At 60.5% G+C, this 42,500-nt stretch carries 38 protein-coding genes, 1 tRNA gene, 2 rRNA genes and 4 pseudogenes (2 of these 45 only partly in view); 28 read left to right on the top strand and 17 right to left on the bottom strand.

What is annotated here, in order from left to right; genetic code table 11:
* The 3 genes from ACTG2O_RS03185 to ACTG2O_RS03175 all read left to right on the top strand — a co-directional run.
* Nucleotides 1-1,301, top strand: a 23S ribosomal RNA gene (locus tag ACTG2O_RS03185) (it extends 1,589 nt beyond the left edge of the window).
* Between the two features lie 120 nt (nt 1,302-1,421).
* Nucleotides 1,422-1,536, top strand: a 5S ribosomal RNA gene (gene rrf, locus ACTG2O_RS03180).
* Nucleotides 1,537-1,633: 97 nt separating this feature from the next.
* Nucleotides 1,634-1,710 (top strand) — tRNA-Asp (locus tag ACTG2O_RS03175).
* Between the two features lie 253 nt (nt 1,711-1,963).
* Here the strand turns inward: ACTG2O_RS03175 and ACTG2O_RS03170 are convergent.
* The gene (locus tag ACTG2O_RS03170) at nt 1,964-4,546 is read right to left on the bottom strand and encodes a bifunctional acetate--CoA ligase family protein/GNAT family N-acetyltransferase (protein WP_439975323.1); all 2,583 of its coding nucleotides are present in this window, start codon (nt 4,544-4,546) and stop codon (nt 1,964-1,966) included.
* A 73-nt stretch (nt 4,547-4,619) separates the two neighbouring features.
* Nucleotides 4,620-4,811 carry a hypothetical protein gene (locus ACTG2O_RS03165; RefSeq protein ID WP_005339486.1) on the bottom strand — a complete coding sequence of 64 codons (192 nt, stop codon included), beginning with the start codon at nt 4,809-4,811 and terminating at the stop codon, nt 4,620-4,622.
* A 192-nt stretch (nt 4,812-5,003) separates the two neighbouring features.
* Here ACTG2O_RS03165 and ACTG2O_RS03160 point away from each other — a divergent pair, with 192 nt between their 5' ends.
* The gene (locus ACTG2O_RS03160; protein WP_439975322.1) at nt 5,004-5,864 is read left to right on the top strand and encodes a hypothetical protein; all 861 of its coding nucleotides are present in this window, start codon (nt 5,004-5,006) and stop codon (nt 5,862-5,864) included.
* Here the strand turns inward: ACTG2O_RS03160 and ilvY are convergent.
* A complete protein-coding gene (ilvY, locus tag ACTG2O_RS03155; RefSeq protein ID WP_005342097.1) occupies nt 5,853-6,746 on the bottom strand; it encodes an HTH-type transcriptional activator IlvY in 894 nt (297 codons plus the stop codon). The genes ACTG2O_RS03160 and ilvY overlap by 12 nt on opposite strands.
* 221 nt (nt 6,747-6,967) lie before the next feature.
* Between ilvY and ilvC the strand changes: the two genes are divergently transcribed.
* Entirely contained in the window at nt 6,968-8,449 is a 1,482-nt protein-coding gene (gene ilvC, locus ACTG2O_RS03150) for a ketol-acid reductoisomerase (protein WP_439975321.1), read from the top strand.
* Between the two features lie 156 nt (nt 8,450-8,605).
* Here ilvC and pgi read toward each other — a convergent pair whose 3' ends face one another.
* From pgi to coaBC, 5 genes and pseudogenes are all read right to left on the bottom strand, one after another.
* Complete coding sequence (gene pgi, locus ACTG2O_RS03145; RefSeq protein ID WP_005355982.1) at nt 8,606-10,255, bottom strand: glucose-6-phosphate isomerase; 1,650 nt, start codon at nt 10,253-10,255, stop codon at nt 8,606-8,608.
* A gap of 347 nt (nt 10,256-10,602) precedes the next feature.
* Nucleotides 10,603-11,439 carry a mechanosensitive ion channel domain-containing protein gene (locus tag ACTG2O_RS03140; protein ID WP_005339493.1) on the bottom strand — a complete coding sequence of 279 codons (837 nt, stop codon included), beginning with the start codon at nt 11,437-11,439 and terminating at the stop codon, nt 10,603-10,605.
* Nucleotides 11,440-11,604: 165 nt separating this feature from the next.
* Nucleotides 11,605-12,201, bottom strand: coding sequence for a nucleoid occlusion factor SlmA (gene slmA, locus ACTG2O_RS03135; RefSeq protein WP_005339495.1), 597 nt, complete (start codon nt 12,199-12,201; stop codon nt 11,605-11,607).
* Nucleotides 12,202-12,270: 69 nt separating this feature from the next.
* A complete protein-coding gene (gene dut, locus ACTG2O_RS03130; RefSeq protein WP_005355985.1) occupies nt 12,271-12,729 on the bottom strand; it encodes a dUTP diphosphatase in 459 nt (152 codons plus the stop codon).
* An 80-nt stretch (nt 12,730-12,809) separates the two neighbouring features.
* Nucleotides 12,810-14,011: pseudogene (gene coaBC / locus ACTG2O_RS03125) on the bottom strand (bifunctional phosphopantothenoylcysteine decarboxylase/phosphopantothenate--cysteine ligase CoaBC).
* Nucleotides 14,012-14,158: 147 nt separating this feature from the next.
* Between coaBC and radC the strand changes: the two are divergent.
* The 6 genes from radC (at nt 14,159) to ACTG2O_RS03095 (ending at nt 17,831) form a co-directional block, all read left to right on the top strand.
* A complete protein-coding gene (gene radC, locus ACTG2O_RS03120) occupies nt 14,159-14,833 on the top strand; it encodes a RadC family protein (RefSeq protein WP_429075108.1) in 675 nt (224 codons plus the stop codon).
* Between the two features lie 136 nt (nt 14,834-14,969).
* Nucleotides 14,970-15,206: a 50S ribosomal protein L28 gene (gene rpmB, locus ACTG2O_RS03115; protein WP_005307492.1), complete on the top strand. Its 237-nt coding sequence runs from the start codon at nt 14,970-14,972 to the stop codon at nt 15,204-15,206.
* Nucleotides 15,207-15,217: 11 nt separating this feature from the next.
* Complete coding sequence (rpmG, locus tag ACTG2O_RS03110) at nt 15,218-15,385, top strand: 50S ribosomal protein L33 (RefSeq protein WP_005307500.1); 168 nt, start codon at nt 15,218-15,220, stop codon at nt 15,383-15,385.
* 93 nt (nt 15,386-15,478) lie between these two features.
* Nucleotides 15,479-15,934, top strand: coding sequence for a hypothetical protein (locus tag ACTG2O_RS03105; RefSeq protein ID WP_439975320.1), 456 nt, complete (start codon nt 15,479-15,481; stop codon nt 15,932-15,934).
* A gap of 34 nt (nt 15,935-15,968) precedes the next feature.
* Nucleotides 15,969-16,781, top strand: a complete 813-nt coding sequence (gene mutM, locus ACTG2O_RS03100) for a bifunctional DNA-formamidopyrimidine glycosylase/DNA-(apurinic or apyrimidinic site) lyase (RefSeq protein WP_021231536.1) — start codon at nt 15,969-15,971, stop codon at nt 16,779-16,781.
* Between the two features lie 177 nt (nt 16,782-16,958).
* Nucleotides 16,959-17,831, top strand: coding sequence for a VirK/YbjX family protein (locus ACTG2O_RS03095; RefSeq protein ID WP_058057065.1), 873 nt, complete (start codon nt 16,959-16,961; stop codon nt 17,829-17,831).
* A 92-nt stretch (nt 17,832-17,923) separates the two neighbouring features.
* Here the strand turns inward: ACTG2O_RS03095 and coaD are convergent, their stop codons facing one another.
* Nucleotides 17,924-18,409 (bottom strand): pantetheine-phosphate adenylyltransferase, encoded by a 486-nt coding sequence (gene coaD, locus ACTG2O_RS03090; protein WP_107683354.1) that lies wholly within the window; start codon nt 18,407-18,409, stop codon nt 17,924-17,926.
* A gap of 134 nt (nt 18,410-18,543) precedes the next feature.
* Here coaD and ACTG2O_RS03085 point away from each other — a divergent pair, with 134 nt between their 5' ends.
* Nucleotides 18,544-19,581, top strand: coding sequence for a glycosyltransferase family 9 protein (locus ACTG2O_RS03085; protein WP_139736005.1), 1,038 nt, complete (start codon nt 18,544-18,546; stop codon nt 19,579-19,581).
* Between the two features lie 51 nt (nt 19,582-19,632).
* Here the strand turns inward: ACTG2O_RS03085 and ACTG2O_RS03080 are convergent.
* Nucleotides 19,633-20,408 (bottom strand): annotated as a pseudogene (locus tag ACTG2O_RS03080) (glycosyltransferase family 2 protein).
* Between the two features lie 276 nt (nt 20,409-20,684).
* On the opposite strand from ACTG2O_RS03080, the gene waaF reads away from it, so the two are divergent.
* From waaF to ACTG2O_RS03055, 5 genes are all read left to right on the top strand, one after another.
* Complete coding sequence (waaF, locus tag ACTG2O_RS03075) at nt 20,685-21,719, top strand: lipopolysaccharide heptosyltransferase II (protein WP_111901320.1); 1,035 nt, start codon at nt 20,685-20,687, stop codon at nt 21,717-21,719.
* Nucleotide 21,720: 1 nt separating this feature from the next.
* Complete coding sequence (gene waaA / locus ACTG2O_RS03070; RefSeq protein WP_439975319.1) at nt 21,721-22,986, top strand: lipid IV(A) 3-deoxy-D-manno-octulosonic acid transferase; 1,266 nt, start codon at nt 21,721-21,723, stop codon at nt 22,984-22,986.
* 93 nt (nt 22,987-23,079) lie between these two features.
* Entirely contained in the window at nt 23,080-24,060 is a 981-nt protein-coding gene (acuI, locus tag ACTG2O_RS03065; RefSeq protein WP_019446527.1) for an acrylyl-CoA reductase (NADPH), read from the top strand.
* A gap of 74 nt (nt 24,061-24,134) precedes the next feature.
* The gene (locus tag ACTG2O_RS03060; protein WP_005339521.1) at nt 24,135-24,260 is read left to right on the top strand and encodes a hypothetical protein; all 126 of its coding nucleotides are present in this window, start codon (nt 24,135-24,137) and stop codon (nt 24,258-24,260) included.
* Nucleotides 24,261-24,397: 137 nt separating this feature from the next.
* On the top strand, nt 24,398-24,730 hold the full coding sequence (locus ACTG2O_RS03055) for a DUF2799 domain-containing protein (RefSeq protein WP_439975318.1): 333 nt from the start codon (nt 24,398-24,400) through the stop codon (nt 24,728-24,730).
* 20 nt (nt 24,731-24,750) lie between these two features.
* Here the strand turns inward: ACTG2O_RS03055 and ACTG2O_RS03050 are convergent, their stop codons facing one another.
* Both ACTG2O_RS03050 and ACTG2O_RS03045 read right to left on the bottom strand, forming a co-directional pair.
* On the bottom strand, nt 24,751-24,915 hold the full coding sequence (locus ACTG2O_RS03050; protein ID WP_005339525.1) for a hypothetical protein: 165 nt from the start codon (nt 24,913-24,915) through the stop codon (nt 24,751-24,753).
* 112 nt (nt 24,916-25,027) lie between these two features.
* Complete coding sequence (locus ACTG2O_RS03045) at nt 25,028-25,462, bottom strand: flagellar basal body-associated protein FliL (RefSeq protein ID WP_040069400.1); 435 nt, start codon at nt 25,460-25,462, stop codon at nt 25,028-25,030.
* A 145-nt stretch (nt 25,463-25,607) separates the two neighbouring features.
* On the opposite strand from ACTG2O_RS03045, the gene ACTG2O_RS03040 reads away from it, so the two are divergent.
* Nucleotides 25,608-26,144, top strand: coding sequence for a chorismate--pyruvate lyase family protein (locus ACTG2O_RS03040; protein WP_005339534.1), 537 nt, complete (start codon nt 25,608-25,610; stop codon nt 26,142-26,144).
* Complete coding sequence (gene ubiA / locus ACTG2O_RS03035) at nt 26,141-27,010, top strand: 4-hydroxybenzoate octaprenyltransferase (protein ID WP_005339536.1); 870 nt, start codon at nt 26,141-26,143, stop codon at nt 27,008-27,010. Before ACTG2O_RS03040 ends, ubiA begins: the two co-directional genes overlap by 4 nt.
* Before the next feature lie 68 nt (nt 27,011-27,078).
* Here ubiA and plsB read toward each other — a convergent pair whose 3' ends face one another.
* A complete protein-coding gene (gene plsB / locus ACTG2O_RS03030; RefSeq protein ID WP_429075094.1) occupies nt 27,079-29,502 on the bottom strand; it encodes a glycerol-3-phosphate 1-O-acyltransferase PlsB in 2,424 nt (807 codons plus the stop codon).
* A gap of 204 nt (nt 29,503-29,706) precedes the next feature.
* Here plsB and lexA point away from each other — a divergent pair, with 204 nt between their 5' ends.
* From lexA to dinF, 4 genes are all read left to right on the top strand, one after another.
* Nucleotides 29,707-30,330, top strand: coding sequence for a transcriptional repressor LexA (gene lexA, locus ACTG2O_RS03025; RefSeq protein WP_421304394.1), 624 nt, complete (start codon nt 29,707-29,709; stop codon nt 30,328-30,330).
* Between the two features lie 483 nt (nt 30,331-30,813).
* Nucleotides 30,814-31,029: a hypothetical protein gene (locus ACTG2O_RS03020; protein ID WP_421334209.1), complete on the top strand. Its 216-nt coding sequence runs from the start codon at nt 30,814-30,816 to the stop codon at nt 31,027-31,029.
* Nucleotides 31,030-31,239: 210 nt separating this feature from the next.
* The gene (locus ACTG2O_RS03015) at nt 31,240-31,866 is read left to right on the top strand and encodes an SCO family protein (RefSeq protein ID WP_005339543.1); all 627 of its coding nucleotides are present in this window, start codon (nt 31,240-31,242) and stop codon (nt 31,864-31,866) included.
* Nucleotides 31,867-31,868: 2 nt separating this feature from the next.
* Nucleotides 31,869-33,230 (top strand): MATE family efflux transporter DinF, encoded by a 1,362-nt coding sequence (gene dinF / locus ACTG2O_RS03010; protein ID WP_019446523.1) that lies wholly within the window; start codon nt 31,869-31,871, stop codon nt 33,228-33,230.
* A gap of 13 nt (nt 33,231-33,243) precedes the next feature.
* Here the strand turns inward: dinF and trmL are convergent.
* The 3 genes and pseudogenes from trmL to ACTG2O_RS02995 all read right to left on the bottom strand — a co-directional run bounded on the left by trmL (nt 33,244) and on the right by ACTG2O_RS02995 (nt 35,829).
* Nucleotides 33,244-33,707 (bottom strand): annotated as a pseudogene (trmL, locus tag ACTG2O_RS03005) (tRNA (uridine(34)/cytosine(34)/5-carboxymethylaminomethyluridine(34)-2'-O)-methyltransferase TrmL).
* A gap of 74 nt (nt 33,708-33,781) precedes the next feature.
* Nucleotides 33,782-35,152: an ATP-binding protein gene (locus ACTG2O_RS03000; protein ID WP_005356054.1), complete on the bottom strand. Its 1,371-nt coding sequence runs from the start codon at nt 35,150-35,152 to the stop codon at nt 33,782-33,784.
* Nucleotides 35,134-35,829 (bottom strand): response regulator, encoded by a 696-nt coding sequence (locus ACTG2O_RS02995; protein ID WP_005339549.1) that lies wholly within the window; start codon nt 35,827-35,829, stop codon nt 35,134-35,136. The genes ACTG2O_RS03000 and ACTG2O_RS02995 overlap by 19 nt, the downstream gene beginning before the upstream one ends.
* Nucleotides 35,830-35,914: 85 nt before the next feature.
* Between ACTG2O_RS02995 and fieF the strand changes: the two genes are divergently transcribed.
* The 4 genes and pseudogenes from fieF to ACTG2O_RS02975 all read left to right on the top strand — a co-directional run bounded on the left by fieF (nt 35,915) and on the right by ACTG2O_RS02975 (nt 39,370).
* The gene (fieF, locus tag ACTG2O_RS02990; RefSeq protein WP_005339551.1) at nt 35,915-36,826 is read left to right on the top strand and encodes a cation efflux pump FieF; all 912 of its coding nucleotides are present in this window, start codon (nt 35,915-35,917) and stop codon (nt 36,824-36,826) included.
* Between the two features lie 8 nt (nt 36,827-36,834).
* The gene (cysE, locus tag ACTG2O_RS02985; protein ID WP_005339552.1) at nt 36,835-37,614 is read left to right on the top strand and encodes a serine O-acetyltransferase; all 780 of its coding nucleotides are present in this window, start codon (nt 36,835-36,837) and stop codon (nt 37,612-37,614) included.
* A gap of 20 nt (nt 37,615-37,634) precedes the next feature.
* Complete coding sequence (locus ACTG2O_RS02980) at nt 37,635-38,915, top strand: hypothetical protein (RefSeq protein ID WP_439975317.1); 1,281 nt, start codon at nt 37,635-37,637, stop codon at nt 38,913-38,915.
* A 240-nt stretch (nt 38,916-39,155) separates the two neighbouring features.
* Nucleotides 39,156-39,370: pseudogene (locus ACTG2O_RS02975) on the top strand (cell division protein ZapB).
* Nucleotides 39,371-39,442: 72 nt separating this feature from the next.
* On the opposite strand, the gene elbB reads toward ACTG2O_RS02975, so the two are convergent.
* Nucleotides 39,443-40,093 (bottom strand): isoprenoid biosynthesis glyoxalase ElbB, encoded by a 651-nt coding sequence (elbB, locus tag ACTG2O_RS02970; RefSeq protein WP_107683342.1) that lies wholly within the window; start codon nt 40,091-40,093, stop codon nt 39,443-39,445.
* Nucleotides 40,094-40,493: 400 nt separating this feature from the next.
* Between elbB and polA the strand changes: the two genes are divergently transcribed.
* A protein-coding gene (polA, locus tag ACTG2O_RS02965) for a DNA polymerase I (RefSeq protein WP_202006046.1) crosses the window boundary here: on the top strand, nt 40,494-42,500 show its 5' portion. It continues 759 nt past the right edge of the window; only the first 2,007 of its 2,766 coding nucleotides appear in the window; it begins with the start codon at nt 40,494-40,496; its stop codon lies beyond the right edge, outside the window.

The following is a 42,500-nucleotide window of genomic DNA, read 5'->3' as shown; positions in this document are numbered from 1 at the left end:
ACCCCAAACCGACACAGGTGGTCGGGTAGAGAATACCAAGGCGCTTGAGAGAACTCGGGTGAAGGAACTAGGCAAAATAGAACCGTAACTTCGGGAGAAGGTTCGCTCTTGACAGTGAAGTCCCTTGCGGATGGAGCAGTTGGGAGTCGCAGTGACCAGATGGCTGGGACTGTTTATCAAAAACACAGCACTCTGCAAACACGAAAGTGGACGTATAGGGTGTGACACCTGCCCGGTGCCGGAAGGTTAATTGATGGGGTTAGCGCAAGCGAAGCTCTTGATCGAAGCCCCGGTAAACGGCGGCCGTAACTATAACGGTCCTAAGGTAGCGAAATTCCTTGTCGGGTAAGTTCCGACCTGCACGAATGGTGTAACCATGGCCATGCTGTCTCCACCCGAGACTCAGTGAAATCGAATTCGCCGTGAAGATGCGGTGTACCCGCGGCTAGACGGAAAGACCCCGTGAACCTTTACTACAGCTTGGCACTGAACATTGAACCTACATGTGTAGGATAGGTGGGAGGCTTTGAAGGCGTGACGCCAGTTGCGCTGGAGCCGTCCTTGAAATACCACCCTTGTATGTTTGATGTTCTAACGCAGGGCCCTGAATCGGGCTCGCGGACAGTGCCTGGTGGGTAGTTTGACTGGGGCGGTCTCCTCCCAAAGAGTAACGGAGGAGCACGAAGGTTGGCTAATCCTGGTCGGACATCAGGAGGTTAGTGCAATGGCATAAGCCAGCTTAACTGCGAGACGGACAGGTCGAGCAGGTACGAAAGTAGGTCATAGTGATCCGGTGGTTCTGAATGGAAGGGCCATCGCTCAACGGATAAAAGGTACTCCGGGGATAACAGGCTGATACCGCCCAAGAGTTCATATCGACGGCGGTGTTTGGCACCTCGATGTCGGCTCATCACATCCTGGGGCTGAAGTCGGTCCCAAGGGTATGGCTGTTCGCCATTTAAAGTGGTACGCGAGCTGGGTTCAGAACGTCGTGAGACAGTTCGGTCCCTATCTGCCGTGGGCGTTGGATGATTGAAGGGAGTTGCTCCTAGTACGAGAGGACCGGAGTGAACGAACCTCTGGTGTTCGGGTTGTCACGCCAGTGGCACTGCCCGGTAGCTAAGTTCGGAATCGATAACCGCTGAAAGCATCTAAGCGGGAAGCGAGCCCTGAGATGAGTCATCCCTGACCCCTTGAGGGTCCTAAAGGGCCGTTGGAGACCACAACGTTGATAGGTGGGGTGTGTAAGCGCGGCGACGTGTTGAGCTAACCCATACTAATTACCCGTGAGGCTTAACCATACAACACCCAAGAAGTGTTCTAAGGCTTGTAGCAAATAGAACGAACTACTCAAATTCAGTGATAGTGACAAGCCAAGCGCAACATCACTACTCACGTCAGCTTTCTAGATTAAGAATTTGCCTGGCGGCCATAGCGCCGTGGAACCACCTGATCCCATGCCGAACTCAGAAGTGAAACGCGGTAGCGCCGATGGTAGTGTGGCATTCGCCATGCGAGAGTAGGACACTGCCAGGCACCCAATTAAACGGTGATGTGAAGAATCACGTCACTGGCTGCGAGGATGACACCTCATAAGAAGCAGCAGAAGATTTAGCGCAAGCTAACCGAATGCGGAGCGGTAGTTCAGTCGGTTAGAATACCGGCCTGTCACGCCGGGGGTCGCGGGTTCGAGTCCCGTCCGCTCCGCCACTAATTTGAAGGCCTTCCCGATTGGGAAGGCCTTTTTGCTATGGGCGATTTTGTCCAGTGACCTCCAGATTTGCACACAGGAACCAACACAAAGCCCAGTCTCTCGACAGGGCTTTGGTGTTTTTAGCATGTTAAACCGTCAACGTTTGGTTTTTTAGCTGCGAAGAGAGTGCCAGATAGCCGGTTATTTCCACCATTTTCTGGCTATATCCGAGCCTTATCAGCCATTTGAGCGAGTTTACAGGCGGCTAAATCAGCCTTCTGCCGCCTGCTGGTTGCAGGGAAGTTCCATATTGACCACCCCCTCTTCCATCTGGACATCGATCTTGAAGCCAAGCCGTTTGGCAAGGTTGACCATGCCGCGATTGCTGGGCATGGTCATGCCAGATAACTGGCCAATTCCCTGCTCTTTGGCGTAACGGATGATTTTCTCCATCATCAATTTGCCGAGCCCCACCCCTTTCAAGTCCGATCGCACCAGAATGGCAAACTCGGCATCGCTGAGATCCGGCGTCGAGATGGCGCGTACCACGCCGAGGATCTGATCCTGCAGCTCGCCATCTTGCCCCACCGCCACAAAGGCCATCTCCCGGTCGTAATCGATCTGGGTCATGCGAGCCAGCTCTTCATGACCCAGCTCGCCCACATCGGCGAAGAAGCGTTTGTACCTGTCTTCATCGGAGACCTGCAGCACGAACTGCTTGTGAGCCGGTTCATCTTCCGGCCGGATCGGGCGCAGCAGGATATGGCGCTGATCTTTAAGCCAGGCACCCTCTTCCAGCTCGGTAGGATAGGGGCGGATCGCCAGTCGGTTGCTGGTCGGGATGGCGGGGTCAGCCAGCGTGAGGCTGGCATCCAGTACCACCATCTCGGCACCGCACGCTTGTAGCGGGTGCAGATCCAGCTCCTGAATCTCCGGAAAGGCGAGCAGCAGCTCGGAGAGTTGGCAGAGCACCTGACCGAGAGCATCAATATCCAGTCGCTCCGGCGTGGCCTGTTCACGGATCTTGCGGCTCTTGAGGGCTCCGATGATCTGGTAACGAGCCAGTGCCTGATTGAGCGGTGGCAAGGCAGCCACCATCTCCTGCGGTTCCGCACCCGACTCACCCAGCAGAATGACGGGGCCAAAGATGGCGTCTTGCTGGATCCGCACCCGCAGCTCCAGGCCACCGCTGCGGCGAGCCATGCGTTGCACCAGCAAGCCTTCGATGCGGGCGCCCGGATCATGCTGTTTGACCCTGTCCAGAATGGCATCTGCAGCTTGCGCCACTTCGGCCGAGGTGCGCAGATTGAGCACCACGCCGTGCACGGCAGACTTGTGCAGGATGTCGGGCGAGCGCAGCTTCACCGCCACCGGATAGCCGATCTGCTCTGCGGTCAGGGTCGCCTCAATGGCGTCGGTAACGATCCAGGTTGGCAGGGTCGAGAGACCGGCGGCTTGCAAAATCGGGTGTACCAGATGGGTATCCAGCCTCAGTTGCTTGCGCTCCTGCGCCTGACGGATCAACTGCTGGCAGAGCTCGCCATTGAGTTGGTTGCCGTGCAGTGACGCCGGTGTCTCCATCAACTGCTTCTGGTTGCGGCGGTATTCCACCATGTGCATGAAGGCGGCCATGGCGCTTTCCGGTGTGCGGTAGGTCGGGAAGCCCGCTTCGGTAAAGAGTTTGCGCCCCTCCTGCGCCGAGTACTCTCCCGCCCAGTTGGTAAGAATATTGAAACGGCGTGCTCTTGGGTGCTGTTTCAGGTGGGCGATAAGATGGCTGGCCAGTGGTGCACTGGGGGCCGTGAGCGAGGGGGCATGAATGATCAGGATGGCATCGATCCCCTCTTCCCCGAGCAGGTTGTCCAGCGCCTCCTGATAGGTGGTGATGGTGGCATCGCTACCGATATCGAGTGGCGGGCGAGCCAGCTTGCCGCCCCGCTCCAGCAGCACATCCACCGCCATATTGGCCAGCCCTCGGCCGTTGGAGATTATGGCGAGCCGCTCCCCCTTGAGGGTCATGGAGTGGCTGAGTGTTTCCACCGCGGCAAACAGTTCGTGGGTATCCCGTACCCGCAGCATGCCGGCACGGCGGATGGCCGCATCGTAGACATTGTCGAGACCATGGGCCGGTTCGTGGCGCCCGCTTTTCAGCACCAGGATCGGCTTGTTGCGTGAGGCTGCCCGCGCCGCCGAGAGAAAGTGGCGGGCGTCGTGCAACTTGTCCATGTAGATCAAGATGGCGCGGGTGACGCTGTCGCGGGAGAGCTGATCCAGCAGCTGGCCGAAGTCGATATCACAGTGATCGCCAAGGGAGATGAAGGCGGAAAAGCCCAGTTCATGCTGCTTGGCCCAATCCAGAATGGTGGTGCTGACGGCGGCGGATTGCGACAGAAAGGCGACCTGCCCCGGCTTGGCGGCAGTGGGGGAAAAGCTGGCGTTGATCCCCTGGCCGGGCAGCAGCATCCCCATGCTGTTGGGGCCGAGCAGGCGAATGCCATATTGCTGGCAGACCCGTTTCAGCTCCAGCCGCTCCTCGGGGGAAAAGTCGGCGGCCAGTATGATGGCAGCTCCCGCGCCCTTTTGGCCGAGCGCTTCCAGCAGCGGCAAGACCCGCTCCCGTCTGGTGCAGATGATGGCGAGATCCGGGGTCAGCGGCAGGCTGGCAATATCGGGATAGGCCAGCACGCCGGCGATGGACTTGTTGCGCGGGGTGACAGGGAGGATGGGCCCTTTGAACTGGCCCGCCAGCAGGTGGCGCACGATCACATGACCCGCCTTGAGCGGGTCGGTCGAGGCGCCGATCACGGCGATTGAGTGGGGTTTGAACAGCCGATCCAGACCGCTTGCTTTCATGGGCACTCCCGACAAAAGGGGGAAGATACCAGTCTAATACGCCTTTGCTGCGGGTTCTGTGACCGGATCCTGATCACCGTTTGTTCAGGGCATTGGCACGCAAATAAAAGCGCAGTTCGCCTTGTACCCGGCGAATGGCTCCCAGGTGGCGTTCCTGCAGATAGATATCCTGCTCCCGGTCGAGCGCCGTGCTGGGCACGCCCATGCTTTGCAGATACTCGTCAAACAGGGTTGAACCCTTGATCTCTACCAGATGCTGTTTCATGGCTCTCCTCCCTGCGCCTTGGCGTTTGTTGATGAACGTCCAGTCTGCGATGACCTGCCGGGTTTGCCTATTGTCACTTTTGACACGAGATTTGACACGAGAGCGCTCACACATCTTTCAGAGAGGGCGCCGTTGAGGCGCTGGCTGGCGTTATAGTATGGCGAGGAGCACGAGGCATAGTTGGTGCACAGGATGATCAGAGTCTGGTGGTGGTGCATGGCACTGTGGACGGTTGGCGTATCGGCAACCGAGCAGCCTATCCGCGCCTGGAATCTGCTGCTGGATCACCCCAACCCCGCCGTCGTCCAGTTGCTGCGGCTCTCCCTCGATCTCACCGTGCCCGATTATGGCCCTTACCAGCTGGTCTCCAGCCCGCAGATGGAGCAGGGGCGGGCGGTGAAGGAGCTGCGCAGCGGCGAGCTGGTTCAGGTCGGTGTTTTTGCCCCCGATGGTGAGCGAGAACGGGAGTTGCTGGCAATCCACATTCCGCTGGCCAAGGGGTTGCTGGGATGGCGGGTGTGTCTGGTTCGGCAGGGGGATGAGGGGCGTTTTGCCGCGATCGGATCGTTGGCGGACTGGCATCGCGCCGGGCTCTCCATCGGCCAGCACAGATCCTGGCCAGACACCCAGTTGCTGCGGGCTAACGGCCTCAAGGTGACGGTGGGCAATCTTTATGAGGCGCTCTTCAACATGCTGCGCAAGAAGCGCTTTGACTGCTTCCTGCGCTCGGTCATCGAGGTCGAGGATGAGCTAAGGCAGCATCCGGATCTCGCCATCGAGCCCCGTCTGGTGTTTCGCTATCCGCTGGCGCTGCTCTTCTTTGTCTCGCCAAAATATCCGGAGCTGGCCCAGCGCATCGAGCTTGGCCTGCTGCGAGCGCGGCAGTCTGGTGCTTTTGACCGGGTCTTTGAAGAGGGATTTGGCAGCACCATTCGGCGGTTGAAACTGGATGAGCGGGTGCGCCTCGAGTTGCACAACCCCGACTTGCCGCAGCCCAGTCGCGTCATGATGGTCGATCCGGCCCTTATCTATAATCCGGTGTCAGCGCAGTGAGCCCTGATTCTGCGCGGTATCCCAGAAGGCGCGGATCAGCGGCTCCTCCAGCCGCTTCTTGAGCACCCCGATCCCCACATCAAATGGCTTGAAGGCGGGTTTGAGGTCGATGATCCGCACCTTGTCGCCGAGCGGGCTGTGGTCGATCACCGCCGCGGGCACCAATCCTACGCCACAGCCGAGCGCCACCATGGCGACGATTCCCTCGTTACCCGCCACTTCGGCATAGATGTTGGGGGCGATCCCTTTGTTGCGAAACCACTGATCGCTGCGTTTTCGGGCCAGCCCCTGTTCGGAGAGGATGACCGGCAGCTGCTCCCAATCTGGCTCGCCCTGGCGGAACCACTGGTTCAGTTGCGGTGCGTTGCGCGGCGCGATAAAGACCAGCGGCACCAGCTGAAGGCTGGCGAACTCCAGCTTGGCGGGCAGGGCATCGGGACGGGCGGCGATGGCGAGATCGGCCTCATCGGCCAGGATCTTGTCCACCGCCAGCGCCGGGTCGCCAGTCTCCAGCTTGATCTCCAGCTGGGGGTAGCGGCGGCGAAAGCGCTCCAGTACCTCGGGCAGCAGAAAGTAGCTGGCAGTGACCGAGCAGAAGACCCGCAGACGACCTTGCAGTGGCTCGTCGCTGCGTTTGAGCTCCTGTTTGAGCTGGCGCCACTCCTGCAACAGGCCGCCGCCAAATTCCCGCAGCTTCTCGCCGGCGGGGGTAAGCCGCACCGAGCGGTTGTCCCGCTCGAACAGGATGCAGCCGGTCTCCTGCTCCAGCCGCTGGATCGCGCGACTCAGGGTGGAGGGGCTGACCGCCATGGCATCGGCGCTCTTGCCGAAGTGGAGGGAGTCGGCGAGGTGGAGAAACAGCTCGAGATTGCGAAGGTCCATCTTTCAGCTCCTGGCGCGGCATGTGTGCCCGATATCCAGCGGTTGGCGGCTTGTTTCTGCCATCCCGCGGTACATTCAGCAGGCGATTATGAAGGGCTAACGTTTCAGTTATTGCAATGTACTGTTTCGAATATATCAGTTCAGGCAATAAGTGTCCCGCGCTATAGTGGTTCAGACAACGCCGCTATCCGGCATGGAATCAATCGAACGGAGCAATCACCATGGCTAACTATTTCAACACCTTGAACCTGCGTCAGCAGTTGGCCCAGCTGGGCAAGTGTCGTTTCATGCAGCGCGAAGAGTTCGCGGACGGCTGCAACGTGCTGAAGGGCAAGAAGGTGGTGATTGTGGGCTGTGGTGCCCAGGGTCTGAACCAGGGTCTGAACATGCGCGACTCCGGGCTGGATATCTCCTACGCCCTGCGCAAGGCCGCCATCACCGAGAAGCGTGCCTCCTGGCAGAAAGCTACCGACAACGGCTTTGCGGTCGGTACCTATGAAGAGCTGATCCCGACCGCCGATCTGGTGCTGAACCTGACTCCGGACAAACAGCACTCTGACGTGGTGAAGACCGTGATGCCGCTGATGAAGCAGGGTACCGCGCTTGGCTACTCCCATGGCTTCAACGTGGTGGAAGAGGGTCAGCAGATCCGCTCCGACATCACAGTTGTGATGGTGGCGCCCAAGTGCCCGGGCACCGAGGTGCGTGAAGAGTACAAGCGTGGCTTTGGTGTGCCGACCCTGATCGCCGTTCACCCTGAAAATGACCCGAAAGGCGAAGGCATGGCCATCGCCAAGGCGTGGGCCTCTGCTACCGGCGGCGACCGTGCCGGGGTGCTGGAGTCCTCCTTCGTGGCGGAGGTGAAATCCGACCTGATGGGCGAGCAGACCATCCTCTGCGGCATGCTGCAGGCCGGTTCTCTGCTCTGCTACGACAAACTGGTTGCCGAAGGCACAGACCCGGCCTACGCCGGCAAGCTGATCCAGTTCGGCTGGGAGACCATCACCGAAGCCCTGAAGCAAGGTGGCATCAGCCTGATGATGGACCGCCTCTCCAACCCGGCCAAGCTGCGCGCCTTCGAGCTCTCCGAGCAGCTCAAGACCCTGATGCGCCCGCTGTTCGAGAAGCACATGGACGACATCATCGCCGGTGAGTTCTCCCGCGGTATGATGGCCGACTGGGCCGAAGACGATGCCAAGCTGTTCGGCTGGCGCGAAGAGACCGGCAAATCGGCCTTCGAAAACGCCCCGGCGTTTGCAGGCAAGATTGCCGAGCAGGAGTACTTCGACAATGGCGTGGTGATGGTGGCCATGGTCAAGGCGGGTGTCGAGCTGGCGTTCGAGACCATGGTGGCTTCCGGTATCTACGAGGAGTCTGCCTACTACGAATCCCTGCACGAGTTGCCGCTGATCGCCAACACCGTTGCCCGCAAGCGTCTGTACGAGATGAACGTGGTCATCTCCGATACCGCCGAGTACGGCAACTACCTGTTTGCCAACGCTGCAGTGCCGTTGCTGCGCGAGCACTTCATGCCGACCCTGAAAGCGGGCGATCTGGGTGCCAGCAAGGCGGAAGGGCAGAGCGTCGACAACCTGGCGCTGCTGGCGGCCAACGAAGCGACCCGTAACCACCCGATCGAGAAAATCGGCCAGGTACTGCGCGGTTACATGAAGGACATGAAACGCATCGCCGTTGGCGGTTAAGTCTGCATCGGGCAGGATGATGAAGGGGCGGGGATGACGATCCCCGTCGCCGGTCGGACTGGACACCCGACCGGCCAGCCAGAAAAATCAGCCTGACAGTCATAAAAAAGCCCCGCTCATCGAGCGGGGCTTTTGCATTCAGAAAGGCTGGATAAATCAGGCTTTCCACGCTTTCCAGGTGTTGATCAGACCGTTGGTGGAGCAGTCGTGGCTGGTGACAGCCTCGTTGTTGCCCAGCTCCGGCAGGATCTTGTTGGCCAGCTGTTTGCCCAGCTCCACGCCCCACTGGTCGAAGCTGAAGATGTTCCAGATTGCGCCCTGTACGAAGATCTTGTGCTCGTACATGGCGATCAGGGCACCCAGGGTTTTCGGGGTCAGGCTCTTGAACAGGATGGAGTTGGTCGGGCGGTTGCCTTCGAACACCTTGAACGGCACCAGATCCTTGACCTGCTCCAGGGTTTTGCCAGCAGCCAGGAACTCGGCTTCGACCTCTTCCTTGCTCTTGCCGAAGGCCAGTGCCTCGGTCTGGGCGAAGAAGTTGGCCAGCAGTTTCGGGTGGTGGTCACCGATCGGGTTGTGGCTGATGGCCGGTGCCAGGAAATCACAGGGGATCAGCTTGGTGCCTTGGTGGATCAGCTGGTAGAAGGCGTGCTGGCCGTTGGTGCCCGGCTCACCCCAGATGATGGGGCCGGTCTGGTAGTCAACCGGCTTGCCGTTGCGATCCACGTACTTGCCGTTGGATTCCATGTTGCCCTGCTGGAAGTAGGCAGGGAAGCGGTGCATGTACTGATCGTACGGCAGGATGGCTTCGGACTCGGCACCGTAGAAGTTGTTGTACCACAGGCCGATCAGCGCCAGCAGCACCGGCACGTTCTGCTCATAGGAGGCAGTGGCGAAGTGCATGTCCATCTCGAAAGCGCCTTGCAGCAGGGCTTCGAAGTTTTCGAAACCGACAGACAGGGCGATGGGCATGCCGATGGCAGACCAGGAGGAGTAGCGGCCGCCAACCCAGTCCCAGAACTCGAACATGTTGTTGGTGTCGATGCCGAACTCGGCCACGGCCTTGCCGTTGGTGGAGAGGGCCGCGAAGTGCTTGGCAACGTGGGCCTTGTCACCGGCGATCTTGATGAACCAGTCGCGGGCGGTCAGGGCGTTGGTCATGGTCTCCTGGGTGGTGAAGGTCTTGGAGGCCACCAGGAACAGGGTGGTTTCCGGATCGATCTTCTTCAGGGTCTCGGCGATATGGGTGCCATCGACGTTGGAGACGAAGTGCATCTGCAGGTGGTTTTTGTAGGGACGCAGTGCCTCGGTGATCATTACCGGGCCCAGATCAGAGCCACCGATACCGATGTTGACCACGTGCTGGATCGCCTTGCCGGTGTAGCCTTTCCACTCGCCGGAGATGATCTTCTCGCAGAAGCCCTTCATCTTGGCCAGTACGGCATTCACTTCCGGCATCACATCCTTGCCGTCGCACTCGATGGGGCGGTCGGAGCGGTTGCGCAGGGCCACGTGCAGTACGGAGCGCCCTTCGGTCATGTTGATCTTGTCGCCATTGAACATGGCATCGATCGCGCTGCGAAGATCGGTCTCTTTGGCCAGATCAACCAGCAACTTGAGGGTTTCTTCGGTGATCAGGTTCTTCGAGTAATCAACCAGGATGTCGCCGCCGAAGGTAAGGGAAAACTTGTCAAAGCGCTTCGGGTCCTGCGCGAACAGATCCTTGAGTCGGGTCTCTTTGTTTGCTGCAAAGTGGGCTTCCAGTGCCTGCCAGGCCTGGGTTTGGGTTGGATTGATATTTTTCATAGGATTCCTGAAATGCCAAGTTGTGTTTGAACCTTGCAGGCAAGGTCCCGCCAAACCTTATTATCCGAGCATTATAGCGAGCCGAACGGGCGGCCCGTGTAACAGATTTTTACCGATTGTCTTTTACCGCAATGGGTCACTGTCGGGAGCATACAACCAGAACATTGGGATTATGTGTCACGAAAGCAAGGCGGATCTTGCGCTTGCTCATGATTGGGGCCACCCCGATAGCCTGAAATTGTTTTCATCCGGTTGGCGTGGTTATGCACCGACATGGCCATGGGCTGGGGCCAGAAACGACAATGCCAGCCCGAAGGCTGGCATTGTCTGTTGCAGCAGAACCGCGATCACGCCTGCGGTTTTTGCATGTGCATCACCATCTGCGGGAAGGGGATCTCGATGCCTTCGGCATCAAAGGTCAGTTTCACCTTCTCGTGGAAGTCGAACCAGACACCCCAGTAATCAGCGGTTTTCACCCACGGGCGCACTACGATATTGACCGAGGAGTCGGCCAGCGCGGCAACGGCGATGGTGGCTGCCGGATCTTTCAGGATGCGCGGCTCTTCGCTTACCAGACGCTCGAGGATCTGTTTGGCCTTGCGCAGGTCAGAGCCGTAGCCGATGCCAAAGGTCATATCGACGCGGCGGGTATCCATGCGCGAGTAGTTGACGATGGTGCCGTTGAGGATGGCGGAGTTCGGGACTACCACCATCTTGTTGTCACCGGAGGTGAGGGTGGTGGTAAAGAGCTGAACGGACTGCACCACACCCGCGGTGCCCGCCACTTCGATGAACTCGCCCGCCTTGATGGGGCGGAAGATGATCAGCAGGAAGCCGGCAGCGAAGTTGGAGAGCGAGCCTTGCAGCGCCAGACCGATGGCCAGACCGGCGGCACCGATAATGGCGACGAAGGAGGCTGTCTGCACGCCGACACGGCCCAGCGCGGCTATCACCACGAACACCAGAATAGCGTATTTGAGGATGCTGCCGACGAAGTGGGTGACTGTGGTGTCCAGCTTGCGGGCCTGCATCACCTTGACCACGCCACCGCTGATGAGGTTGGCGGCGATATAGCCGACCAGCAGGGTCAGCAGGGCGGCGGCGATATTGACGCCGTATTCGATCAGCAGTCCCTGATTATTGACCAGCCAGGTCTGCGCTTCGGTAATGATTTCGGGTTCCATAGGATGTCCTGTCAGGTTCTAAAAGGTTTATGGTGGATAAATCTAACACCGCAGCGCGACAGTACGGGTCGCATCTGGTACTTCTTTTCTGCCATAAAAACCTGACACAAAAAAGAAGGGAGGCCAAAGCCTCCCTTCTTTTTGCTGAATGATGCGAAAAAACCATCAGCTCTGCAGCAGCTGGCTGCGGATAAATTGCCACTGATCTTCGAAACCGGCGGTCGGCTTGAGCTTGAACTCGGAGCGCACGAACTGGCTGATGCGGCCTTCGGTGTAGGCCAGCAGCAGATTGGCCAGCATGGTCTCGTCGAGCTGGAAGCCTTGACCCTCGCGCAGCCGCTTCTCACGCAGCACCTGCTTGATCTGGGTCTCCAGCTTGTCGAACAGGATGCTGATGCGATCCCGCAGCCGATCGTGCTCACCCAGCAGGGCGTCGCCATTGAGGATGCGGGTGATGCCGGGATTGCGCTCGGCGAACACCAGCAGCAGCTGCAGGATGTGGTGGCAGCGCGCCATGGTGTCTTTCTCTTCCGCCATGATCAGATTGACCCGTGACAGCAGGGAATCCTCGATAAAGTCGATCAGCCCCTCGAACATCCGCGCCTTGCTGGGAAAATGTCGATAGAGGGCTGCTTCAGAGACGCCGACCTCGGCCGCCAGACGGGCCGTGGTGATGCGCTGACCCGGACTGGTTTCCAGCATATGGGCGAGCGCTTGCAGGATCTGATCGCGCCGACTCTGTTTCTGATTACTGCTTGCCATGGATTCCCCTAAAAAAAACAATGGCTTGATTCTATTATTAGGCACCGCCCATCGGGCTGGTGTGGCCTGTTATTGGCGACCAGAAGAACCAAAACCGCCTTCACCCCGTTCGCTCTGATTGAACTCATCGACCAGTTGGAAGCTGGCCTGAACTACCGGCATGATCACCAGCTGGGCGATGCGCTCGCCGGGTTGCATGGTGAACTCATCCTTGCCGCGGTTCCAGACCGAAACCATCAGCTGACCCTGGTAATCGGAGTCGATGAGGCCGACCAGGTTGCCCAGCACGATGCCGTGCTTATGGCCGAGGCCGGAGCGGGGCAGGATGGTGGCACACAGACCCGGATCCTGGATGTGAATGGCCAGACCGGTCGGCACCAGGGTGGTATCTCCCGGAGCCAGAGTCAGCGGCGCATCCAGCAGTGCGCGCAGATCCATGCCGGCAGAGCCCGGTGTTGCGTAGGCGGGCAGCGGGAACTCGGTACCGATACGGGCATCCAGAATCTTCAGTTCAATTTGTGTAGTCATGAATCGCTTTTTCAGTTGGATCTTGTATTGGCGCCCCTCTTGGCAGGCGGGGCGCCGTGAGTCTTGTTTTTTCGGGACGCTCAGTGCCGGTAGTGGCGCGCAATCAGGGCGATCAGGTGACGGGCCAGCGTCAGCTTGTCGGCCAGCGGCAGCGGGGCCTTGCCCCCTTGCCAGAACACGGTCAGGGCGTTGTCATCTGCGTTGAAGCCTTGCCCCTCGCGGGACACATCGTTGGCGGCGATCATGTCCAGCCGCTTACGCTGCAACTTGTCGAGGGCGTATTGTTCCACATCCACGGTTTCGGCGGCAAATCCGACGGTGAAGGGTTTGTCTGAAAGGGCACCAACGGCCGCGATGATGTCGGGGTTTTTCACCAGCTTCACCACCATCTGGTCGTTGTCGCCGGTTTTCTTGATCTTCTGGCTGGCGACCTGCTCGGGGCATAGTCGGCCACCGCCGCGCAGCCGATGAAGAGGTCGCACTCGCCGACCCGGCTCATCACCGCCTGATGCATCTGCTCGGCGCTCTCGACATCGATGCGGGTGACGCCAGCAGGCGTAGCTAGCGTCACCGGACCGCTCACCAGCGTCACTTCGGCGCCCGCTTCACGGGCAGCTCGGGCGATGGCGTAGCCCATCTTGCCGGAGCTGTGGTTGCTGATGTAGCGCACCGGATCGAGCGCCTCGCGGGTTGGCCCTGCGGTGAGCAGCAGTTTGACGCCTGCCAGCAAGGGTTCGGCGGCCAGCTGCTGGCAGCAGCGCTCCACCAGTTCGAGGGGGTCCAGCATCCGCCCCGGGCCCACATCGCCACAGGCCTGGCTGCCAGCATCCGGCCCCCACAGCAGAATGCCGCGGCTGGCCAGGGTCTTGAGGTTGGCCTGGGTCGCGGCGTTGAGATACATCTGCTGGTTCATGGCAGGAGCCAGCGCGATGGGCGCCGGAGTGGCCAGACAGAGGGTGGTCAGCAGTTCGTCGGCCATGCCGGCGGCCATCCGTGCCATCAGGTTGGCGCTGGCGGGGGCGATCAGTACCAGATCGGCCCACTTGGCCAGCTCGATATGGCCCATGCCCGCTTCGGCAGAGGGATCCAGCAGGCTGTAGGCTACCGGATGACCGGAGACCGCCTGCAGGGTCAGCGGGGTGATGAACTCCTTGGCGGAGCGGGTCATCACCACCCGCACTTCGGCGCCCTGATCTTTCAGGCGGCGTACCAGCTCGGCACTCTTGTAGGCGGCGATCCCGCCACTGACACCCAACAGGATGCGTTTATCGGCCAATCTCATCTGCTGTTTCTCTATCCGGCTCATTCTGACTGGTCGGCTAAGATACCACACGCAATGGATGACGACAGGGGTTGGCATCAAGGGGTGTGGTCGGGCGCGCGCAATTTTTTGCTATGTTTTTTCTCAACAGGGATGAGGGAGAGACAAATGAGCATCAAAGAGTGGCCGGAAGATGAACGCCCCAGAGAGAAGCTGCTGCGTCAGGGGCCCATGGCGCTCTCCGATGCCGAACTGCTCGCCATCTTTCTACGCACCGGCGTCAATGGCCTGAGTGCAGTGGATCTTTCACGCAACCTATTGAATCAATTCGGCTCTTTGCGCAGCTTGCTGGGCGCGGATCAACGGGCATTCTGCGAGGCGCACGGTCTTGGCCCGGCCAAATATGCCCAGTTGCAGGCGGTGCTGGAGATGGCCAGACGCCATCTGGCCGAGCAGTTGCAACGGGGCGATGCGCTCACCTCGCCCCAGCTGACCCGCGACTATCTGCAGGCCCAGCTGCGGGATCGGCAGCGCGAGGTGTTTGCCCTGCTGCTGCTCGACAATCAGCACAGAGTCATTCAATTTGTTGAGCTTTTTTTCGGCACAATCGATTCGGCGAGCGTCTGGCCAAGAGAAATCGTGCAGATCGCGCTCAAACATAATGCAGCCGCGGTGATTCTGGCGCATAATCACCCGTCCGGCGTCGCCGAGCCCAGCAGGGCCGACCGCCAGATCACGGATCGGATCACGGCCGCTTTGGCCCTGATCGATATCAGAGTGCTGGATCACTTGGTGATCGGTGATGGCATCACGGTTTCTTTTGCCGAGCGCGGTTGGCTATAACTGTGCTCTGGCACCGTATTAGTTGATCTTTGATCACGGATGCTGTATAAAATGCCGCCTTCTGTTTGCCCCGCAATCGAAGGCCAGCGGGGCAGATATTTGCTCGAGCAATGAAGTAAGATTTGGAGAGACTGACATGTCTAGAGTATGCCAAGTAACCGGCAAGCGCCCGGCAGTTGGTAACAACCGTTCGCACGCTAACAACGCCACCAAGCGTCGTTTCCTGCCGAACCTGCACACTCACCGTTTCTGGGTTGAGAGTGAAAAACGCTTCGTAAGCCTGCGCGTATCCGCAAAAGGCATGCGTATCATCGACAAGCGTGGCGTTGAAGTGGTTCTGGCTGAACTGCGCGCCAGCGGTGTTAAGGTATAAGGAATTAGATCATGGCTAAAGGTATTCGCGAGAAAATTCGCCTGAACTCCAGCGCCGGTACTGGTCACTTCTATACCACTACCAAAAACAAGCGCACCATGCCCGAAAAAATGGAGATCAAAAAGTTTGATCCCGTTGTTCGTCAGCATGTGATCTACAAGGAAGGCAAAATCAAGTAATTACTTGATGCTGCATTCCCAAAAACCCGGCTTCGTGCCGGGTTTTTTTATGCGCCGAATTCAGTACACTGCCGGTTCAAAGGGAGGCTTGCCATGTTCAAATTGAGCCGCAAAGGCTGGAATAACGTGATCATTGTGGTGGTGCTGATCGTGATCACCCTGTTGCATCGTATGGAGACTGCCCAGCAGGAGAACAGCGCCAAGCGGGCTCGCCCCTTGCTGCCGGATGCGTCTGTGGTGCTCACCTGGCAGGGACCGAGCTGGCAGATTGAGCGGGTCGGTCAGGGCTGGCGCAGCATGCCGGATCTGGGACTCGACACAGCGCAGCTGGATGCCCGTCTGGCGCGCTGGCAGAGCTGGTTGCTGCCCCCCGGCGAGGTGGTGCGCGGCACCCCGGTGGCCATCAAGGTGTGGATTGCCGGCCAGAACGATCCGGTCGAGATCGGCCTCTATCAGAACAGCGGCCAGTATGGTGCTCAGCTCCCCTCCGGCCTCTGGCTCTCCCTCACTGCCGAGCAGTATCGCGACCTGATGCGTCCTGCCCCCTGATTGTTCACCAGTCGACTCTGTTTGCGAGGTTCCAATGCCTGAATTGCCAGAAGTAGAAGTCAGCCGGCAGGGGATCTCTCCCTGGCTTACCGGTATCAAGGTCACCCGCGTGGTGGTGCGCGATGGCCGCTTGCGCTGGCCGATCCCCGGTGAAATTCAGGAGCTGGTGGACCTCACCATCCATCGGGTGCGTCGCCGTGCCAAATACCTGCTGCTGGAGACCGATTTCGGCACTGCCATCCTCCATCTGGGGATGTCCGGCAGCCTGCGGGTACTGGATATCGGCACCCCGGCCGAGAAGCATGACCACGTGGATATCGAGCTGGAGAATGGCAAGCTGCTGCGGCTCAACGATCCGCGCCGTTTCGGCGCCCTGCTCTGGACCCGCGAACCGGCCGAAGCCCACGCGCTGCTCGCCAAGCTGGGGCCAGAGCCGCTCACCGATGCCTTCAGTGCTGATTACCTGCGTGAGCGCGCCAAGGGACGCAGCACCGCCATCAAACAGTTCCTGATGGACAATCAGGTGGTGGTCGGGGTGGGCAACATCTACGCGAACGAGGCGCTCTATGCTGCCGGCATTCACCCCAAACGGGCGGCGGGCAATATCAGTGCCGAGCGGCTGGGAACCCTGGTGGCCGAGATCAAGCGCGTGTTGGCCGAGGCAATTCGCCAGGGCGGCACCACTCTCAAGGATTTCACCAGTGCCGATGGCAAGCCGGGCTATTTCGTGCAGCAGTTGCAGGTCTACGGCCGTGGCGGTCAGCCCTGTTTCCACTGTCACACCCTGCTGACCGAGACAAGAATGGGCCAGCGCACCACGGTTTTTTGCAGTCATTGCCAGCGCTGAGCGCACTTTTTGCCCCGATCCGGGGGAAGTTGTAACAGCGTATTTCCACTCTGTTGAAGATTTGCACAGCTGTCACTAGTATCCCGACCGTTCAGGCGGTTTGAGAATATAAAAATGACAGTTAAATCAATAGACTGGGAATATTTATCCCGGCAGGAGCGCTATTGCGCAAAATCCATGGCCCGCTTCCTCTACCCCGAGGGATGTGACCGGAAAACCTTCAATCGCGGCAAGTTCGTGCTGCGCAGCCTGCTCTATCGCAAGTCGCTGAGCCGGGTCTTCAGCCTGTTTCAGTGCGACTCGCTCAAGGCGCTGCCGGCGGTCTATCCCGAGCTGCTCGACAAGCCGATGCGCCCCTATCGCTTCGCCTGTGCCAGCGCCCGTGAGCGGGCCGAGATGCTGGAAAATCACTACCGTTTGCTGCTGGAGTGCTACCCGCAGCTGATCGACCCCCTCTATCTGGGCGAGGGGATCGAACTTGGGCACTATCCCCAGAGCGGCTGCCGCATTCTGTTGCGCCACGATGGCACCTTCCGCCGCGAGGCCGAGCTGGCGCTCTCCATCGTCAACGGCGAGGGGCAGCGCCTCTACAGTTGCGCCTTTTCGCTGGCAGGTAGCGTGGATCGTTTGATTCTGATGATCGGCTCCATGCAGGGGCCGGAGCCTGCGGTCGACAATGCTCAGGATCGGGTGCGCGAGCTGACCAAAGAGGGACATGGCCTGCGGCCCAAATCCCTGCTGGTGCAACTGGTGCTGCAACTGGCGCAGAGCATGGGAGCGGCGGAGGTGCTGGCGGTGCGCAAGCGGGCCCACGTGTTTCAGGCCAAGCGCTACAGCAGCAAGCAGAAAGCCAATTTGCAGGCCGATTATGACGAGCTGTGGCAGGAGTTCGACGCCCGGGATGTGGATGCCAACTTCGTCGCCCTGCAAGCCCAGCCACGCAAGCCGCTGGAGGAGATCGCCTCCAAGAAGCGGGCCATGTATCGGCGCCGCTACGAGTGGCTCGATCAGCTGGTGCAGGAGATGAATGAGCGGTTTGCCCGTCAGTAACCGGCAAGCAGGCTGACCTCTCCATGCGAGAGAGATACAACAAGGGCTACCCGCGGGTAGCCCTTGTTCGTTTCTGCCAATCAGGGGAGGGATTAGCGCTGTTGCTGTTTGGCTGCGATGGCCTGGGCCACCACGGGATCGACAAACTGACGAATGTCGCCACCGTGCAGCGCCACCTCTTTCACCAGAGTGGAGGAGATAAAGGAGTTCTCCTCGGCTGGGGTGAGAAAGACGCTCTCAAGCGTGGGCATCAGGCGACGGTTCATATTGGCCAGCTGAAACTCGTACTCGAAGTCGGAGACGGCGCGCAGGCCGCGGATCAGCACGTTGGCTTGATGCTCTTTGGCGAAATCGACCAGCAGCCCGGAGAAGCCCACCACCTTGACGTTGGGAAGCGTGCTGGTCACTTGCTGGACAAGCTGGACACGTTCTGCCAGATCGAACAGCGGGCGCTTGCTCGGGCTGTTGGCGACCCCGACCACCACCTCGTCAAACAGCTTGGCGGCGCGGCCGATGAGATCGGCGTGGCCATTGGTAACGGGATCAAATGTCCCGGGATAAATCACCCTGGTAGTCATCTTTGTGGTCCTGCAACCTGGAAATTTGGTCGCATTATAAGGTCGTCGCTTGAGAATAGCAGTGCATCAGGCAAGAATACGCCATCGCGCATCAAGCCTCCTTGCATTGGTGACAGGGAGCAAAGGGATTTTTTATGAAACGTATTCTGGTCGTTCGCAATGACAAGATTGGTGACTTCATGCTGGCGTGGCCTAGCTTCGCCATGCTCAAAGGCTCCATGGAGTGTCATGTGACTGCCCTGGTTCCGGCCTACACGGCGCCGCTGGCCAGGCTCTGCCCCTGGATTGACGAGGTGATCATCGATCCGGGCGTGCGTGCCGACAAGGAGCAACAGCGGGCGCTGCTGGCGCGGATCAAGGCGGCTGCGTTCGACGCGTCCATCTGCCTCTTCTCCAACTCCCGCAACGCCATGCTGGTGTGGAAGGCGCACATCCCTTACCGGCTGGCCCCGGCGACCAAGCTGGCGCAGGTGCTCTACAACCAGCGACTGGTGCAGCGTCGCTCCCGTTCCCAGAAGCCGGAGTCCGAGTACAACCTGGAGCTGATCCGCCGCTTCCTGGCCGATCAGCAGGTGGCCGTGGTGGAGCCCAAGACCCCCTTCCTGCGGTTCGATGACGAGACCCTGCTACAGGTGCGCGAACAACTGGCACTCAAGCTCAAGCTCGATGCCAGCCGCCCCTGGCTGATGGTGCATGCCGGTAGCGGCGGTTCGGCCAACAACCTCTCCATCGAGCAGTACGCCCGCATCATCATCAAGCTCAATCAGGCCTGCCCCGAGCTGCAGTGCGTGCTGACCGCAGGCCCGGGCGAGGAGAAGATGGCCGAACAGCTGGCGGCCGAGTTGCTGGCCCACGGCGGCAACGGCTGGATCTACCGCTCCAGCGATGGTCTGCCGATGTTCTGTCAGGTGCTGGCCAACGCAGCCCTGTTTATCGCTGGCAGTACCGGCCCGCTCCATATCGCCGGTGCGCTCGATGTGCCGACCATCGGCTTCTTCCCGATGCGCCGCTCCGCCACTCCGCTGCGCTGGAAGCCCCTCAACAGCGAAGGGCGCCACCTCGCCTTCAGCCCGCCTGAGGATAGCGACCATCCTGAGGATATGAGCCAGCTCGATCCCAAGACCATGGTGCCGGTGATGGCCCGCTGGGCGGCGCCTTTCTGGCGCAAATAACGTATGCAGCAATGCAAACAGGGCCCCGCGGGGCCCTGTTTCGTATGACGGTTATTCCGGCTGCTGCGGTTGCTGGCGCACCCAGAGGTGGCGTATTTGACGAAGGTGGAGTGGGCGGAGAGGATCGCCAGCAGCAGCCCCTGCTTGCCATCGAGGAAGCCCGCTTTGAGCAGGTACATCTTGAGGAAGCAGCCGACCGCGTGGATCAGCCCCTGACTGAGGGAGCCCTTCTTGCCGCGGGCGGTGCGCTGATCGGCCCAGGCGCGGGCATAACCGGCGGATTTCACCAGATAGTGCTCCAGATCCCGATAGGTGAAGTGGAGCAGGTCGCCATGAATATTGACGATCTTCATGTTGGCCCGCACTTCCACCTTTTCGTGCACCAGCGCCTCGTTGTAGCTGGTGAGCGCCTTGGGATAGAGGCGCAGCACCCGATCCGGATACCAGCCACTGTGGCGGATAAAGCGGCCAAAGACCCAGGAGAGGCGCGGGATCGAGTAGATGGTATCGCTGGCCGGATTGGCCATCACCTCGGCGATGGCGGTTTTCAGCTCGGGGGTGAGCCGCTCGTCGGCATCCAGCCACAGCACCCAGTCGGACTGCACGTGGGACTGGGCCAGTCGGCGCTGTTTGCCAAAGCCCGGCCACTTGGCGTTGACGAAGAAGCGGGCGCCAAATTCGGCGGCAATGGCCGGGGTCTCGTCCTGACTGCCTGAGTCCAGAATGACGATCTCGTCCACCAGTCCGTCGAGGGAGGCGAGGCACTTGCGCAGGTTGTCGGCTTCATTCTTGACGATCAGAACGGCAGCCAGAGTCGGTTTTTTCACGAAATGGGGCTCACGGTTATTGCCCGGCTGGCGGGTCGAATGCGTATTGATGGGCCATTCTAACGGAAAAACGGGTCAAAGAGAGAGCCGCCATTGCCCGTTTCTATCAGCTGTCTGCCTGTCTCGTCTCGTCCGGTTGGAAGAGGGCCACTGCTGGAAAAATGGGGTGGCAGCAGCGTTTGGCAAGGATCTTCTGTTATTTATCCAGTCATTCTTGGGGCATAATCTCGCCCAGTGATGATTAACAGCCGGGCCAGTCCCGAGAGAAGACGCGTGATGAAAATATTGGTGATCGGCCCCTCCTGGGTCGGCGATATGGTGATGTCCCAGAGTCTCTACAAGGCGATCAAGGCCAACCATCCCGAGTGCGAGCTGCACGTGATGGCCCCCGCCTGGTGCTGCGCCCTGCTGGAGCGGATGCCGGAGGTGGACAAGGCGATCACCATGCCCCTCGGCCACGGTGACTTCAAACTGGTGGCGCGCCGCCGCCTCGGCAAGCAGCTGGCCGCCGAGAAGTACGATCAGGCCATCGTCCAGCCCAACTCCATGAAGTCGGCGCTGATCCCCTGGTTTGCCCGCATTCCGGTGCGTACCGGCTGGAAGGGTGAGAGCCGCTATGGCCTGCTCAACGACCTGCGCAGCAACAAGTCCGCCTTCCCGCTGATGGTGGAGGGCTATCTGGCGCTCGCCTATCCCAAGGCGCAGATGAAGAGCCGGGCCGATATTCCGACCATTCCGCACCCTTCTCTGCACGTCGACCTGATCAACCAGAGCAAGGCGCTGGAGCGACTGGGGCTGGATCGCGCCCGCCCGGTGCTGGTGCTCTGCCCCGGTGCCGAGTTCGGCCCGGCCAAGCGCTGGCCGGAGGGGCACTACGCCGTGGTGGCCCAACAGCATCTGGACGAGGGGTGGCAGGTGTGGATCTTCGGTTCCAACAAGGATGTGCCGGTGGCCAATACCATCCGGGATCGGGTCAATCTGCTGACTCGCCCCAACTGCCACGTGCTGGCGGGCAAGACCAGCCTGCACGAGGCGATCGATCTGATGGCGCTGGCCAGCCGGGTCATCTCCAACGACTCCGGCCTGATGCACATCGCCGCCGCCCTCAACCGGCCGTTGGTGGGTGTCTATGGCTCCACTTCGCCGCTCTACACCCCGCCGCTGGCGGATCGGGTCGAGATCGTCCACACCGACATCGAGTGTCGCCCCTGCTTCAAGCGCACCTGCAAGTTCGGCCATCTCAAGTGCTTGATCGATCTGGCGCCGGAGCAGGTGGTCGATGCCTGCAAGAAGCTGGAGCAGAGTCAGTAAGATGCCCTACCGTCTGCTCTACAACCTGCTGATCCATCTGGGATTGCCGCTGGCGCTGCTGGCCCTCTACAAGCCGAAGAAAGGCAAGCCCGGCTTTGGCAAGCGCTGGGCCGAGCATCTCGGGCGGTTGCCTGCCACCGGACAGGATGCACCGCTCTGGATCCATGCGGTGAGCGTGGGGGAGACGCTGGCCATCACGCCGCTCATTCGCGCCCTCAAGGCGGAGCGGCCTGATCTGCCGATCCTGCTCACCACCACCACCCGCACCGGCGCCGATCAGGCTGCCAAGCTGGGGGATCTGGTGATCCATCGCTATGCACCGCTCGACTACCCCTGGGCCATTGCCGCCTTTCTCGACACCTTCAAGCCGCGCGCGCTCTGGGTGATGGAGACCGAGTTATGGCCCAACTGGCTGGCCGCCTGCGAGGCGCGCCATTTGCCGGTGACCATCATCAATGCCCGTCTTTCCGAACGCTCCTGCCAGCGTTATGCCCGTTTCCACGGCGCCTTCGACGTCCTGAGCCGGCCACTGACCCATCTGCTCTGCCAGCATCAGGATGATGCCGACCGCTTCGCCCGCCTCGGCATCGATCGTTCGCGGCTGGCGGTGACCGGCTCCATCAAGTTCGATATCCAGTTTGGTGACGAGGTGCAGGCCAAAGGGCGCGCCCTGCGCCAGCAGTTGGGGGCGGATCGGCCGGTCTGGATCGCCGCCAGCACCCATCAGGGTGAGGACGAGCAGGTGCTGGCAGCCTTCGAGCTGCTGCTCAAACGCCATCCCGATGCGCTGCTCATTCTGGTGCCACGTCACCCCGAGCGGTTCGACCGGGTGGCCGAGCTGTGTGCCTCTCATGGCTGCGTGCGGCGCACTGATGGTGCTGCGGTGAGTGCGGAGGATAAGGTCTATCTCGGCGATACCATGGGCGAGCTGCCGCTGATGCTGGCGGCGGCCGATGTGGCCTTCGTCGGCGGCAGTCTGGTGAAGATCGGCGGTCACAACCTGCTGGAGCCGGCAGCCCTCGGCAAGCCCTGCCTGACCGGGCCCGCCTACTTCAACTTCAGCGACATCACCCGCCAGCTGGTGGCTCAGGGTGGCGCCGCCATCGTGGCCGATGCCACCGAGCTGGGCGAGCGGGTGAGCCAGCTGTTTGCCGATGGTAACGCCCGCCGCGAGATGGGCGAGCAGGCCCGCGCCGTGGTGCTGCGCAATCAGGGTGCGCTGGCGCGCACCCTCTCGCACTGCCTCACTGCGCTGGAGAACGACTGAACCCATGATGAGCACCGCACTGGCTCTCGATTTTCAACTGCAAAAGCGTCAAAGCAGCTGATCCCCGTTTCACACGTCATCAAAGAGGCAACCATGTTCAAGGCTCTGTTACTGGAAAACCAAGACGGCAAGACTGTTCCGACTCTGACCCGGCTGGCCGAGAGCCAGTTGCCGGAAGGTGAAGTGCGGGTAGCGGTCGCTTACAGCTCCATCAACTACAAGGACGGGTTGGCCATCACCGGCAAGGGCAAGATAGTGCGCCAGTGGCCGCTGGTGCCCGGCATCGACTTTGCCGGTACCGTGCTCGAGTCTGCCGACAGCCGCTATCAGACCGGCGACAAGGTGGTGCTGACCGGTTGGGGCGTCGGCGAAGGGCACTGGGGCGGCATGGCCGAACAGGCGCGGGTCAAGGGGGACTGGCTGGTGCCGTTGCCCGCTGGGCTGGATGAGCTCCAGGCCATGTGCATCGGTACCGCCGGTCTCACCGCCATGCTCTGCGTGCTGGCGCTGGAAGAGGCGGGCATTACTCCCGAAAGCGGCGAGGTGCTGGTCACCGGCGCGGCTGGCGGCGTGGGCTCCACCTCGGTTGCCCTGCTGGCAGCCCTTGGCTATCAGGTGGCGGCGCTGACCGGTCGTCTGGAAGAGCAGGGCGCCATGCTCACTGCGCTGGGTGCCAGCCGCATCGTGCCGCGCAGCGAGCTGCTGGTGCCTGCCAAACCGCTGGAGAAGCAGCTGTGGGCCGCTGCCATCGATACCGTCGGCAGTCAGGTGCTGGCCAAGCTGCTGGCCCAGATGAACTATGGCGGCGCTGTGGCGGCCTGCGGGTTGGCGGGCGGTTTCGATCTGCCGACCAGTGTGATGCCCTTTATCCTGCGCAATGTGCGGTTGCAGGGGGTCGATTCGGTGATGTGCCCGTTTGAACGTCGTCAACTGGCGTGGCAGCGACTGGCACGGGATCTGCCCGCCAGCTTCTTTGAACAGGCGGTTACCGAGATTGGGCTGGAGCAGGTAGTGGAGGCCGCCGAGGCCATCACGCAAGGCCAGATCGCCGGTCGCACTCTGGTCAAACTTTGAACTCCCTCTGACTGGCGAGCCCGACAATTCCGGATAAAATTGGAGTGCGGGTGAACTATCCAAGGAGAGTGAAGATGGGTGGACACAAGCCGGATTACGACTCCTCTGATGATGACTGGGAGCCGGATTCCTGGGAAGAAGAGCTGGATCAGTGGGAAGATGAAAGCTGGCAGGATGATGACACTTTCGATGACCAGTGAACCACGGCATTGAACGAACAGGCGGGCTTTGGGCCCGCCTGATTTTTTTGCCGCGCTCACATGGCTGAGCGTTCGTCCTTGGTCAGGGGCGGGCCGCTGGGTAGAATGAACTGCCCAAATGACGCTCAAGGATGACTATGCGACTCACCATCATATTGTTGGCTGCCCTGCTGGGTGGCTGTGTCTCCAACGATGATCCCTGCGAGAAGGTATGGAGTGAGGTGGGGGAGGCGGATGGCAAGCTGGGCTTCACCACCGAGCGGATCGAGTTCCATCAGGGCCAGTGTGGCAAGAAGGTGGATGCCGAACTGTGGAAGCAGGGACATCAGAAGGGATTGGCATGGTATTGCCGCCCCGAGCATCTCTATCTGGCTGGCCGCTCAGGCGAGGAGTATCGCGGCGTTTGCCCGAATGATACCCAGGCACGCAAATTGTTCGAACAGGGGCGTCAGGGGTGGACCGATCAATAACGCCCTGACAGGGAGGGGCGTTACTCCTCTTTCAAACGCAGCGGCTGGCAGAGGTAACCCTTGTCATTGGCACTGCGGGCGCACTTGCTGCAGACAAACTTGGGTTTGCGGACTATCTTGCGCAACGCCTTGAGATCGGTGGGGATCTCGTGGCGGCGCCATTCACACAGGGTTTTGCTGCCCATAACGACTACCTCTACGACTTGACGGCCGTATTGTAATCGATTTTCATTTCGAATAAACCGGCAAAGCTCGCTTATTGGCCGATATGCCAATAAGCGATTGTTTCGGGAGGGATTACTGGTAGAGGAACTTGGTGAAGATAAGCTCGCGCACCGCTTTCTTGCCGGTCTCTTTCACCAGCAGTTCGTTGACGGTTGTCTCGCACTCCTTGCGCAGCTCTTCTCGGTTGGTCAGGGACTTCACTTGATCGGCATTTTTGCTGCCAATCAGGCGGATGATGGCATCGCGGATCAGCGGGTCATGCTGCTCCAGCAGCTTGAGATCGGCCTCGTTTTCCGCCATCAGCTCCACCGTGACCCGGATATAACCGAGGGTTTTGCTATCACTCAGGTAGTTGGTGATGATGTCGGGATCGAGTGCATGGTAGGAGAAACCGGGCTTGGCAGCCCCCTCTGTGCCCTCGGCGGGCGGCTCATCTTCAGCCAGAGCTTGCTGCTGCAGGGCGCCACAGCTCAGTAACAACACCAGCAGAATTTTGAAGATCTTCATATAGATGGCTCATCAGCAAGAGATAACCCATTTTTGATGTTGCCATCGGGGCCGTCAAGCACGGATGTTCTTACATTTCGCTATTGATTTACGGATAATAAACCGGATTTTAACCTGAACACGGAAATCTCTGGATGGTGAAGCTGTGAAGTCCGAGTTGACTGTTCCCCTCACGCCGTTAAGCGGGTGGCTGGCCCCCGAATGTTGCGAATTGCCCGCCAGCTTGCGCCCCTGGCTGCTGGAGCCCGGCTCCATGACCCGGCGGCTGCGTCAGCACAATCGCCACTTTTCGGTGGAGTGGCTGGGCAATCACCCGGTCGCCCTTACTGCCGATGAGCAGTGGCTGGTGGATTCGGCCTCGCCGGCCGGTACCTGCCGCGAGGTGATCCTGCACGGGGATCGTGGGCCCGCCGTGCTGGGCTGGACCCTGTTTGCCGATGATGCACTGCAAGGGAGCGGCATTGCCGAGCTTGGCGAGCAGCCGCTGGGTGAGCGGGTATTTGGCCATGAGCCTGCCCGCCGCGATCACCTGCAGCTGGCCCGTTTCGATATTGCCGCCAATCCCCGTTGCCCGGCCGCCACCGTCTGGGGACGTCGTTCCCGTCTGTTTCTGGGGCAGTGGCCACTGCTGGTGCACGAGCTGTTTCTGCCCTCTCTCGTCTGTGACAAGGAGCTGGAGTGAATCTGTTAACCAAGGAGCGGGGACTTGCCTACATGCAGTTGGCCCGCGTCGACAAACCCATAGGCACTCTGCTGCTGCTGTGGCCAACCCTGTGGGCGCTCTGGCTGGCCGCTGGTGGTCTGCCCAATCTCTGGGTGCTGACCGTGTTTGTGGTCGGCGTCTTTCTGATGCGCTCGGCAGGGTGCGTGATCAACGACTATGCGGATCGCAACTTCGACGGCCATGTCAAACGCACCGCTGGTCGCCCCTTGCCCACGGGCAGAGTCAAACCGTGGGAGGTGCTGGCTCTCTTCTTCGTGCTGGCGCTTATCTCGTTTGGTCTGGTGCTGACCATGAATCCGCTCACCATCGGTCTGTCGTTTGTCGCCCTGCTGCTGGCGGTGAGTTACCCCTTCATGAAGCGCTTTATCTCGAATCCCCAGCTGGTGCTCGGGATGGCCTTCTCCTGGTCGATCCCGATGGCCTATGCTGCGCAGGCGGATGCCCTGCCGCTGGTGGCCTGGTTGCTCTTCTTTGCCAATCTGCTCTGGACGGTGGCTTACGACACCCAGTACGCCATGGTGGATCGGGATGACGACCTCAAGATCGGCCTCAAATCCAGCGCCATCCTGTTTGGTCGTTACGACAAACGGATCATCGGCGCATTGCAACTCTCGACTTTGCTGCTGCTGTTGGCGGTCGGGCAGCTGATGACGCTGGGGGGCTGGTATTACTGGGGATTGCTGGGGGCGGCGGTGCTGTTTGTCTATCAGCAGCGGCTTATTCGTGAGCGGCAGCGAGAAGCCTGCTTCCAGGCGTTTCTCAACAACAACTATGTGGGGGCGCTGGTGTTTGCCGGTCTGGTGCTTGACTACCTGCTGGCGTGATTGCGCTCCGAGTAAAACTGGATAAAAAGAAGGCCGCATGATGCGGCCTTCTTTGTTTGCGTTGCAGATTAGAGCTGATTGCCTGCCTGAATGGTGCGGCGGATCTTGTTGCTCAGCAGCGGCACTATGTTGTCGGCCAGCGCCTGGAAGCGGCCGAGATCCGGCTTGCACTCTGGGGAGAGGTAACCCTCTTTGCGCAAGGTGTGGATCAGGGTGCTGAACAGCTTCTGGTCGAAGAACTCGGGGGCGTTGATGCCGTGCAGGGTGCCGAGGCGCTCTGCCATCATCAGGCCGTCCGCCTCCAGCTGCTCCGCCTCGATATGAGGCTGGGCCAGCACCCGGGTCAGCACGATGGCGTAGCGTTGCAGGGTCTCCTGAATACTCTCCGCCAGCAGCAGCAGGCGCATCTGGTTGGCCGGATTGACCCAGTAGCCGTCATCGCGGGTCTCGATCAGTTGCTGGGTCTGCAGCGCGTCGAGCAGGCTGTCAACCAGCGCCGGTAGCTCTTCCTCTTCATAACGCAGGAACAGCTCGGTCTTGAGCAGCGGATAGATGTCGATGCAACGAGCCATGATCTCGCTGCGGGAGATCCCCTCGCAGCGTTCGATTAGTGCCGCCACCAGAGAAGGCATGGCAAACAGGTGGAGGATGTTGTTGCGGTAGTAGGTCAGCAGGATCGCCTGATAGCGGTCCAGACTGATGATCTGCCCCAGCTTGTCCTCGCTCACCTCGAACTTGTTGAGCTCCATCGCCTGATCCAGCAGGGTCTTGGCATCCTCATCCGGAATGGTGCTCTGCGGGCTGTAGGGTACCGCCTTGAGCAGATCCAGATAGGTGTTGAGCTGGGCCTGCAACTCGTCGCGGGTCAGGGCGTGGCGCTCGGCGGCCAGCAGCGCCAGCGCACTCAGGGTCAGGCCGTTGACCGCGGCAGCGCCGTTGATGCGGGTCATCAGCAGTTCGGCCAGATTGTTGACGGTGCCCGCCATCCACTCCGGACGCTCCTCTTCCCCGATGTGCTTTTTCCAGTCGGGGATATGTTCGCTCAGGTAGCTGTTGAGGGTCAGCGGTTCGCCGAAGTTGACGAAGCCACGGCCATAGTTGCGCAGCTTGCGCAGGATGCCGAGCACCTGCAGGAAGCTCTCTTTCTCCTTGCGGCTCCCTTTGAGCTCGTTGTGGTAGGTGTTCACCTCCATCACGTGCTCGTAGCCCAGATAGACCGGCACCAGAGTCACCGGCCTGTCCAGCCCGCGCATCATCGCCTGCAGGGTCATCGCCAGCATGCCGGTCTTGGGCGGCAGCAGACGGCCGGTACGGGAGCGACCGCCTTCGGTGAAGAACTCTACCGAGTACCCCTTGGCAAACAGCAGGTTGAGGTATTCACGGAATACCGTGCTGTAGAGCGGGTTGCCCTTGAAGGTGCGGCGAATGAAGAAGGCACCGCCGTGGCGGAAAATCGGGCCCGCCGGCCAGAAGTTGAGGTTGATGCCTGCCGCGATATGGGGCGGCACCATCCCCTGGTGGTAGATGACGTAGGAGAGCAGCAGGTAGTCCATGTGGCTGCGGTGGCAGGGGACGTAGACGATCTCGTGCCCTTCCTGCGCCAGTTGGCGCACCTTCTCGGCGCCATTGACCGACAAACCGCGGTAGAGCTTGTTCCACAGCCAGCCGAGGAAGCTCTCGCCCAGGCGGATCAACCGGTAGGAGAAGTTGGAGGCGATCTCGTCCATGTAGCCATGGGCGCGCTTTTGCGCCTTCTCGAGGCTGATCCCCTCGCGCTGGGCCTCCTCTTCAATCGCCTGCTGGATCACCGCGGAGTCGAGCAACTGCTTGAACAGCAGGTTGCGGTTCGGCAGTTTCGGGCCGGTAGCGGCCAGCTGCTGGCGGCTGAAGTGGGTACGGGCCACGCGCGCCAGCTTGTGGGCGATCGCCTCGTCGGTGCCGTGTTTGTCGGCCATGTAGCGCAGGGAGAGCGGCGGCGAGAAGCGCACCAGATTTTCGCGACCCTTGAGGGTCACGATAAGTGCCTTCTTCAGCCGGTTCGGCGCCAGGCTACTGATGATGTTGAGGCCGGAGGCTTCTTCCCCTTCCCGACCCGGAGCGCGGCCCCAGAACAGGGTGACGGGCACTACCTGGATATCCAGCGCGGGATCCTGCTTGTGCAGATCCAGCAGCTGGTGGAACTCCTGCAGGAAGGGGAGCGGTTTGCTGCGTTTGCCAAACAGGGGAGGCGGACGATCCAGACAGACATAGCGCGGCAGCAGCTGGCCGTTGAGCTCCAGCGGCGTGAAGGGGCCGGGCAGACCGAGATCCTCGCAGCACTGCTGCAGGGTCATCAGGTCGGTGATCGAACTGGTTTTCAGGGCATAGACGATGGGTCTGGCCGGATCCAGATTGAGTTCTGTGATGGGATTTTCCGGCAGGCTCTTGTGATTGACCAAGCCGCTGACCGGCCATTGCAAGATGGCTCTGGAAATCTTCTGTCCTAGGGACATGTGCGTCTGCTCTCCAAAAAAATGCGGCGTGAGCATAGCAAATCGACAGCCCCTTGTCGCCGAGAGGTACGATGAGTCGGCTGCGCAGGATCAAAACAGCAGTAAATGAGGGGTTGGTTGCGACAAATGTCAGCTGCGCCTTGCCTTGGCCACTGCACTGTATATACTGCCAGTGTGCTGTATAAAAAGACAGGTGCCAATTCTATGAAACCCCTTACCCCCCGCCAGGCCGAAGTGCTGGAGCTGATCAAGGTGAACATGAGCGAGACCGGTATGCCGCCGACTCGTGCCGAGATTGCCCAGAAGCTTGGTTTCAAGTCGGCCAATGCGGCCGAAGAACATCTGAAGGCCCTGGCCAAAAAAGGGGTCATCGAGATCATGCCGGGCACGTCCCGCGGCATTCGCCTGTTGCTCGAAGAGGAAGAGGTGCTGGAAGAGATCGGCCTGCCGCTCATCGGCAAGGTGGCTGCCGGTGAACCCATCCTGGCGCAGGAGCATATCGAGAGCCACTATCAAGTTGATCCCGCCCTGTTCCATCCGCGCGCAGATTTTCTGCTGCGGGTACAGGGGATGAGCATGAAGAACATCGGTATTCTGGATGGCGATCTGCTGGCGGTGCACAAGACCCAGGAAGTGCGCAACGGTCAGGTAGTGGTCGCCCGTCTCGATGAGGATGTCACCGTCAAGCGCTTCCAGCGCAAGGGCAGTCAGGTATGGCTGCTGCCGGAGAATGAAGAGCTCTCCCCCATCGAGGTGGATCTCTCCTGCCAGCAGCTCACCATCGAAGGGCTGGCTGTCGGGGTGATCCGCAACGCTGACTGGATGTAATCATCCCCGCCAACTGCGTTTGCCACACGGCCTCCTTCGGGAGGCCGTGCTGTTTCTGGCGCACTTTCCTTGTCATATCAAACAGATCATCGGTGGCGGCATTTTTGTCCTGCGCGACCGGCTACCAATCATCCATTTCAGATATATGCTCAGATCAGTGCCCTGTCGCCGAGGCCGGGCTTGGCGCCTCCCTCTGACCATCGCAATGCGCAGGACGGGAGGGCCGGTAACAACGAGAATCGGGCAGTACACCTTCACGGGATATGAAGGGGGAGTGGGGAGACCCCGAGCCTTGTCAGGCAAAGGGGACCACTCGTAATGGTTGCAGATAGTCGTGACGGGCCTGTTCCCAGTTCAGGCCGACGAAGCAACATGACCTGTCGGTCAAGGAGGACTGGTATGGCATCAAGATCGCCATGGGATTCAGAGGCTGGGGCTGCGCCAGCGGAATCGTCAATCACCCGTTTCGTCAAAGGTAGCCGGATGACCTGGTTTTACGGTCTCTGGCTGCACCATCGTGGTTCGCACTGGACGCTCTGGCTGGGATGTCCGAAAGAGAAGGTGGTGCGTCTGGTGTTGCTGTTCAAGCGTGGTCACGGTGATCGCCAGGGGGAAGAGGGCTGGCTGGCCCCCGTTATTCCCATCGGCGTGCGGGCCATCGGCAAGATATTGCAGCAGGGGCGTAACGCTCGCCCCTGAGCAGAAGAGACAAACAAATCCACCCATAACCGGCACCCGAGGGGGCCGGTTTTTTTATGGCTGAAATTGGTGATTAATTATGCCAAATGGTCGACTCCTGACAGGGCGTTGCACAAGGTTGAACCACCTTGACGGCTCGCTGGGGTACAATGCCCCCCTCTTGTCCGGTCACTGCTGGCCATCTGCCTTGAACTGAAAGGGTCTCTTGTTATGATGAAGCTCCGCTATCCCCTGCTCTTTCTGCTGCTGACAGCCTGCCTGATCCTGGTGTTCTACGCCACGCAGCCAGAGCAGCCGGAACAGGCCGACTACTATCCGGCGGGGCGGGACATCAATGATTTTGCCTTTACCGATGCGGACAACCAGCCGTTCACTCCTGCCAACCTGAAGGGGCACTGGACCTTCCTGTTCGTCGGCTACACCTTCTGCCCCGATATCTGCCCCACCACGCTGGCAGATATGCGCTCCGTCTATGACCAGCTGAAGAAGATGGCGCCCGACAGTCAGGTGGTGTTTATCTCGGCGGATCCCCAGCGTGATGATATTCCACGTCTCAAGACCTATACCGCCTTCTTCAATCCCGAGTTCAAGGCGGCCACCGCCCCCCACGACAAACTGTTCCCGTTCGTGCGCAATCTGGGGCTCATCTACTCCATCGCCAATCAGGGGGAGAAGGATTACCTGATCGATCACTCCGCCTCCATCGTGCTCATCAATCCCAAGGGCAAGCTGCAGGCGGTATTCCGCCCGCAGGTGGCGCCGGGTCAGGTGCCCCGGGTGCAGATGGCCACCATGCTCTCTGACTTCGCCCGCATTCTGAAGCTGGCAGGCCACTGAGCGTGACCCCAGCTGTTGCCCCCTGGTGGCGAGATCCCTCTCGCCACCGCGCCGTCTTTGCGCTCGCCCTGCCCATGGTTTTCTCCAATATCACCACCCCCTTGCTGGGGCTGGTGGACACCTGGGTGATCGGTCATCTCGGTCAGGCCTGGTTTCTGGGGGGCGTTTCGGTCGGTGCGACCCTGATCAACCTCATCTTCTGGTTGCTCGGCTTTTTGCGGATGTCGACCACCGGCCTGACGGCGCAGGCGCACGGCGCCGCCGACGGTCGTGCTCAGCTAGATACTCTGCTGCGGGCGCTGGGGCTGGCCATTGCTCTTGGCCTGGCGCTGCTGTTGTTGCTTTTCCCCCTGTTGCCACGACTGATCGCTCTGAGTGGCGGCTCGCCCGAGGTGCAGCTCTATGCGGGCCAATATGTGGCGGTGCGGATCTGGAGCGCCCCGGCGGCGCTCTGCAATCTGGTGGTCATGGGCTGGCTGTTGGGGATGCAGGATGCCCGCAGCCCCATGGTGATGCTGATCCTCACCAATCTGGTCAATATGGCGCTCGATGCCCTGTTTGTGCTGGGGCTCGGCTGGCAGGTGCGGGGTGTGGCGGCGGCCTCGGTCATGGCGGACTACTGTGCGCTGGCAGTCGGGATCTGGCTGGTACGCCGTCAACTGCGGCAACTGGCACCGACGGTGTGGCAGGATGGCTGGCAGCGCTGGCGACAGCTCGCGCCCATGGTGCGGCTGCTCGGCCTCAACCGCGATATCTTCCTGCGCTCCCTCTGTTTGCAGCTCTGCTTCGCCTTCATGACTCTGCAAGGGGCGCGGCTGGGGGATGTGGCGGTGGCCGCCAATGCGGTGCTGCTCAACTTCCTGATGCTTATCTCCTACGGACTCGATGGTTTTGCCTATGCGGTGGAGGCCATGGTAGGACGAGCCATCGGTCAGCGGGATCGGCATAAACTGCGGGAGGCCATCGTGCTCAATCTGGGCTGGGCCGCCCTCATTGCCAGTGGTTTTACCCTGGTGTTTGCCCTCTTTGGTGCCCACCTTATCGGCTATATCACCGACATTCCGGCCGTGGTAGCGGAGGCTCATCGTCAGCTTCCCTGGCTGATCGCCATGCCCTTGCTGGCGGTCTGGTGCTTCCTGCTGGATGGCGTATTTATCGGGGCGACCCGGGCGCGGGAGATGCGCAACAGCATGTTGTTGGCCGCGTTTGGCGGCTTCTTCCCGATCTGGTGGCTCTGTCAGTCGTGGGGCGTGGCCGCGTTATGGGCGGCGATGGCGGCGCTGATGGTGGGGCGCGGTCTGTCGCTGGGGGTCACTTGCTGGCGGCTGGAGCGCAGCGGGCATCTGCTCGACGCCCGCCACTGATCATCGGTGGCGCTTACATGGCACCGTCGTAGCCGAGCTGGCGCCAGCTCTCGTAGACAAAGACAGACACCGCGTTGGAGAGGTTCATGCTGCGGCTCTGGGGCACCATAGGGATGCGCAGCCGCTGCTCGAACGGCAGGCTCTCGATGATCTCGATGGGCAGGCCGCGACTCTCCGGGCCAAACAGCAGGGCGTCGCCAAGGGCATACTGGGCTGCCGAGTGCGTGGTGCGCCCCTTGGTGGTGCAGGCGAACACCCGCTTGGGTGCCACGGTAGCCAGAAAAGCCTCATAGCTCGGCCAGCGCTTCACCTCGGCAAATTCGTGATAGTCGAGTCCCGCCCGCTTTACCCGCTTGTCATCCCACTCAAATCCCAGCGGCTCGATCAGATGGAGCCGGTAACCGGTATTGGCGCAGAGCCGGATGATATTGCCGGTGTTGGCGGAATTTCCGGCTGGTAGAGGACGATATCGAGCATGACGAGCTCCTGCAAAGAGATGTAAAGCCAAGAAGGGGCGCCAGCATACCCAGCGCCCGTCCGGATGAAAAGGATCAGGCGATGGGCAAGCGGATGGTGATGGTCAGCCCGGTCGGGTGATTGTTGCTGGCCGCAATGGTGCCGCCGTGGCGCTGTATTGCCTCCGAGGCGATGGCCAGCCCCAGCCCGGTGCCGCCAGTCTTGGCGTTGCGGGCATCATCGACCCGGAAGAAGGGCTGGAACAGCAGCGCCTGCTGCTCGTCAGGCACTCCGGGGCCATCATCCCGAATGGTCATCACCCACTCCAGTCCCTCTCGATACCAGTCCACCTTGATGAACTCGCGGGCATACTTGAGGGCGTTGCGCAGGGGATTCTCCACCGCCCGGGCCAGCAGCTCGGGCCACATCTGGATCGACTCTGCGGGCAGCGGCGGCAGTCTGAGCTGTTTGCCGCTCTGGTTTGCTTCGAACATGGCATCTTCGAGGATGGGCTCCAGCAGGTCGGCCAGCGGGTGCACCACCGGTGCCTCCACATGCTGCTGCACTCGCGACAGATCCAGCAGATCGCCGATCAGCTTGTCCAGCCGCCCGATCTCCGATTCGATCCGCGCCAGCTCGGCGCTGTCACCCTGCTTGCGGCGGATCAGCGCCTGCGCCAGTTGCATCCGGGTGAGGGGGCTGCGCAGCTCGTGGGAGATATCGGAAAGCAGCTGTTTCTGCTTCTGGATCATGCTCTTGAGTGTCTCCACCATGCGGCTGACGTTATCCGCCAGCTGGCCGATCTCGTCGCCCCGTCCCAGGTTGGGGATCTGTACCTCCAGATTGCCGGCCGCCAGTTGGGAGACCGATTTCTGCAACTGCAGGATGGGGCGGGTCAGCCGCCAGGCGAGCAGCAGGCAGAGCGGGGTGCTGACCAGCATCGAGATGCCCAGAATGCGGATCGGGTGATCCAGCACCTGAATAAACAGGAACAGGTAGGGATTCTCGGCATTGAGGCCGAAATAAACGTGATAGCGATGGCCGTGGTGCTCCATCAGGAAGGGGCCGGCGATCGCCTTGCGATCCTCGTTGCCCAGCATGGGATTGGCCGGGTCATCGGCATCCACCATAAAGCGCACCACGAACTTGCGCGGATGGGTGGTGGACTGGATCTGCCCCTTCTCGTCGCGCAGGTAGACGTTGTCCACCGGCAGCATGGCGATCTTGTCCATCGCCTTGGCCAGATCGAAATCCTGATCCGGCTCGGCGGCGTTGAGCAGGGCCTGCACGTTGTTCTGCATCCGCGCCACTTCGTGGGTCGGCAGCGGGATCTGGTTGCGGGGATCCAGGGTCGGCAGGCTGATCACGGCGGCCAGCATTACCAGCAGCATGAACCAGAACCAGAGGAAGATGTGGGTCGAGATCCCGTTGAGGGAGTTGATGCGCTCTATTCTTGCTCTAGCCACAGGTACCCGCGCCCCCGTACGGTTTTGAAGCGGGGCTGGCCATCGGTGCGGTCCGGCAGCTTTTTGCGCAGGTTGCTCAGGTGCATGTCGATGGCCCGATCGAAGGGTTCCAGCTTCTTGCCCAGCACCTGCTCGGAGAGGTGGCTCTTGCTGACGATCTGGCCGGGATTACGCAGCAGACACTCCAGCAGCCCGAATTCGGTGGCGGTCAGCTCCAGCAGTTGTTCGCCGCAGCGGGCCTGCTGCAGGCCGGGTTGCAGCACGATATCCATGAAGTGAACTTCGTCGGAGGAGTTGCCGCGCTGGGGCGGGGCGCTCTGGGTACGGCGCAGGATGGCGCGTACCCGGGCCAGCAGCTCCCTGTCATCGAACGGCTTGGCCAGATAGTCGTCGGCACCCGCTTCCAGACCGTTAACCCGATCCTGGCTGTCACCGCGGGCGGTCAGCATCAGCACCGGGGTGTCGTGGGTCTTGCGCAGCTTGGTCAGCATGGCAAAGCCGTTGAGCTTGGGCATCATCACGTCCAGCAGCACCAGATCGAAGCTCTGCTCCGCCAGCCGTTGCAGCCCCTCTTCACCATCCTCGGCGACCGTGACCTGAAATCCCTCCAGGGTCAGAATTTCGGTGAGCAGTTGGGTCAATTCAAGATCGTCGTCGACCAGGAGTATTCTGTTCATCTGGTGTTATTCCGCAGATTTTCGCGCCAAACTGACGCCGGGGTCAGGGTATAATAAGTTTTTCATCGCCAGAGGAAAGCCGGTTTTGAGCCATCAACAATATTCCCGTTGGGTGACCTTTGCCAGCATAGCGGCGGTCACCACCGCTACCTTGCTGATCATCGGCAAACTGATCGCCTGGCTGATGACCGACTCGTCGACCCTGCTGGCGTCGCTTACCGACTCCTTCATGGATGTGAGTGCCTCCATCATCAACCTGCTGGCCATTCGCTATGCGCTGGCCCCTGCCGATGACGAGCACCGCTTCGGTCACGGCAAGGCGGAGTCGCTGGCGGGCCTCATCCAGTCGGCCTTTATCTCCGGCTCTGCTCTGCTGCTGGTGATGCACGGAATTTCATCCCTGCTCAATCAGGCGCCTATTCTGCGGCTGGAGGCGGGTCTCTGGGTCAGTGGCGGCTCCATCGTGCTGACCCTGCTGCTGGTCAGCTTCCAGAGCTTTGTCATTCGCAAGACCAACAGCGTGGCCATCAAGGCCGATATGCTGCACTACCGTTCCGATCTGCTGCTCAATGCCGGTGTCTTGCTGGCGCTGGTGCTGGCGGGGCAGGGGTGGTACTGGGCCGACGGCCTGTTTGCCATCCTGATTGGACTGTTCCTGTTGTGGGGGGCGGGACACATCGGCTACGAGTCGGTGCAGGCCCTGCTCGATCGTCAGTTGCCAGCGGAAGAACAAGCGAGAATAATGGCGCTCTGCTGTGCCGTAGAAGGTGTACACGGCGTACATGACCTGCGCACCCGTCAATCCGGGCCGACCCGATTCGTACAGTTGCATCTTGAACTGGATGATCAGATCCCCCTGGTCAAGGCCCATCAGATCGCCGATGAAGCCGAACTGGCGGTACGCCAGGCATTCGAGCGGATGGATGTCATCATCCACATGGACCCCATCTCGGTGCTGACAAAAGAACAACAGAGCCCTCACCCAGAACAACAGTAGGCTGCAACATGGATGAACTGGTTGCCAAAACCTGGCACAAAATTCAGCAAGAAGCGGAGTGCATGGCGGCCCAGGAGCCGATGCTGGCCAGCTTCTTCCACTCCACCATTCTAAATCACAAGAATCTGCGTTCGGCGCTGAGCTTCCAGCTGGCCAACAAACTCGACAGCGCCACCATGCCCGCCATCGCCCTGCGCGAGGTGATCGAGCTGGCCCTGCGCAGCGAGCCCGAGCTGCTGACGGTAGTGGCGGCCGACATCTGCGCCGTGCAGGAGCGCGATCCGGCGGTCGACCTCTTCTCCACCCCGCTGCTCTATCTCAAGGGGTTCCATGCCCTGCAGGGGTATCGGGTCGCCAACTGGCTGTGGCGTCAGGGGCGCCGCTCGCTGGCTCTCTATCTGCAAAACCAGATCTCGGTGGTGTTCGGGGTGGATGTGCACCCGGCCGCCCGTATCGGCAAGGGGATCATGTTTGACCATGCCACCGGCATAGTGGTCGGCGAGACGGCGGTGATTGAAGATGATGTCTCTATCCTGCAAAGCGTGACCCTCGGTGGTACCGGCAAGGAGAGCGGCGATCGCCATCCCAAGATCCGCGAAGGGGTGATGATAGGGGCGGGCGCCAAGGTGCTCGGCAATATCGAAGTGGGCGTGGGCGCCAAAATTGGTGCGGGCAGCGTGGTGATCAACCCGGTGCCGCCTCATACCACGGTCGCTGGCGTACCCGCCAAGATCGTCGGCCGTCCGGAGTGCGACAAGCCTTCACTGGATATGGATCAGTGTCTCTGATCTCCCGGCCGGAGTAGTCGATGGCCAAACGCTGGTCGGGTTATCTGATTTTGGGGATGTGGCTGCTCAACCTGCTGCATCTCTATCTGGGGCTCTCCCCCTGGCCTGCGGCCATGGCGGCCTGGGGGGCATCACTGCTCACCTGGCCCTGGCTGGTGGGGGCCGCCAAGCGGCAGGCGCTGGCCTTGTATGGCGCGGCGCTGTTGCTGCTCTTCTTCTCCTGGTGGCAGGGAGCGACCCTCACCGCCGGTGACTGGCTGCTGCCCAACATCAATATGCTCACCATGTTTGCCGCGGTGAGCACCCTCAACCTCGCCACCTCGGGTCTCTTGACCGGCACCACCTCCTGGACCGGGCGAAAGGGGCTGTGGAGCACCATGGCCAGCCTCAATCTGCTTGGGGCGGTCATCAATCTCTCGGTGCTGTTTATCATCGGCGATCGGCTGGAGCGCAATGGCACCCTGGAGCGGCGTCAGGTGATGGTACTGAGCCGGATCTTCTGTGCCGCCGCCTTCTGGTCACCCTTCTTTGTCGCCATGGCGGTGGCGCTCACATACGCGCCGGGCTTGCAGCTCTCCCATATTCTGCCGTTCGGGATCCTCGCCGCCTTGCTGGCGATGGGACTGACCGCCTGGCAGGTGGAGCGGATCGGGGTGGCCGACTTTGCCGGTTATCCGCTGCGGTTGCAGACTCTGGGGCTGCCGGTCACGCTGGCGTTGCTGGTACTGCTCATCAAGCAGGTCTGGCCCCAGCTCGGCATTCTGGCGGTGATCGCGCTGGTGGCCCCGCTGCTGGCGCTGCTCTTTATGCCGAGGGCCGGGCGCAAGGCGGCCCTCAAGCGGCAGGTAGTGGAGCGCTTCCCCGCCATCGGCGGTCAGCTGGTGCTGTTTCTGGGGGCCGGTTTGCTGGCGGCAGGCATCAACAGTGCGCTGTCGGTCATCGATCTCGGCGCTGGCCACGGCCTGCCACTGTTCAACCACTTTGGCTGGCTTGAGGCGTCCCTCACTCTGCTGCTGATCCTGCTGGTGGCCATCGTCGGGGTGCATCCGCTCATCAGTATCTCCGGGCTGGCGCCACTGCTCTGGCCGCTGGCGCCGGATCCCAGCCTGCTCGGCATGTGTTTCCTGCTGGGGTGGGGGCTTGCCACCGGTACCAGTCCGCTCTCCGGCTCCAATCTGGCGCTGGCGTCCCGCTACAACCTCCGTTCTGGGCTGATCCTGCGCTGGAACCTGCTCTACGGCCTGCTGATGTATGTGGTCGCCTGTCTGTTGCTGGGGGCTTATATCGCCTTGCATGGATAACGGCGGCGCCGTCAGGAGGGTGCAAATGATGCGCGGGCGGCGGGGTCTTTTACGCACGGTTCAGTGTGTTGTCGCGGCTCGGGCGCAGGATGCGAGAAAAATAGACGCATATTTAGACAATACATCTATGGAAGGCGCATTTTACAGCGCACTGGCTTGTTTGTGCCGATGCGCTCGGGGTATGCTGGCTTCACGCGCTTGAATCGCCCTCTGTGGGGCATCGCAATTGAACAAACAGGTATGCATATGTCACTGAAGTCCTTGAGCAACTCGAATCCAAAGTACAATCCGCCGTCGACAACATCTCCTTGCTGAAGATGGAGCTGGACGAGCTGAAAGAGCAGAACAGCAAGCTGCAAGACGAGAACCATCAGCTGCGCAACGAGCACACTGCATGGCAGGAGCGTCTGCGTGCCCTGCTGGGCAAAATGGATCAGATGGGCGAAACCATCTAATTCATCGCCTTCAGGCAGAATTGAAAACGGGCCGCTCCATGAGCGGCCCGTCTGTTTTTGGCAGGGTGAGGATTACAGCGCCAGCAGTTGCTTGACTGTCTTCTCGATACCGTCTGCTGCTTCGACTATGTTGTTGGCCAGCATGTAGGCGGGGGTGGAGATCACCTTGCGCTCCTGATCCACCACGAATTCGTTGACCGGGCAGTTGAGATGGCTGCCACCCATCGCCTCGATGGCGTTGGCGGTGCCTTCGTCATGGCCGATGGTCGCCAGCGTCCCGGCGCCATAGATCAGCGGGATCATGGCGGGGGCGATGCAGATATAGGCGGCCGGTTTGTTGGCGTTGGCAAAGCTCTGGCACGCTTTCAGCACATCGGGCTGGATCTGGCACTCGGCCTCTTTGATAGCGAAGTCGCACAGGTTTTTGGCCGCGCCAAAGCCGCCGGGCACCAGCAGCGCGTCGTAATCGGCCGCATCCAGCTCGGCCACATCCTTTATCTGGCCACGGCAGATGCGGGCCGCTTCGACCAGCACATTGCGGCTCTCTCCCTCGCTCACTTCACCGGTCAGGTGGTTGATGACATGGAGCTGCGCCACGTTCGGGGCGAAGCACTGGACGGCGGCTCCCTGACGGGCCAACGCCAGCAGGCTGATGACGGCCTCGTGGATTTCGGCCCCGTCAAAGACACCGCAGCCACTCAAAATCACGGCCACTTTTTTCATGGCAAACTCCTCGTTGTTGAAAATGTGAGCCAGGATGGATTGTTGTACTTTTGTATGGTTATCGCTCGCCCTCCGCTGGTCAAGTCATCTTGCTGTGCTAGGATTGTTTCGTTTTGGATCCTGCCGTACCTACTCCCTTAAATCTTTTTCCACATTGATCGAGATCATTCTAACTGTCTTGCGATCGGTTTTTACGATCTCAATGCATTGTTTTTAATGGCTTTTTATATTCTTATGCACAGTTTTATCACTGTGCGCTCTGATGCGCCCCATTTTTGAACACAGAGTTATCCACAGGCTGAGTCCCTTTATCAGGCGCTGTGTGCTGTTGCTGCGCCCCTTGGTGTGAGGGGGGCCCTGTGGCATCCTAGCGGCTGTTTATCTCTGGCAGGACGATTTCATGGCCCCTAGCAACCCCCTTATTCTGGTCGACGGCTCCTCTTATCTTTACCGCGCCTTCTTCGCCTCCCAGCAGGCTGATCTGCGCACATCGACCGGTTTGCCGAGCGGCGCCGTCCGTGTTATGGCCAACATGATGCGCAGCCTGCGCAAGCAATATCCTGACTGTCATGTGGCTGTGGTGTTTGATGCCAAGGGCAAGACCTTCCGCGATGACATCTATCCCGAGTACAAGGCGACCCGCGCCAGCATGCCGGACGATCTGCGCAGCCAGGTTGCCCCGATCCACCAGATGATCAAGGCGATGGGTTTCCCCTTCCTGATGGTGGAGGGGGTTGAAGCCGACGATGTGATCGGCACCCTGGCCCGCCAGGCGACCGAGAAGCAGCTGCCGGTGCTGATCAGCACCGGTGACAAGGATATGGCACAGCTGGTCTCCGACCATGTCACCCTGATCGACACCATGAAAGATGTGAAGACCGATCGGGAAGGGGTGATCGAGAAGTTTGGCGTACCGCCCGAGCTCATCATCGACTATCTGGCCCTGATGGGTGACAAGGTCGACAACATTCCCGGCATGACCGGTGTCGGCGAGAAGACCGCACTGGCCCTGCTGCAGGGGATTGGCAGCATCGACGAGATTGCCGCCAACCTCGACAAGGTGGCCGCGCTCGGCTTTCGTGGCTCCAAGGCCTTTGCCGACAAGTTCCGCGAGCAGGAGGAGCAGGTTCGTCTCTCCTATCGACTGGCGACCATCAAGACCGACGTCGAACTGGAACAGAGTCTGGAAGAGCTGTTGCTCAAGCCGGTCGACAAGGAGTCCCTGCTGGCGGTCTATCGCGAATACGAGCTGCGCAACCTGATCAAGGAGCTGGAATCCGGTGGTGAAGAGGGGAGCGAGAGCGCCGGACAGGACGAGGCTGGCGATGAGAGCGCCGCTCCGGTTGCCGCCATCGAAACCGACTACCGCTGCATTCTGGACGAAGCCGAGTTTGACGGCTGGCTGGAACAGCTGAAAGCGGCACCGTTGTTTGCCTTCGATACCGAAACCACCAGTCTCGACTATATGGAGGCGCGGATCGTCGGCGTCTCCTTCGCGGTTGAAGCGGGCAAGGCTGCTTATGTACCGTTTGGTCACGACTATCTGGGGGCACCGTTACAGCTGAGCGAGGCCGTGGTGTTGGGCAAGCTCAAACCGCTGCTGGAAGATCCGACCCGTCTCAAGGTGGGGCAGAACCTCAAGTACGACCGCAACGTGCTGCTCAACCATGACATCGACCTGCAGGGCATTGCCTACGACACCATGCTCGAGTCCTACGTGCTCAACTCCACCGCCAGTCGTCACGATATGGATTCGCTGGCCAAGCGTTACCTCGGGGTCGAGACCACCTCCTTTGAAGATATCGCGGGCAAAGGAGTGAAACAGCTCACCTTCAACCAGATCGAGCTGGAGCAGGCCGCTCCCTATGCGGCGGAAGATGCCGATATCACCCTGCGTCTGCACCAGACCCTGTGGGGTCAGCTGGAGGCCGTGCCTGGCCTCGCCAAGGTATTCAGCGAGATCGAGCTGCCGCTGCTGCCGGTATTGGCACGGATGGAGTTGCTCGGCACCACCATCGATCCCAAGCTGCTGCACCAGCAGAGTCAGGAGATCGAGCTGCGGTTGGCGGAGCTGGAGAAACAGGCTCACGAGCTGGCCGGGCAGGAGTTCAATCTCTCCTCGCCCAAGCAGCTTGGGGAGATCCTCTTCACCAAGCTGGGCCTGCCGATCATCAAAAAGACTCCGAAGGGTGCGCCATCCACCGCAGAAGAGGTGCTGGCCGAGCTGGCGGAGACCTACGAGCTGCCGCAGCTGCTGATGGAGCACCGTGGGCTGGCCAAGCTCAAGTCCACTTACACCGACAAGTTGCCGCTGATGATCAAGCCCCGGACCGGGCGGGTGCACACCTCCTATCATCAGGCGGTAGCGGCTACGGGCCGTTTGTCATCATCTGATCCCAACCTGCAG

Origin of the sequence: Aeromonas sp. 61P, from assembly GCF_051919545.1 — a bacterium.
Classification (GTDB): domain Bacteria; phylum Pseudomonadota; class Gammaproteobacteria; order Enterobacterales; family Aeromonadaceae; genus Aeromonas; species Aeromonas veronii.
This window is presented reverse-complemented; position numbering and strand designations above follow the sequence as displayed.

Bases quoted from the DNA above. Each gene is read 5' to 3' on its own strand.
- ACTG2O_RS03105 (WP_439975320.1), top strand. From the start codon at position 15,479: ATGTTCAAATTGAGCCGCAAAGGCTGGAATAACGTGATCATTGTGGTG.
- elbB (WP_107683342.1), bottom strand. From the start codon at position 40,093: ATGAAAAAAGTGGCCGTGATTTTGAGTGGCTGCGGTGTCTTTGACGGG.
- ACTG2O_RS03085 (WP_139736005.1), top strand. From the start codon at position 18,544: ATGAAACGTATTCTGGTCGTTCGCAATGACAAGATTGGTGACTTCATG.
- acuI (WP_019446527.1), top strand. From the start codon at position 23,080: ATGTTCAAGGCTCTGTTACTGGAAAACCAAGACGGCAAGACTGTTCCG.
- ACTG2O_RS03050 (WP_005339525.1), bottom strand. From the start codon at position 24,915: ATGGGCAGCAAAACCCTGTGTGAATGGCGCCGCCACGAGATCCCCACC.
- rpmB (WP_005307492.1), top strand. From the start codon at position 14,970: ATGTCTAGAGTATGCCAAGTAACCGGCAAGCGCCCGGCAGTTGGTAAC.
- ACTG2O_RS03045 (WP_040069400.1), bottom strand. From the start codon at position 25,462: ATGAAGATCTTCAAAATTCTGCTGGTGTTGTTACTGAGCTGTGGCGCC.
- rpmG (WP_005307500.1), top strand. From the start codon at position 15,218: ATGGCTAAAGGTATTCGCGAGAAAATTCGCCTGAACTCCAGCGCCGGT.
- coaD (WP_107683354.1), bottom strand. From the start codon at position 18,409: ATGACTACCAGGGTGATTTATCCCGGGACATTTGATCCCGTTACCAAT.
- waaF (WP_111901320.1), top strand. From the start codon at position 20,685: ATGAAAATATTGGTGATCGGCCCCTCCTGGGTCGGCGATATGGTGATG.
- ACTG2O_RS03160 (WP_439975322.1), top strand. From the start codon at position 5,004: ATGATCAGAGTCTGGTGGTGGTGCATGGCACTGTGGACGGTTGGCGTA.
- ACTG2O_RS03020 (WP_421334209.1), top strand. From the start codon at position 30,814: ATGACCTGGTTTTACGGTCTCTGGCTGCACCATCGTGGTTCGCACTGG.
- ACTG2O_RS03095 (WP_058057065.1), top strand. From the start codon at position 16,959: ATGGCCCGCTTCCTCTACCCCGAGGGATGTGACCGGAAAACCTTCAAT.
- slmA (WP_005339495.1), bottom strand. From the start codon at position 12,201: ATGGCAAGCAGTAATCAGAAACAGAGTCGGCGCGATCAGATCCTGCAA.
- ACTG2O_RS03165 (WP_005339486.1), bottom strand. From the start codon at position 4,811: ATGAAACAGCATCTGGTAGAGATCAAGGGTTCAACCCTGTTTGACGAG.
- mutM (WP_021231536.1), top strand. From the start codon at position 15,969: ATGCCTGAATTGCCAGAAGTAGAAGTCAGCCGGCAGGGGATCTCTCCC.
- ACTG2O_RS03060 (WP_005339521.1), top strand. From the start codon at position 24,135: ATGGGTGGACACAAGCCGGATTACGACTCCTCTGATGATGACTGGGAG.
- ilvC (WP_439975321.1), top strand. From the start codon at position 6,968: ATGGCTAACTATTTCAACACCTTGAACCTGCGTCAGCAGTTGGCCCAG.
- cysE (WP_005339552.1), top strand. From the start codon at position 36,835: ATGGATGAACTGGTTGCCAAAACCTGGCACAAAATTCAGCAAGAAGCG.
- plsB (WP_429075094.1), bottom strand. From the start codon at position 29,502: ATGTCCCTAGGACAGAAGATTTCCAGAGCCATCTTGCAATGGCCGGTC.
- ACTG2O_RS03015 (WP_005339543.1), top strand. From the start codon at position 31,240: ATGATGAAGCTCCGCTATCCCCTGCTCTTTCTGCTGCTGACAGCCTGC.
- waaA (WP_439975319.1), top strand. From the start codon at position 21,721: ATGCCCTACCGTCTGCTCTACAACCTGCTGATCCATCTGGGATTGCCG.
- ACTG2O_RS03140 (WP_005339493.1), bottom strand. From the start codon at position 11,439: ATGGAACCCGAAATCATTACCGAAGCGCAGACCTGGCTGGTCAATAAT.
- lexA (WP_421304394.1), top strand. From the start codon at position 29,707: ATGAAACCCCTTACCCCCCGCCAGGCCGAAGTGCTGGAGCTGATCAAG.
- pgi (WP_005355982.1), bottom strand. From the start codon at position 10,255: ATGAAAAATATCAATCCAACCCAAACCCAGGCCTGGCAGGCACTGGAA.
- ACTG2O_RS03170 (WP_439975323.1), bottom strand. From the start codon at position 4,546: ATGAAAGCAAGCGGTCTGGATCGGCTGTTCAAACCCCACTCAATCGCC.
- dut (WP_005355985.1), bottom strand. From the start codon at position 12,729: ATGACTACACAAATTGAACTGAAGATTCTGGATGCCCGTATCGGTACC.
- ACTG2O_RS03055 (WP_439975318.1), top strand. From the start codon at position 24,398: ATGCGACTCACCATCATATTGTTGGCTGCCCTGCTGGGTGGCTGTGTC.
- ACTG2O_RS02980 (WP_439975317.1), top strand. From the start codon at position 37,635: ATGGCCAAACGCTGGTCGGGTTATCTGATTTTGGGGATGTGGCTGCTC.
- radC (WP_429075108.1), top strand. From the start codon at position 14,159: ATGAGCATCAAAGAGTGGCCGGAAGATGAACGCCCCAGAGAGAAGCTG.
- ACTG2O_RS02995 (WP_005339549.1), bottom strand. From the start codon at position 35,829: ATGAACAGAATACTCCTGGTCGACGACGATCTTGAATTGACCCAACTG.
- ilvY (WP_005342097.1), bottom strand. From the start codon at position 6,746: ATGGACCTTCGCAATCTCGAGCTGTTTCTCCACCTCGCCGACTCCCTC.